Genomic DNA, 57671 nt, shown 5'->3' with positions numbered 1-57671 from the left:
TCTACTGGCAGATCGTTTTGGCCGGTGCGCGCGCCGCCGGCAAGGACCTGGGCGTCAACGTGCCGGAACTGGGCGCTCAGGCCGAGTCCGACATCAACGGCCAGATCAGCATTCTCGAGAATGCGGTGGCTGGCGCACCGGCTGCCGTCGTCATTTCGCCGACGGAGTTCAAGGCGCTTGGCAAGCCGATCGACGAGGCAGCCAAATCCGTTCCGATCATCGGCATTGATTCTGGCGCCGACTCGAAGGCCTTCTCCTCGTTCCTGACCACCGACAACGTCCAGGGCGGCCGTATTGCTGCCGATGGTCTTGCTGCGGCGGTAAAGGAAATGACCGGCAAGGAAGAGGGTGAGATCGCCATTATCACCAACCTTCCCGGTGTCGGTTCGCTCGATCAGCGCCGCGAAGGCTTCCTCGATCAGGTCAAGACCAAGTATCCGGGCTTCAAGGTGGTGGCCGACAAATATGCCGACGGCCAGGCGACCACGGGTCTCAACATGATGACGGACCTGATCACCGCAAACCCGAATCTCATTGGGGTCTTTGCCTCCAACCTGATCATGGCGCAGGGCGTTGGCCAGGCGATCGCCGAAAACAAGCTCGGTGACAAGATCAAGGTGATTGGCTTCGACAGCGACGACAAGACCGTCGGCTTCCTCAAGGAAGGCGTTCTGGCGGGTCTCGTCGTTCAGGATCCCTATCGCATGGGCTATGATGGCGTGAAGACGGCGCTGGCCGTCTCCAAGGGTGAGAAGGTCGAGGCGAATGTCGATACCGGTGCCAACCTGGTGACCAAGACCAATATGGCGGACCCGAAGATCGACGCTCTGCTGAACCCGAAGATCAAGTGATGATGGCTGGCGGCGGCGCATTTGTTCGCCGCCGCCTGTTTGCGACCGGAACGAGGACCGGTCGCAAGCAATCTCTGCGATGGGAGGAATGCGCAGATGACCGAGTTGCAAGAGGCACGCGATGTCAGGACCGAAGGGCTTACGGTGGCCACGCGCCATCCGGTTCCGAAGGGCGAGCCGATCCTGGAGCTGCGGGCCCTTCAGAAGAAATATGGCGCTGTGGAAGCGCTGAAGCCCGCTTCGCTGACGTTCCTTTCCGGTGAAATCCACGCGATCGTCGGTGAGAACGGTGCCGGCAAGTCGACGCTGATCAAGCTCTTGACCGGTGTCATCCGGCGCACGTCCGGCGAGATTTTTTGGTGTGGCAAGCCCGTCCAGCTCGGCACGCCGCATGAGGCGATCGAACGGGGCATCAACGCGGTGCACCAGGAGGTCGTGCTCTGTGCCCATCTGTCGGTGGCTGCCAACATGTTCCTTGGCGACGAAATCAATCGAAACGGCCTGATGCGCAAGCGCGCCATGACCGATGCGGCGCAGCGGGTGCTCGATGATCTCGGCTTCAACCTGCCGGCAGGGGCCGTGCTCGGTAGCCTCACCATCGGCCAGCAGCAACTGGTCGCAACGGCGCGCGCCGCCATGCGTGGTACGCAGTTTCTGATCTTCGACGAACCGACGGCCTATCTTACCCGACAGGAATCGGCCCAGCTCTTCCGCCTCATCCGCAGGCTGCAGGCGGAAGGCGTGACCATCGTCTACATCAGCCACCGCATGGAGGAGGTCTTCGAACTCGCCGACCGTGTCTCGGTGCTGCGCGACGGCACCCATGTCGGCACCCGCAAGATCGGCGAGACGAACGAGGCGGAGCTGATCGCGCTGATGATCAACCGCACGATCGAGCAGATCTACCACAAGGAGCATTTTCCAGCCGGCGACATCATCGTCGAAACGCGGAACTTGAGCGGCCCCGGCTTTCAGGATGTGTCGCTCACCGTCCGTGCCGGCGAGATCGTCGGGCTTTACGGGCTGATCGGGGCGGGACGCAGCGAATTCGCACTCGGTCTCTATGGACGCCATCGCCCGAGCGCCGGCGAGGTCTACTGGCAGGGGCGCAAGGTCGACATCGCCAGCGAACGCATGGCCATGGACCTCGGCATCGCACTCGCGCCGGAAAGTCGACGCGACCAGGGCCTATGCCTCAATCTGCCGATCGGCCTCAACATCAACCTGCCGGTGTTCAACCGGCTGACACGCGGGCTGACGATCAACGGCCAGCAGGAGCGCGAGAATGCCGACCGGCAGATTCGCGATCTGAAGATCAAGACGCCGTCGCGCCGGGTGCTCGTCTCCGCCATGTCGGGCGGCAACCAACAGAAGATCGTCATCGGCAAGTGGCTGAGCCACGGTGCCAAGCTCTTCATTTTCGACGAACCGACTGTCGGCGTCGATGTTGGCACGAAGGCGGAAATTTACCGCCTGTTCGCGCGGCTTCTGGAGAACGGGGCGGGCATCATCCTGATTTCGTCCTATCTGCCTGAAGTCTACGAGCTCGCGGACCGGCTGCATGTATTCCGAGGGGGACGGCTGGTCGCCAGCCATGACTATCGTGCCGCGAGCCACGAGGAAGTGCTGACGCAGGCGATCGGCGTTTGATTGCGCTGAGGGCGATTCCAGCAAGAGTGTGAAGCCGTTTGGCGTCCGGATTGCGTTAGAGCGAGTGAAATTCGAGGGATGCAGGGAGGAAGACAATGAGTGTGGAAACGGTGGAGAGCGGTGCGGGTGCGGCGCCACGGAAAGGCGTGAGCATCCTGTTTGGCCTCACTCTTCTGGGGCTGCTCCTGTTCCTCTGGCTGCTGTTGGGCTTTGCCACCAACAGCTTCTGGACGCCTAACAACATCAGCAACCTGCTGCGGCAGGGCGCGATGACGGCCATCCTTGCGGTCGGCCAGACTTTCGTCATCATCACCGCAGGCATCGATCTTTCGGTGGGCGCCGTGGTCGGCTTCACCAGCGTCATCGTCGCCTGGCTGCTTGCCGCCGGCGTGCCGCTCTGGGCCGCTATCATCCTCACGCTTGCCTTCGGGGTGGTGATCGGCGCTTTTCACGCCTTCGGTATTGTGCGCATGGGGCTGCCGCCCTTCATCATCACGCTTGCGACCCTCACCTCGCTGCGCGGCATCGGCCTGCTGATCACCAACGGCTCGACGATCTCGATCACCGATGAGGCCTTCACTAATTTCTCGCGTGCGGATTTCCTCGGCGTGCCCAGCCTGTTCTGGATGGTGATCGTTGTGGCGGTTCCGGCCTACATCTTCCTGCATCTGAGCCGCTTCGGTCGCTATCTCTTCGCCGTCGGCTCCAACAGCGAGGCGGCGCGCCTGTCGGGTGTCAACGTCCACCGCACCATCTATCTTGCCTACATCCTCTCCTCGACCTGCGCCGCTTTTGTCGGCCTGCTGCTTGCCTCGCGCATCGGCATCGGCAATGCCACCCAGGCCGAAGGTTGGGAACTGCAGGCGATCGCCTCCTCTGTCATTGGCGGCACCAGCCTTTTCGGTGCGGTCGGCTCGGTGCATGGCCCGCTGCTCGGTGCCTTCATCCTCGCGACGATCAACAACGGCGCCAATCTGCTCAACGTCAACTCGTTCTGGCAGCGCATCATCACCGGGGCGCTGATCATCGTCATCGTCTATTTCGACCAACTCCGGCGCCGCAGCGCCCGCTAGGCGCTGCCACCGTCATCCGAGAGAATTGCCATGAAAGCCGTGCTCTGCCTCGAACCCGGCCGCCTGGAGGTCGTTGACCGTCCGCCGGCCGAAAATGTGCCTGACGGTTGGGTGCGTCTCGCGGTCAGCCATGTCGGCATTTGCGGCACCGACTACCATATCTTCGCCGGCAAGCACCCGTTTCTGGAGTATCCCCGCGTCATGGGTCACGAGATCTCGGCAACGGTCGTCGCCGGCGGTCCTGGGACGGTGATCGCCCCGGGAACGCGGGTCGTCGTCAATCCCTATCTCGCCTGCGGCACTTGTGTTGCTTGCCGCCAGGGCAAGCCAAACTGCTGCACCTCGATCAAGGTTCTCGGCGTCCATACCGACGGCGCCTTCTGCGAGGAAATCGTCGTGCCGGAAGGAAATCTCTATCCGGCATACGACCTCTCGTCGGAGGCCGCGGCGACCGTTGAGTTCCTCGCCATCGGCGCCCATGCGGTGCGGCGCGCTTCGGTTGCTCCGGGGGCGCGCGCCCTGATCATCGGCGCCGGACCGATTGGCCTCGGCACGGCAATCTTCTCGCGCATCGCCGGCCACCGGGTGGTGCTCGCCGACACCAGCGCCGAGCGGCTGGCTTTTGCGGCGGAGAGGCTCGGTTTCAAACATGGCATCGTCGCGGACGCGGACGTTGCAGCACGCGTCGCCGAGGCGACGGATGGCGATGGCTTCGATGTCGTCTTCGATGCCACCGGACACGGCGGATCGATGCAGGCGGCCTTTGCCCATGTCGCCCATGGCGGCACGCTGGTGTTCGTCAGCGTGGTGAAGGACGAAATCCGCTTCTCAGATCCCGAGTTCCATAAGCGCGAGATGACGTTGATTGGCAGCCGCAATGCGACGCGCCAGGACTTCGATCACGTCGTCGCGTCGATTGGTTCCGGCCTTGTGCCGGTCGAGGCGCTGATCACCCACCGCACGACGCTGGATGGTGCGGTCGTCGATCTGCCGCGATGGGCAGAAGAAAAGTCGGGTCTCGTCAAGGCAATCCTCAAGGTGGCAGCAGCATGAGCGAGGGCGGCCTTGCTGCATCGCCGCAGAGGCCGCACCTGGCGTTCGCGCTTCGAAGTCGCCAGTTTTTCCGTGAAAATGCCTGGCATCGGTTCTCGACACACGAAAATAGCGGAAAACCGCCAGTTTCGGACAAGCTCGTTTGCAAATCGTCAGGAATCCAGATTCATTCTGGCCTAAGGCCTTGTATCGAGGTGAGACGGGTATATTTGTTGCGCTGCACAAAAAACATGGTAGTCTGGCAGCGATTGCGGACACCAAGACAAACAATCGCAAGCTTGCGTCCGACTGGGGGCGGCGTTGTCGTTGATTGAACCAAGGGGTACGCTTCCCATGTTCTACCAGCTCTACGAACTGAACCATGCAATGATGGCGCCGTGGCGCACGGCTGCCGATGCCATGCGGCTTGCCTTCAGCAACCCGATGAATCCCATCTCACATACCTATTTCGGCCGCGCCGCCGCGGCGGGGCTCGAGGTTTTCGAACGCTCCACCCGCCGCTATGGAAAGCCTGAATTCGGGCTTCCTGAAACGTTGATCGACGGGCTGCCCGTCGCCGTCCAGGAACGGATCGTCTGGCGTGCGCCGTTCTGCAACCTCATCCATTTCGAGCGCGATCTGCCCAAGGGCCGCGCTGCCGATCCGAAGGTTCTGGTCGTTGCGCCGATGTCCGGCCACTACGCGACGCTGCTGCGCGGCACCGTCGAGGCACTGCTGCCCCATTCCGATATCTACATCACCGACTGGATCGACGCCCGCATGGTGCCGCTCAGCGAAGGCACCTTCGACCTTGACGACTACATCGACTACGTCATCCAGATGCTGCATTTCCTCGGGCCCGATACCCATGTGATCGGCGTCTGTCAGCCGGCCGTGCCGGTGCTCGCCGCCGTTGCGCTGATGGAAGCGGCCGACGATCCGCTGTCGCCGGCGACGATGACGCTGATGGGCGGACCGATCGACACCCGCATCAACCCGACGGGCGTCAATCAGCTGGCTGAACAGCGGCCGATCGAGTGGTTCCGCGACAACGTCATCATGCCGGTGCCGTGGCCGCAGCCGGGCTTCATGCGCATGGTCTATCCGGGCTTCCTGCAGCTGTCCGGCTTCATGTCGATGAACCTTGACCGCCACCTGATCGCCCACAAGGAGTTCTTCGCCCATCTCGTGAAGAACGACGGCGACGCCGCCGAGAAGCACCGCGACTTCTACGACGAATATCTCGCTGTCATGGACCTGACGGCCGAATTCTACCTGCAAACGGTGCAGGTCGTCTTCATGCAGCATGCTTTGCCCAAGGGCGAGATGATGCATCGTGGCAAGCGCGTCGATACCACGGCGATCAGGAAGGTGGCGCTGCTGACGGTCGAAGGCGAGAACGACGACATCTCCGGTGTCGGCCAGACGAAGGCGGCGCAGACGATCTGCACCAATATCCCCGACCATATGCGCCTGCACTACATGCAGCCGGATGTCGGTCACTACGGTGTCTTCAACGGCTCGCGCTTCCGCCGCGAAATCGCCCCACGCATCGTCGCCTTCCAGCGCGAGCATTCGCGCCATGCCAAGCCGGTCAAGCAGCTGATCAAGGGCGGAAAATCGGCGTAAACCCGGCAAACCGGTCGTTTTGACCGCGTAGAGTCAAGGGTTTGTCTGATTCCGGGAAGGCGCGTCTTGCAGAGGCAGGAGCGCCTTCCCACATCGTTTTCATCGGGCCGCATGGGTGGCCCGGATGATTGCGAGGAATCCTGAAGATGAACCAATCTGCAATGATCCGTCCGGATTGGACGCCCGCGACCATCGCCCTGATGGTGCTTGGCTTCGTGGTCTTCTGGCCACTCGGCCTGGCCATGCTCGCCTATATCCTGTTCGGCGAAAAGCTGAAGACTTTCAAGAAGGACGCTAACGACACGGTGGATGGCATGTGCTCTGCTTTCAAGCGCAATGGACGCCGCTCCAACTGGACGCATCGCACCGGCAACGTCGCCTTTGACGACTGGCGCGAAGCCGAGCTGGCCCGCCTCGACGAGGAACGCCGCAAGCTCGACGAGATGCGCGAAGAGTTCGACACCTATGTGCGCGAGCTTCGCCGCGCCAAGGACCAGGAAGAGTTTGACCGCTTCATGCGTGACCGCAAGAACGGCGGCTCCGGTCCGGTGGTCGAAGCGCACTAATCCGCAGACAACGCTTCCGGCGTTTCACATGAAACGCCGGATTATCTATTGTGCGCCTTTCGACGCTGTAGGCGAAGCCCCAGCGAATCGGTTAGAAAGCCTGCATGTTCCCTTCTTTCAAGCGGCGCATTCAACCTGCTCCACCCGCCACGACGCGGCAGATCGAGGTCGCCGGCAAGTCCCTGCCGCTGACGATCAAGCAGAATGCGCGCGCGACCCGCATGACACTGCGTATCGAGCCGGGCGGCCGGGCGCTGAAGATGACGATCCCTCAAGGCTTGCCCGAGCGCGAGGTCAACGCCTTTCTGACACGCCATCAGGGCTGGCTGATGACGAAGCTTGCCCGCTTCTCCGGCGAAAGCCAGATCGAGGAGGGTGGCTCCATCCTGATCCGCGGCGTTTCCCATCGCATCGAGCGCACCGGCAAGATCCGCGGCCTGACGGAGGCGATGATGGTGGATGACGAGCCGGTGCTGCGGGTCAGCGGCGGCGAGGAGCATCTGAACCGCCGCATCGTCGATTTTCTCAAGAAGGAGGCGCGCCAGGATCTCGATCGGCTCGTGGCGATCTATACGGGGCGGATCGGGCGGCGCGCGAAGTCGGTGTCGCTGAAGGATACGCGCAGTCGCTGGGGATCCTGCTCGGCCGATGGTGCGCTGAGCTTCTGCTGGCGCATCGTCATGGCGCCGCCCAAGGTCATTGCTTATCTTGCGGCCCACGAGGTGGCCCATCTTAAGGAGATGAATCACGGACCGGACTTCTGGGCGCTGTGCGAAAGGCTGTGCCCGGACACGAACGATGCCAAACGCTGGCTGCGCCGCAACGGCACGATGCTGCACGCGATCGATTTCGATTGAACCAGAAGGTCGGCTGGCGACGGTGCTGCGGACCCGTTGCCGTTATGCGCGTTGGCGCGAAAGCGCGTCGCGGATCTTCTCATCGGTCTTGTATTGGCTGAGCGCATAGACCGACCAGATTGCCGCCGGAACCCAGCCGATCAGGGTGAGCTGCAGGATCAGGCAGACGAGGCCGGCCAAAGGGCGGCCGATGGTAAAAAACTGCAGCCAGGGCAGGATAAGCGCGAGCAACAGGCGCATCAGTCTCTCCATTGTGGTAAAATCCATATGGTGAAAACCAGTCGGCCGCGCAAGAGGCTGAACGCTTCTGAGGTTTGTTGGTCGGTGCCGTTGAAAGTGACGAGACGGCCGTCGATATGTCACTACGGACGAGGCTGCGCAGCGGCTTCAAGGCCGCTTGCCGGTGTGTTTTGCGTCGGTTTTTTGGCTCGACTCCCGTGACATTTCATGCAAGGTCGCTTCTCATGAAAACCGAAGTGAAGATATGCGGGCTGAAGACCGCGGAAGCGTTGGAGCGCGCTGTCGCGCTCGGCGCGTCGCATACCGGCTTCATCTTTTTCGCCAAGAGCCCCAGGAACATCGAACCCGACGACGCCGGTCGCCTGGCAGAGCGCATCCGCGGCCAGGCGAAGATCGTCGCGGTCACGGTCAACGCCGACAACGACGAACTTGATGAAATCGTCTCGGCGCTGAACCCGGATATCCTGCAATTGCACGGCGGCGAAAGCCCGGAACGCCTGCTGACGGTCAAGGCGATGTACGGCCTTCCCGTCATGAAGGTTTTTTCGGTCCGCGACGCTGCCGACCTCGAAAAGATCGACGCCTATATCGGCATCGCCGATCGCTTCCTCTTCGACGCCAAAGCCCCCGTGGGGTCGGATTTGCCCGGTGGCAACGGCGTTTCCTTTGACTGGAAGCTGCTCGACGCGCTTGACGGAAGCGTCGATTACATGCTTTCCGGAGGTCTCAATGCCGACAACATCGGCGAGGCCATGGCGCAGACCCGCGCCCGCGCCATCGATATCTCCTCCGGCGTCGAGAGCGCGCCGGGCGTCAAGGATCTGAAGCTCATGGAATCGTTTTTCAATGCCGTTCGCCAGGCGGAGGCGGGCATGCCACGGTCAGGGAGCAGGACGTGAACCAGGCGCCAAAGTTGAATTCCTTCCGGGGCGGCCCGGATGAAGACGGTCGTTTCGGCATTTTTGGCGGCCGTTTCGTGGCCGAGACCCTGATGCCGCTGATCCTCGACCTGCAGGACGAGTGGGACAAGGCGAAGAACGATCCGGCCTTCAAGGCGGAACTGGAGCATCTCGGTGCCCATTACATCGGCCGGCCGAGCCCGCTCTATTTTGCCGAACGACTGACCGCCGAGCTTGGCGGCGCCAAGATCTACTTCAAGCGCGAAGAGCTGAACCACACCGGCTCGCACAAGATCAACAATTGCATCGGCCAGATCCTGCTCGCCAAGCGCATGGGCAAGACCCGCATCATCGCCGAGACCGGTGCCGGCCAGCATGGTGTCGCTTCGGCGACAGTTGCTGCCCGCTTCGGCCTGCCCTGCGTCGTCTACATGGGCGCGACCGATGTCGAGCGCCAGGCGCCGAACGTCTTCCGCATGAAGCTGCTCGGTGCCGAGGTAAAGCCGGTGACCGCCGGCAGCGGCACGCTCAAGGACGCGATGAACGAGGCGCTGCGTGACTGGGTCACCAATGTCGAAGACACCTATTACCTGATCGGCACGGCCGCCGGCCCGCATCCGTATCCGGAGATGGTTCGCGACTTCCAGGCCGTCATCGGCCAGGAAGCCAAGGAACAGATGCTTGCCGCCGAGGGCCGGCTTCCCGATCTCGTCGTTGCCGCCGTCGGCGGTGGCTCCAACGCCATCGGCATCTTCCATCCGTTCCTCGATGATGACAGCGTCAAGATCGTCGGCGTCGAAGCCGGCGGCAAGGGCATCGAGGGCGACGAGCATTGCGCCTCGATCACGGCCGGTTCGCCCGGCGTGCTGCACGGCAACCGCACCTATCTGCTGCAGGACGGCGACGGCCAGATCAAGGAAGGTCATTCGATTTCGGCCGGCCTCGACTACCCCGGCATCGGCCCGGAGCATGCCTGGTTGAACGATGTCGGCCGCGTCGAATACGTGCCGATCATGGACCACGAGGCGCTCGAAGCCTTCCAGACGCTGACCCGTCTTGAAGGTATCATCCCGGCGCTCGAGCCGTCGCATGCGCTGGCCGAAGTCATCAAGCGCGCGCCGAAGATGGGCAAGGACGAGATCATCCTGATGAACCTCTCCGGCCGCGGCGACAAGGACATCTTCACCGTCGGCAAGATTTTGGGAATGGGGCTGTAAGATCATGACCGCACGCATGGACAAGAGATTTGCCGATGTGGCGGCCGAAGGGCGTCCGGTCCTCGTCACCTACTTCATGGCCGGCGATCCGGATTTCGAAACATCGCTTTCGATCATGAAGGCGCTGCCGAAGTCAGGTGCCGACGTCATCGAGCTCGGCATGCCCTTCTCGGACCCGATGGCCGATGGCCCGGCAATCCAGCTCGCCGGTCAGCGCTCGCTGAAGGGTGGCCAGACGCTTGCAAAGACGCTTGAGATCGCCCGCCGTTTCCGCGAGGACGACCAGCGCACGCCGATCGTGCTGATGGGATACTACAATCCGATCTATATCTACGGCGTCGACCGGTTCCTGACCGATGCGCTCGCGGCCGGCATTGATGGCCTGATCGTCGTCGATCTGCCGCCGGAAATGGACGATGAGCTCTGCATCCCGGCTCTTGAGAAGGGCATCAACTTCATTCGCCTTGCGACGCCGACCACGGACGATCGTCGTCTGCCGAAGGTGCTCGAAAATACCTCCGGCTTCGTCTATTACGTGTCGATGAACGGCATCACCGGCTCGGCGCTGCCCGATCCGTCTTTGATTGGCGGCGCCGTCGCGCGTATCAAGGCGCATACCAACCTGCCCGTCTGCGTCGGTTTCGGCGTCAAGACGGCGGACCATGCAAGGGCCATCGGTGCATCCGCCGATGGCGTGGTCGTCGGTACGGCGATCGTCAACCAGATCGCGTCGAGCCTGACCGAAGAGGGCAAGGCGACCGACGCGACGGTTCCGGGTGTCGAAGCGCTGGTCAGAGGGCTCTCGGCAGGCGTGCGGTCCGCACGGCTCGCAGCAGCCGAATAATTGCCTATATTAGCGCGCACAACCCGAAGGAAATCTTCAGGAGTTACTAAGTGAACTGGATCACAAATTACGTTCGGCCGAAGATCAACTCGATGCTGGGCCGCCGGGAAGTTCCGGAAAACCTCTGGATCAAGTGCCCGGAAACCGGCGAGATGGTGTTCCACCGCGATCTCGAAGAGAACAAGTGGGTCATTCCGCAGTCGGGCTTCCACATGAAGATGCCGGCCAAGGCCCGGCTGAAGGATCTGTTCGACGGCGGCATCTATGAGGCGCTGCCGCAGCCGAAGGTTGCCCAGGACCCGCTGAAGTTCCGCGATTCCAAGAAGTATTCGGATCGTCTGCGCGACAGCCGCGCCAAGACCGAGCTCGAAGACACGATCGTTGCCGGTCTCGGCCGCGTCCAGGGCGTCAAGCTCGTTGCCGTCGTTCACGAGTTCAACTTCATCGGCGGCTCGCTCGGCATGGCTGCCGGCGAAGCGATCATCAAGGCCTTCGAAAAGGCGATTGCAGAGAAATGCCCGCTGGTTATCTTCCCGGCTTCGGGTGGTGCCCGCATGCAGGAAGGCATCCTGTCGCTGATGCAGCTGCCGCGCACCACTGTTGCCGTCAATATGCTGAAAGAAGCGGGCCTTCCCTACATCGTCGTGCTCACCAACCCGACGACCGGCGGCGTCACCGCTTCCTATGCCATGCTCGGCGACGTCCACATGGCAGAACCGGGTGCTGAAATCGGCTTTGCCGGCAAGCGCGTGATCGAACAGACCCTGCGCGAGAAGCTGCCGGAAGGCTTCCAGACCTCCGAGTATCTTCTGGAGCACGGCATGGTCGACATGGTGGTCAAGCGCCATGATCTGCCGTCGACGCTCGCTCGGGTTCTAAAGATTCTGCTGAAGAAGCCGGCGGAAGCCTCTAAGCTCAACGGTGGAACGCAGCCGGCCGCCTTGCCGGTCGCGGCAAGCGCCTAATATCTGTTTGCGCAGCAGTTTCCGATAATTGCTGCGCAAGCAAAGCAGACAGGGCATTTCCGTGCTGCGAACAGACGGAGATGCCGCAGCATTCGATCGTGTCGGGGCGGGATGAGATGACAGCGGTGGAAGCCAGCGAAGCAGGCTACGAGATCGAAAAACTTCTCGCGCTGCACCCGAAAGGGTTCGACCTGTCACTGGACAGAATAACCCGGCTTCTCGCCGCGCTCGGCAACCCGCAGGATCGCCTGCCGCCGGTGATCCATGTTGCCGGCACCAACGGCAAGGGGTCGGCAACGGCGTTTTCGCGGGCAATCCTCGAAGCCGCAGGTCTGAGCGTGCACGTTCATACCTCGCCGCACCTCGTCAATTGGCACGAGCGTTATCGTCTTGGCGTCAAGGGCGGTAAGGGACGACTTGTCAGCGACCCGGTTCTTGCCGATGCGGTACGCCGTGTCGCCGAAGCCAATGGCGGCGAGAAGATCACTGTTTTCGAGATTCTGACGGCCGTTACCTTCCTGCTCTTTGCCGAGCATCCGGCGGATGTGGCGATCATCGAGGTGGGCCTTGGCGGCCGCTTCGACGCCACCAATGTGATTGCCCGCCCGGCGGTCTCCGTCATCATGCCGATCTCACTCGATCATCAGGCCTATCTCGGCGACCGGGTGGAACTGATCGCGGCGGAAAAGGCCGGCATCATGAAGCGCGGGTGCCCGGTGGTCATCGGCCAACAGGAAGAAGAGACGGCGCGCGACGTGCTGGTATCGACGGCAGAACGATTGGGCTGCCCGATGTTCGTCTATGGCCAGGACTTCATGGCCCATGAAGAATTCGGCCGTCTCGTCTACCAGGACGAAGGCGGTCTTGCCGATCTGCCGTTGCCGAAGCTGCCGGGGCGTCACCAGTATGCCAATGCTGCCGCTGCAATCCGCGCCGTTCGGGCCGCCGGTTTTGATATCTCTGAAGCGGCGATCGAGAAGGGGCTTGCCCGTGTCGAGTGGCCGGGGCGTCTGCAGCGGCTTACCAGCGGCAAGCTCACGCATTACGGCCCTTCCGACGCAGAAATCTGGGTCGATGGCGGCCACAATCCCGGCGCCGGCCAGGTGATCGCCGAAGCGATGGCGACCTTCGAAGAGCGCGAGTCGCGGCCTCTGTTTCTGATCATCGGCATGATCAACACCAAGGATCCGGTCGGCTATTTCCGCGCCTTCCACGATCTCGCTGAACAGGTCTTCACGGTGCCGATCCGGGGATCGGACGCCGGGCTCGATCCGGTAGCGCTCGCAACCGATGCGGCTGCCGTCGGCTTCGAAACCTCAGCCGTTTCTTCCGTAGCCGAAGCGCTGACCGTCATCGCCAATCTGGTCGACGACGATCCGGTGCCGCCGCGTATCCTGATCGGCGGTTCGCTCTATCTGGTGGGCGATGTACTCGCGGACAACGGCACGCCGCCGAAGTGATCGCGGGTTCGCTTTCGCCGCCCTGAATGACAGCAAGATGACATGAAAAAAGCCCGGCAATGCCGGGCTTTTAAGCATTTCAGCAGGAAGCCTCAGGCGACTGCAGTAGAGATCCACGACGAAAGCGCTGTCTTCGGTGCTGCGCCAACCTTGATATCGGCCACTTCGCCAGCCTTGAACATGGCGAGCGTCGGGATCGAACGTACGCCGTACTGGGCGGCCAGTTCCGGGTTCTCATCGATGTTGAGCTTCACAACCTTGACCTTGCCGGCGAGCTCGTTCGAGATTTCCTCGAGGCTCGGTGCGATCATTTTGCACGGGCCGCACCATTCAGCCCAGAAATCGACAACCACCGGCTCGGCGGAGTTCAGCACTTCCTGCTGAAAATTGGACGTATCGACTTTTACAGTAGCCATAGGCTGCTCCTTGCGTTCGGAATGGGAGTGTCCAGATGTTGTGTCTCATGTGAGAGGGACGCGCTGGATTTTCAATATCCGGTATCTCACTTTGTCGCGAGGTCTTCAAGGCTCCTGTCGAGCGCCTGATCCGTAACGACGTGGATTGCCGGCCCTTCGGTGAAGATCAGCACGCATCGGAACGCGTGTCCGGGATAGAGCGGCCGCAACAGCTCGCGGTAGATCGCCAGCTGCGCCCTATAGGCAAAGGGAACATCTTCCGGTGATGCCGGTACCTGCCTGTTCGTCTTGAAATCGGCAATCGTTACAATGCCAGCGCTGACCGCCAGGCGGTCGATGCGCCCGGAGACGGCGTGATCGCGCTTGCCGAGCGTGAGTGTGCCCATGACCGAGATCTCGGCCCGGCTGCTTTCGGAGAAAAGCGCGCCAAGATCGGGGTGGTCGAGCACGCTCTCGACGCCGGCAATCACCGCCGCGCGCTGTTCCGCCGACCAGCGCGGCACGGAGCGGGCAAGATAGCGTTCGGCCGCCGCACGACGATCATCACTGGCGAGGGACGGCAGCACCTGCAGCAGGCGGTGCAGGATGGCGCCACGCAGCATAGAAAGGTTGGCCGGGGCCTTTTCGGAAAAGAGAGCCGATCCGACCAGCGCCTCGCCATCGTCCTCATCGACGGCGATGCCGATGCCGGAGGGGCTCAGCGGCCGCGGCAAGCGTTTCTGTGGCGGCAGCGGCGTCGAAAGTGCTTTTGGCAATCCGGTTGCCGGGCGACCGTGCTCGACCGACGGTGCGTCGCTCAAGGGAATGTCACGATCAACCTGCGTCTCGCGCCAGGCATGGCCTGCCCATTCTTCATTGCCCGCGTGGAACGTGGTCGAGCGGCCTCGACCCTTTTCGTCCTGGGCAAGGCTCGCCTGAACCATGGCGTGCCACGTATCGGCGACGGCCCGTTGTCCGCGGTAGCCGCAGACGATCAGGCGGTCGGCGGCGCGCGTCATGCCGACATAGAGCAAGCGGCGATACTCTTCCTCGGCGAGCGTCTTCAACCGGTCGTTATCGGCCGCCACGAGCGAGTTCGATTCCGAGCCTGGTGCGCGCCACACCGGCAGCGAGAGGACGGTGCTGTCGCGCTGCGGCAGCTCCAGGAAGCGCAAAGAGGGGACATGCTGGTTGCTAAAGGGCGCGCCACCTCCGTCGACCAGGAAGACGACGGGCGCTTCGAGACCCTTGGCGGCGTGCACCGTCATGATCCGGACCTCGTCGCGTTCCTTGTCCTGCTCGCGCTTGACCGTCGGCGCTTCCATTTCCAGCGTCGAAACGAAGGCCTGCAGGCCAGGCAAACCGGTTCGTTCCTGGTCGAGAGCGAAGGTCAGGAACTCGTCGAGGATATCGCTCACTTCGCTGCCGAGGCGCGCGAGGAAGGCGGCCCTGCCGCCGTGGACGCCGAGGATGCGGGCATAGAAATCATGCGGCGCCAGCTGGCTTGCAAGCGTGATATGCGACGTCAGCGTTCTCGCCGTCGAATGAAACAGGATTTCGTCCGCCGCCTCGTTCTGCAATCGCTGCCAGAGGCTTTCGCCCTCGCGGCGTCGCGCCGCAAGTTCGAACAGCGCGTCCTCACCGATGTTGAACAGCGGGCTTTTCAGCAGCGCTGCAAGTGACAGATCGTCCTGCGGCAGAAGGACAAAACGTCCGAGTGCGAGCAGGTCCTGGACAGCAATGTGTCGCGTCAGTACCAGACGGTCTGCGCCCGCGACCGGAATATTGTTGCGACGCTTCAATGCCCTGGTCAGCGCATTGACGAAGGCGTCGCGCTTGCGAACGAGCACGATGACGTCGCCTGGACGCATCGGTCGGCGAACACCTTTTTCGACGATGGTCTCCTTGCCGATCCAATGCTCCAGCACCGCCGCCACCCGGCGGGCAAGGACGTTGACCGGTGCGCTCTCCGGTGTTGCGTCGAAGGCGGCCGTCCACTCCTCGTCCGCATCCGGGGGGAGCGAAGCGATCACGTCCCAGAGATCGACGGCACCCGGATGACCGATGCGATTGGAGGCATGAACCACCGGCTCGTTGCGGGCGCTCAAGCCTCGCGCATGCGCCGGATCGGCGAAGACCGCATCGACCGCCGAAAGCACGTCGACCGTCGAGCGGAAGGAGAGCTGCAAGCGGATCGGCTCAAACGCCTTGCCGCCATCGCGCACCCGCCGTTCGGTCTCGATGCTCTCGCGCGAAAACCGCTCCGGCCGCGCGCCCTGGAACGAGTAGATCGATTGCTTCTCGTCGCCGACGGCAAACATCGTTCGCTCTGTGCCGCGGGCGCTTTCGCCGGAAAAGAAGTCGGCAGCGAGTGCCTGAATAATTGTCCATTGTGCCGGGCTGGTATCCTGGGCTTCGTCGACGAGGATATGGTCGATGCCCTGGTCGAGCTTGTAGTGCACCCAGGCACTGACGTCGCCACGCGCAAAGAGCGCCGCCGTTCGGTTGATCAGATCCTCGAAATCGAGCTGGCTGCGCCTTCGTTTGAGCTCCTCGTAGTCGGCATTGAGCCTTTCTGCGAGGGTGAGCGCTGCAAGCGTTGCCTCAAACATTTTGAGGATGCTGACATGGTCGATGTAGGCGACGACATGGCGATAGGCCTCGTCGACCAGATCCGCCAGATCGGGAGCCGCCTGCTGCATCGCCTTGTTCAGGAAGGCAGACTGCGCGCGGGGCTTGCCGGTGCCGGTGAAGAACAGATGCCTCAGGCCGTCGTAGCGCGCTTTGAGATCCATCGGTTTGGAGACGGTCCTCAACCCCTCGGAAAACTCCAGAACCTTTGTTCCGCCGACGCTTGCGGCGAGCGAGAAGTAGCGTTCCAGCGCCGGACCGTTCAGCCCTGCCAGCGGCCAGATCCCGGCCATCGCGCTGTCGGCGCTTTCATCTGGCGCCAGCTTCAGGGCCCGACGCAACTCGGCCTCAGTGCCACCGAGCGCATCGGCTTGTTCGAGAAAGGCCTGGATCGAGGTCCGGTTCTGGACGATTGCCGCGAGCAGTTTTTCCAGGCCCGTGTCGTCGGCAAGGTCGAGGACCGTCGCGAAGGCCCGCGCCAGCTCGGGATCGTCCTTGGCCGCGGTTGCGGTCAACAGCATGCGGCGGGCATCGGCCAGAAGCACCGCGGCTGCGCGGTCGTCAAGAACCGAGAAATGCCCGGCGACATTGGCTTCCAGCGGAAACTGGTGCAGCAACGCCTCGCAGAAGGCGTGGATTGTCTGGATCTTCAGGCCGCCGGGCGTTTCCAGCGCGCGGGCAAACAGTCGACGTGCTTCCTGAAGCTTGAAGAGCGATGGCCGCTCGCCCTCGATCGCCTCGATCCGTTTTTCGAGCGTCGCGTCGTCGAGCGTTACCCATTCGGCGAGCCGCTCGAACACGCGGTTCGACATCTCGGAGGCTGCCGCTTTGGTATAGGTCAGGCAGAGAATGGCCGACGGCCGGCAGCCGGCAAGCAGCAGCCGGATCACCCGCTGGGTCAGCACATGGGTTTTGCCGGATCCGGCATTGGCGGATACCCAGGCGGAACGCTGAGGGTCGGAGGCAAGCGACTGCCGGCGCGAGGTCCAGTCGAGCCAGGCCTGCGGTGTCACCTGTTCGGGACCGAGGCTGTCATCCCTCATCGCCATCCTCCTCGTCGCTATCGGCTGTCGACCATTCGGCCACGCGTGCCAGGTGGTCGTACTCACCGCCATAGTCGCGCTCTTTCTGTACGATCAGGCGCGATGCAAAGCCGTGTTTGCCCGAAAGCAGGGCGCTGAGCAGTTTTCTGAGTTCGCTCAGCGATTCGTCGGCAAGCTGGTCCGCGGATTTGGTCTCCTTCGCCTTGCTGCCCTCGTTGTTGACAGCTTCAGATTTGAATCGCGCGCCGGGCTTGAGCCGGACATAAAGCAGCGATTGCGGGTGGCTCGGCGGCACATCCTTGAAGGCACCGGCCTTAAGTGCGGCTGCCTCGAGCGCAAGCTGCGGATCGAGCAGCACGCGGGCTTCCTTGATCGATGGGCTGGAGCCGGTCTTGTAGTCGATCAGCTCGACGCTGCCATCGTTCAGCACGTCGAGCCGGTCGGCTATGCCGGTCAATCGCATGTCGGCGACGCCGAGCTCCATCGAAGCCGGAACCTCGGTGCGCGATCGCCGTATCCAACGGGCGCGATCGCGCTCCCATTCAATGAAAGCCTTGCCAACCGCGGCGAAACGGGGTCGCCAGATCGTGTCGATATGGACAGGCAGGCGCGCCTCGTCAAAGGCCTCGTTCAAGAGCCGATGCATCGCCTCCTCGGCGGCAGGCGACATCAGGTCGAAACCGCCGCGGACGAAACGCTCGACAATCTGGTGATAGAGCGTGCCGCGCTCGGCCGGACCGGGATCGCTGTTGAACGGCAGCAGCGGATGCAGGCGAAGAATGCGCCGGGCGTAGATGGCGTAGGGGTCGCGCCTTAGCCGCGAGACCTCGCTGAAGGAATACTTGCGTGGCTGCAATTCCGTCGGCGGTTTGGGGGCAGGGCGTTCCGCGAGCGGTTGGCGCCCGCCGTCGTCGAGCATCCGGGCCCAGGCGAGATAATCAGCACCGTTGGCGCGCAAGGCTTCAGCCAATCGTTCGCCGCCGAGGGCAAGCAGGCGCTGCAGCCATCGCGACGCGACCGTGGGTGTTGCGCCCTGGCGCATCGAGCGGGTGAAGATCAGCCGCCGGGTGCCGCAGGCCATCTGGAAGTCATGCGCGAGCTGACCGATGCGCCGTTCGGGTGGTTCAAGGCCAATTCCCGTCTTCATGGTGCGCGACAAGAAGGGGTCGTTGGCGGTCTGACCAGGCCAATTGCCCTCGTTCATGCCGCCGAGCACCACCAGATCCATGCTCTGCAGGCGCGATTCCAGCGCGCCGAAGATGAAGACCCGCGGATGGCGCATCGAACGCGGCTTGACGGCCGCGCTCGCGGCAAGCGCCTCCATGACGTCGCACCATTGCGGACCGTCTGCCGTCATCTGGCCATCGGTCTCGATGATGCCGCGAAGGAGCGTCGCCAGCGTATCGGCTGCCTCGCCGGACCAGAGACCGCCGAGATCACCGCGTTCATCGATACAAGCCGCTTCCAGCGCTTGGCCGGTGCGCGTCGCCCAATCGGCGAAAGTGAATTCGTCCGAGAACACCCGGCTACCGTCTCTCTTCCGCGTGAGCGCCGAGGCCAGTGGCGCGACCGAGGATCCGATTTTCCGGGCCAGGTCGCGGGCCGCCTGAAGATCGTCGTCGCTGATTCCGGCGCGCCATTCCGGCGGGTGACGATCGGTCTTGTGTTGGAGAATAGCCGCGTCGAGCAACGGTTCGAGGGCGAGGATATCGACCGTTGCCGTGCTGCCGCGCAGCGCCATCCGCTCAAGCGTATCGGCGCCTTGGTGCATCATGTCGCGGCAAAGCCCGAAGCGCGCCAGTGGATGCTTGAGCAGGGCAGCGAAAGGCACGGGGTCGCCCGGGCGCAGGCTCGCCTCCAGAAGCAGGCGCATGAAGCTGCCCTGCGGTGTTGACGACAGGGGGGTACCGGCGGAATCGTCGGCCTCGATGCCGAAGCGCGCAAGCTCGCTGCCGACCCGTCGCGCGAGGTTTCGGTCCGGCGTGATCAGCGCCGCCTGGCTGTCTTCGCTGCCCTCCAGCGCCAGCCGCAGGGCAACGGCGATCGCCGCCGCCTCCTCGCGCTCATTGGCGGCTTGGATGAGGGCGGCATCCCCAAAGGCTGCCTGCAGCAGGTGAGAATCGAGCTCGTTGCGCGTTTCGGTCCAGGCATTGGTCGCCTTGGCCGGCAGAAGGGCGTGCGACAGGATTGCGGCGCGGAAGTCGAGGTCCGCATCGGCGCTGGCCAAGGCGGCCACGTCGGGCCGCAGAACGGCCATGCGCTTCAGCAGCCTGTAGAAACCGTATTGCGGGTGGCTGCGGCTTGCCGGGTCCGGCCTGCCGTCAAGGGCGGCATCGGCGACGATCATGTCCCACTCGGCATCGCTCATCGTCTGGTCGAGACCGGGAAGCACGATCGTGCCGTTGGGCAGCTTCTGCACGGCGGCGATCAGCGCCGCGGTTGCGGGAATGGAGCCGGTCGAACCGGCAATGACGATGGGCCCTTCGATCTTGCCGGCGGCGATCCGTTGCGTCTCTGCCTGAAGGATGGCGTTGCGATGGCGCGCGGGCGAGGATTGCTTGAGTTCCTCGAGCCGCTCCGGCCAGTAATGGCGGGCGATCTTCAGGAATTCGAGCGTCAGTTGCCACCAGAGCGCATGCTCGCCGGCATCGAGCCGGTCGAGCTCGTCCCAGTCCAGCTCTTCGGTCTCCATCGCATCGATGAGGTCGGCGAGATTGCGCGCGAGCCAGATCGCATCCGCGGGACTTGCCGGTGCAATCAGCGGGCTTTCCGCGTGGATATCGAGCACCACCTTCGGCAGGCGGTTGCGCCAGGCAAGGATCAGCCGGCCAAGTTCGATCAGCCGCGCCGTGCCGGGCAGCGGCGGGGCGAGATCGAGGATCGCCGGCACCTCGGCATCGAAGAAGCCGCTGTCGTCGTCGGTCTCGCCGAGTGCCTTGATCGTGGGCAGGATGGTGGAGCGGCCGCCGAGCAGATCGACGAACTCCGATCGAAGCACACGGGCCGAGCGGCGGGTCGGCACGAAAATCGTCACGCCTGCCAGCGGCAGCGGGTCGGCCGGATCGTAGCGGAAGTCCGGGGTCAGGCTTCCAGCGCAGAGCGTTTCGGCGAGCGTCTTCAGAAAGGGGAGGCCGGGCGGGATCGTGAAGACGTTGGACCGGCGGCCGCTCACGCTCATCCCTCCGGCTGATGGCGGCGGATCGCCGCCTCCGCTTCACCGATCGCTTCCGGGGTTCCGACCGTCACCCAATGGCCGTCGAGCAGAAGGCCATGGAGTCGGCCCTTCTCGGCGGCGCGATCGAAGTAGATATTGAGGTTGAAGGCATCGTCGGGCGCGTCGGCAAAGAGCCGGGAGTGAAGCGCGATCGCGCCGGCATAGACCACCGGGTTCGGCAGGCCCTCGGCGTAGCGCACGAGCTTGCCGTCGGTAGCAAGCGAAAAGTCCCTCTTGCCGTTGTGCCCCGTCGTATCCTCGTCGCGCACACAAAGCATCAGCATATCCATGCGCTCCGCATCGAAGGCTGCGGCCAGGCGCGTCAGATTGCTCGGCTCGCCCGCGGGCTCTGCAACCCAGAAGAGGTCGGCGTTCATCACGAGAATGGGACCTTCCGGCAGCAGTTTCAGCCCCTTGACCAGGCCGCCGCCGGAATTCATCAGCGCGCCGCGCTCGTCGGAAATCAGGATTTCAGGCGCGTTCCGCTGACCGAGATGCTCTTCCATCTGTTCGGCGAAATGGTGCACATTGACCGCGGCCCTGGTGACGCCGGCCTCTACCAGCAGATCCAGCACGTAGTCGATCATCGGCTTGCCCGCGATTTCTACGAGTGGCTTCGGCATGGTGTTGGTGATCGGACGGAGCCGGGTGCCGAGGCCCGCGGCGAGCACCATCGCATTGCTGATCGACATTGCTTCTCTGTCAGTTCGCTGATTCGGAATTAAGGATTCCGGTCTTCATACACCAGTCGTGCAAGGGTTTCAGCGATTCATGTGAAAGCGCGGCCTGAAGATAGGCGAAAGTGCGCGGCATGTGTTTCATGTAGCCAGGCTTGCCGTCGCGCTGCATCAGTCGCACCCAGATGCCGACAAGTTTGCAGTTGCGCTGCGCCGACATCAGGTGCCAGTCGCGTGAGAAAGTCGCCTCGTCGAAAATGCCGCTCGCGTGCCGCTCGGCGAGATAGGTCTGCATCATCCGGCTTGCGAGCGAAGACGATATGGTGACGCGGGCATCCTGAACGAGCGATGCCACGTCATAGGCGGTCGGACCAATCATCGCATCCTGGAAATCGATGAGGCCGATTCGGTCGAGACCCCGACGCTCTTCGCGCCAGATGATGTTGGGTGAATGGAAGTCGCGCAGCAGCAGGTTGGTCTCGGAGGTCTGCAGGAGGTCGATCAGGCCATCCCAGATCTCGCTATATTCGCGCTTCTCGTCATCACTTGCCGGCTCGCCACGTTTCCAGGGCAAGTACCAGTCGGTCAGAAGTCGCGTTTCGATCTTCATCGTCGTCCGGTCGAAATCCGGAACGCGGTGGACGACTGTGGCATCGACCCTGATTTCTCGTGGCGTCTGTTCGGAATGGAGACGCGCAAGCAACCGGGCGCTTTCGATATAGCGCGCGTCGATCGGTTGGCCGGCTTCATCGAGAACGCCCTCTGACCCGAGATCCTCGATCAAGAGGATGCCTTGGTCGAGATCGCGGGCGTGGATCGTCGGCGCCGCAAAGCCACGGGCAATCAGCAATTGATCGATGGCGACGAAGGGAACGACATCCTCGGCGATATGGGCGAGCTGCTGGTAATACTTGCCGTCCTGAAGGATCGGGCCGGGCTTGTGCCGCGGTGAGTCCATCAGAATCCGGCTAACGGAACCGTCCGCCGGATAGATCCTCTCATAGGCCCGGATCGAGGCGTCACCGCTCAGGTGCCGTCGACGTGCTTTGCAATGACCATGATTGTTGAGGAAGTCGCGGATCGCGAGCGAGCGGGAAATGCGCTGCAGCTGGTCCTCAGCACCGGAAATTTCAACGCGCCGCCCGTCATTCTCGTGCGCGAGGGTCAGCATGATGCGCTTGGCGGGGAGGGCGCCCTCAGCCCGCTCCGGCCATTCGACCAGGCAAATGCCTTGCGACAGCGCTTCGTCGAAACCAAGCTCGTCCAGTTCGCTGGAATCGGCAAGTCGATAAAGATCGAAATGCGCGACGGGAATGCGCAGTTCATAGGTCTGAACGAGCGTGAAAGTCGGGCTCGGCACTTCCAGGCCATCGTCATCGGCCAGCGCGCGCAGGAAGGCGCGTGCAAATGTCGACTTGCCAGCGCCGAGGTCTCCCGAAAGGGCCACGCAGTCGCCGGCCTTCAGGGCCAGCGCCAGGTCTTCGCCGAGCTCGATCGTTGCCGCCTCGTCCGAAAGCGTGCGCTCGATCGCCGGCATCACTCGGCCGCGATGATTTTCGGCGCTTCGGCCGAGGGGATGCGGCAGGTCACTTCCGTACCTTCGCCTTCCTTGCTGCGGATCGAGACCGTGCCCTCGTGCAGGCTCACGAAGCTCTCGACGATCGAGAGCCCGAGTCCCGCGCCGCCGCGCTGTCCGTGGCTTTCGAAGCGATTGAACACCGTGTCGAGAACGTCCTGTGGGATGCCGGGGCCGCTGTCCGAAACGGAAAATATGAAGTCGCCGCCTTCGCGGTGGCACTTCAGGTCGATGACGCTGCCATCGGGCGCGAAGTTCGCGGCATTGGTGAGCAGCTTGACGAAGATCTGCTTCAGCCTTTGCTGGTCAGCGACCATGCGGCCGAGATTATCGGGGGCGGCAATCCTGAGCGTCACACCGCTCTCGATCAGCCGGTCGGCCATCTGGTGAGCGATGTCATCGAGGAAATCCGTCAGACTGATGTCGGCGAGGTCGAGCTGGACGATGCCGGCATCGACGGTCGCAAGATCCAGGATGTCGTTGACGATCGTCAGCAGCAGCGACGAGGACGTGGCGATGTGGTCGACATATTCCGCCTGCCGTTCGTTGAGATCGCCAAAGGCGGGGGTCTTCAACAGGTCGGCGAAGCCGATGATGTTGGTGAGCGGCGAGCGCAGCTCATAGGAAACGTGGTGCACGAAGTCGTTCTTCAGCGCATCCGCCTTGCGCAACGCTTCGTTCTTTTCGGTCAGTGCCCGCTCGACCCTGACGCTGTCGGTAATGTTGACGAAGGTCAGCATTGTCTGTGCGTTCGGCAATGGGATGACGGCGTAGTCGAGGATCAGCCCGGTCCTGAGCTCAAGGATGCCGCGGCTCGATGGCCGCTCGTCGTCGAAGCTGGTTATGATGTGGGTGAACCGCTTCCACCCGTCCGCCTGGTCATAGGAGATGAGGCAGGCCTGCTCGATCGCCTTGATATGGGTGCCAGGCTTGGCCTCCGCCTCGTTGATGCCCCAGATCGCCCGGAATGCCGGGTTGGACAGACGAATGCGGCCGTCGGGCCCGAACACCGCGACACCTTCCGCCAGATGGTCGATGGTCTCGCCCTGGACCTGAACGAGCGTATTGTAGCGCGTTTCGAGATCGACCTTCTCGGTCAGGTTCTCGAATACCCAGGTGACGCCGCCCTGCGGGCGAGCGGTTGCAAAGACGCGCAGGGTTTGACCGTTTGGCAGGTGCCAGAGATCGCTCTGCGTATCGAGCGCCTGGTAGACGGAGAGCGCGTTCGCTTTCCATTGTTTCCAGTTGAGCTGTTCCGGCAGCTGGCCACCGGCACGCAGGCGGTCGAGGACCTCACCATTGTCGGGCTTGCGCTCGAGGAAGCCGATGTCGAGGCTCCAGAGACGCTGGAAGGCTTGGTTGTAAAACTGCAGGCGCTGATTGCCGTCGAAGATCGCGACCGGAGTCGCGAGATGGTCGAGCGTCTCGGCATGGCTCTTGAGCGTGCGGCTGAGTTCCTCGCGCACGGCTTCGATCCCGGATATGTCGACGGCGATGCCGGCCGTTCCGGCGCGGCTGCGAGCGTCGACGACGTCGAAGAAGGTGCGGTTGCCGCGCACGACCGTCGACACCTTATCGCGGAACGGCGTGTCGAACGTGGATACTGAGCGGATCTTTTCGCGCGCGACGGTCGCGAGCAACTCGCGGCCTTCGGTAACCGCGGTTGCGACATCGGGAGCTTCGACGGCGTCGGCATAGGCCTCGTTGACCCAGGTGAGCGCCCCGTCATTGCCGCGCTGCCAGACCGGAAGGTCGATCGCGTCGAGAAGCGTGCGGAAGGAGACGAGCGCACCATTGAGCCGGTCGTGCTCGAGCTTCAGTTCGGCGAGTTCCGCTCGCATGTTGTTGAGCGCGATGAAGCGCACGAAGGCGCGTCCGCCTGAAACGCGCCCTTGCGCTTCCAGAACCTCATTGCGCTGCGTTTCGAGCACCAGATCGAAACTGCGGGCCTGGGTGCGAAGTGCGTCAATCGCCTTTTCCAGGTCTCCTGCCGACTGGGCCTTGATCCAGCGGCCGAAGGCCAGGAAGTCGCGATCATCAGCCGGCGCACCGGTTTCGGCCGGCAGTTGCCCGAGAAGTTCGGCGCGTTCGGCCAGCCCGTCCCAGATGACGATCCGTCGGTTCTTGTCGGCGACCAGTGCCTGATAGCGTGAAAGGCGTTGGTTGGCGTCCGACAGGTCGGACCTGAGTTCGCGGTTTTCCGCTTCGATGTTGCCGCGCTGCCGGATCAGCCAGATCGCCGAGATCATGGCCGCGGAAATGACGCCGATCAGTACGGAGAAGGTGACGACTTCCGACGAGCCGAAAATGCCAGCCTTCTGCGGGGCGACCTGGGCAAGCGCATCCGTTGCAGCAAAGAGGGCGGTGCCGGCCAAAAGGTGGCGCAGGAACTTCGGGCCCTTGCGGCGGGTGCCCGGAAAAACTGTCTGATCTGTGTTCATGGCACTGCCATCCCCGTCTGTCCGAAGGGTGCTGCTGGCTGTTTCGCGCCTTGCACAGTCCCACCGAGGCCCTGTTTAAGGGCCCGCGTCAGTTCCGATTGCATCCCCGGTCTGTCTCCGTCTGTTTGCCGCCTATCGACAAGACATCCCATCCGCGATGCCCAAGGTCCGCACCGGCATCACGAATCAATGGGTTAGAGCATACTTCCTAGTCGAATCGTCGGGAAGGGAGAGGCCTAAAAAAGCGGCCGCGCTCTCTTGTCAAGAACGCGGCCACAAGATGTTGTGGATTGCCCGGGTAAGGATTAGTACCGGTAGTGCTCAGCCTTGAACGGGCCCTGCGGCTTCACGCCGATGTAGTCGGCCTGCTCTTCGGAAAGTTCGGAGAGCTTGGCGCCGAGCTTCTTCAGATGCAGGCGGGCGACCTTCTCGTCGAGCGCCTTCGGCAGGACGTAGACTTCGTTCTTGTACTTCTCACCCTTGGTGAAGAGCTCGATCTGCGCCAGCACCTGGTTGGAGAACGAAGCCGACATGACGAAGGATGGGTGGCCGGTGGCGTTGCCGAGATTGAGCAGGCGACCTTCCGACAGAAGGATCATGCGGTTGCCCTTCGGGAACTCGATCATGTCGACCTGTGGCTTGATGTTCGTCCACTTCAGGTTACGCAGTGCGGAAACCTGAATTTCGTTGTCGAAGTGGCCGATGTTGCCGACGATCGCCATATCCTTCATCTCGCGCATGTGGTCCATGCGGATGACGTCCTTGTTGCCGGTCGTCGTGATGAAGATGTCGGCCGACGAGACGACGTCCTCGAGCTGAACGACTTCGAAGCCGTCCATGGCAGCCTGCAACGCGCAGATCGGGTCGATTTCGGTGACCTTGACGCGAGCGCCGGCGCCCGAAAGCGATGCTGCCGAACCCTTGCCGACGTCGCCGTAGCCGCAGACGACGGCGACCTTGCCGGCCATCATCACGTCGGTGCCGCGGCGAATGCCGTCGACCAGCGATTCCTTGCAGCCATACTTGTTGTCGAACTTCGACTTGGTGACCGAATCGTTGACGTTGATCGCCGGGAAGGGCAGCAGGCCCTTGGCCTGGAGCTGATAGAGGCGGTTGACGCCGGTGGTCGTTTCTTCGGTCACGCCCTTGATGGCTTCGCGCTGCTTGGTGAACCAGCCCGGCGAAGCCTGGAGGCGCTTCTTGATCTGCGCGACGAGAATCTCTTCTTCCTCGGAGCCGGGGTTCGAGAGCACGTCTTCGCCGGCTTCAGCGCGGGCGCCGAGCAGGATGTACATGGTGGCGTCGCCGCCATCATCGAGGATCATGTTCGAAACGCCGCCATCGGCCCACTGGAAGATCTTGTCGGTGTAGGTCCAGTATTCTTCCAGCGTTTCACCCTTGACGGCGAAGACCGGTACGCCGCTTGCGGCGATTGCTGCTGCGGCGTGGTCCTGGGTCGAGAAGATGTTGCAGGATGCCCAGCGCACGTCGGCGCCAAGAGCGACCAGCGTCTCGATCAGGACGGCGGTCTGGATGGTCATGTGCAGCGAGCCGGTGACGCGTGCGCCCTTCAGCGGCTTGGAAGCGCCGAACTCTTCGCGGCAGGCCATCAGGCCCGGCATTTCCGTTTCGGCGATCGCAATTTCCTTGCGCCCGAAATCGGCGAGACCGATGTCGGCGACGATATAGTCCTGAGTGGTGGTCATGGAGTTCTCCGGGCTGATCTCTTCAAGCCGCGCGGCCCTTGGCCGTTTTGCGGCGCGATTATGCCTCCCACGCCTAGCGACGCGGTGAGAGTGCGACCGATCTATCAGGATTCAGGGTGGAGGGCAACCTCGATATAAAGAAGTCTTTATATCTTTATATTGCCCGTCAGATTTCCTCGCCAAACTTGTCGGCGACCAGCGCGTCGAGCGCGTTCAGCGCCTCCTCGGCCTGTATGCCGCTGGCGGTGACGCAGATGCTGCAGCCCGTGCTGGCGGCCAGCATCATCAGCCCCATGATCGAGGTCCCGCCGACAGTCATGCCGTCCTTCGAAACGGTGATCTCGGCGTCATAGACTTCGACCGTCTGCACGAACTTCGCCGACGCCCGCGCATGCAGGCCGCGCTTGTTGATGATCAGCAGTTCGCGCGTCAGCGACATGTCGGGGCGGTGATCCATTATTTTCCACTCAGGACGCGGCTGGCGACATTGATGTATTTCCGCCCGGCTTCCGATGCCTCGACCAGCGCCTTGTCCATGTCGCTCTCGCCGCGCACGCCGGCGAGCTTGATCAGCATCGGCAGATTGACGCCGGCAATCACTTCGACCGTGCCGCTGCGCATGACCGAGATGGCGAGATTGGAAGGCGTTCCGCCGAACATGTCGGTGAGGATGATGACGCCATTGCCCTCGTCGACATTGGTGACCGCGTCGAGGATATCCTGCCGACGTTGGTCCATGTCGTCCTCGGGGCCGATGCAGACGGTCTCTATAGCTTTTTGCGGACCGACGACATGCTCAAGCGCAAGTCGAAATTCCTCAGCCAGCTTGCCATGGGTGACAAGCACAAGTCCGATCATGGGTATCTTCGCTCCAACTGCACACGCAATTCACTGATGGTCAGATATCGCAATGCAGCAATTTCGTCCACCTGATGGGGCGGCCATCTTGGCAAGGAAAAGCCGAAGTGCAAGCCAAAAATGCCGAAAAACCAGCCCCGCTGCCGGTAAATAGAGCTAGAATCCTAATTTTTCGGCGAGCAGCACGCGCAAAATAGCAAGCGCGCTGGCCCCATCTTCAACGGGAACGCGAACAATCGGCAGTGCTCGCCCTAGTGGCAGCGGCAATGTCTCCCCGTCCGGCGGCAGACGCGGGTCAAAGGGGGCTCTGACGGGAAGGACTGCCCAGTCGATAACCGCGGCAGGCGCCGTTTCGATCTTGCCGATGCCGGCGCCCCGGATTTCGATCAGGCCTTGGATGGTCGCTGGGCAGCGCGCGACGATCCGGCCATGCTCGAGCAACAGGTCGACCCGATCGTCGGCGATCAGCGCCGCGAATTCTCCGGCTTGTCGTGCGGCCGCGATGCAGGCGAGTGCCAGCTTTGATTTGCCCACACCTGAAGGGCCAGTGATCAGGAAGCCGCGCGTCCCGAGCACGATGGCGGTGCCGTGGACATTGGCGCGGGTAGCCGTCACGCGTGTGGCTCGGCGGGCAGGGAGAGGATGAAGCGCGCACCGCTGATATGGCCGCCGGGCGCGGGGATATTTTCGGCCTTCAGCGTGCCGCCGTGCGCTTCGGCGATCTGCCGCGAAATCGACAGGCCGAGGCCGGAGTTCTGGCCGAAATCCTCGCCCTCGGGGCGGTCGGTGTAGAACCGCTCAAAGATGCGGTCGATGTCCTCCGCCTGAATGCCGGGACCGTTGTCCTCGACATAGACAAGGCAACGCGAGCGCGAACGCGTGAGGCGCACGACGATCCGGCCCCCGTCCTCAGGAACGAAGGAGCGGGCGTTCTCGATCAGGTTGGTGATGATCTGGCCGATGCGCAGTTCGTAACCGCTGACGGCGAAGCGCGCCTTCGGGCTGTCCTTGCGGTCGATGACGAAGTCGAGCAGCACCGCCTTCTTCTTGCTGCGGATCTGGCGCGAAATATCGACGAGATCACCCAGTAGTTTCTCCAGGTCGATCACCTTGGCATCGCTGCGGGCAAGTTCCGCATCGAGCCGCGAGGCGTCCGAGATATCGCTGATCAGGCGGTCGAGGCGACGCACGTCGTGCTGGATGACGTCCATCAGCCGCTTTTTCGATTCGTCCGTCCGCGCCAGCGGCAGGGTTTCGACGGCGCTGCGCAGCGAAGTGAGGGGGTTCTTCAGCTCGTGGCTGACGTCGGCGGCGAAATTCTCGATCGCCGCGATCCGGTCGTAGAGCGCGGTCGTCATTTCCCGCAGCGCGACCGACAGGTTGCCGATCTCGTCCTGACGAGAAGAGAAGTCGGGGATTTCTTCGCGTTCCTTGGCGCCGCCTCGACGCACGCGCACAGCCGCCGCCGCGAGCCGCCGCAGCGGATTGGCGATGGTCGAGGACAGAAGCAGTGACAGAATGATGTTGACCAGTGCGGCGACGCCGAAGACGCGGATGATGGCGAGGCGTTCCGCCTGGACGATCTTGTCGATGTCGCCGGCTTGCGTCGAAAGCAGGAGCACGCCGAGCACGGCGCGGAAGCGCTGGACGGGTACGGCCACCGAAACGATGAGCTCGCCCTTCTCGGTGACGCGCTCGACATAGCCGCGCACACCGGTCAGCGCATTGGTAACCTCAGGATAGATCGCGCCGTTGCCGCCAGGCGGTTCCTTGTAGAGCGGCAGATTGCCGGGCTGGAGCAACCGGTTCAGCCAGCTGTTGAGCTTTCCGCCGATGCCTGTCGATTCCGGCTCGATCGGCGGCAGGTCGAAGCGCAGCACCTGACCGCCGCTGTAAAGATGCCTGGAATCGAGCAGCAGGTCAGCGTCGGCGTCGAAGAGACGGGCGCGGGTGCGCGTCGGCGAGATCAGGCGCCTCAGAACCGGGGCAACGCGTTCCTGAATGATCGGGAAGTCGAGATCCTCGTCGCTCGGCAGCGGCGTAATGCTCTGGCCGGCCTGAAGCTCAAGGAGTTTCTCGGGATCGATGGTGATCGAGTTGGTGTCGACCGAGGCCGAGGCAGAGATTGCGCCGGCAATGATTTCGCCCTGCGTCAAAAGGCTTTCGACGCGTGCGTCGATCAATCCCTCGCGGAATTGATTGAGATACATGATGCCGCCAACGAGAACGACGAGCGCCACCAGGTTGAAGAAGACGATGCGGCGGGTGAGGCTCGAGAAGACGGCATTGCCGAACAGGCGGCGAATGAGCGTGAAGGGATGCGCCCAGCGGCGCTGGCCCTTCAGTGCCTGCGCACGTCCGTCAAGATCTTCGATATCGCCCTGCAAGACTTCTACCAAGTGTCCCGCTCCCGCGCGGACTTTCCTTCACGTTCTTTCGATCACGACGCCGCTCGGTTGCCCGATGGCGTCGTCGTCCATGATTCCGGTCCGAAGACTGCGGAGATCGCGTCGAGGCTCAAATGAGGCCATCGGCCATCGCGCGGCTTTGAATGCGCCACTATCGGCGCGATGGCAAGCCCCGCGGCTCAGGCAGTCTCCCGGAAACGATACCCGACACCGTAAAGCGTCTCGATCATATCGAAGTCGTTGTCGACCATCTTGAACTTCTTGCGCAGCCGCTTGATGTGGCTGTCGATGGTGCGGTCGTCGACATAGACCTGCTCGTCATAGGCGGCATCCATCAGCGCGTCACGGCTTTTCACCACGCCCGGGCGTTGGGCGAGCGAATGGAGGATGAGGAACTCGGTGACCGTCAGCGTCACGGCCTCGCTCTTCCAGGTGCAGGTGTGGCGCTCCTGGTCCATGACCAGCTGCCCGCGCTCCAGCGAACGCGACGGCGCGTCGGAGGCTTTGGCGGCGGTCGTCGGATTGGCGGCTGCTGCTTCGCGGTTTGCCGCGCGGCGCAGGATCGCCTTGACGCGTTCGACCAGCAGGCGTTGCGAGAAGGGCTTTGTGATGAAGTCGTCCGCGCCCATCTTCAGGCCGAACAGTTCGTCGATTTCTTCATCCTTGGACGTCAGGAAGATGACCGGCAGGTCGGACTTCTGACGCAGGCGGCGCAACAGTTCCATGCCGTCCATGCGCGGCATCTTGATGTCGAAGATCGCCAGCTGCGGCGGCCGGGCAAGCAGGCCCTCGAGCGCGGAAGCGCCATCGGTGTAGGTCTCGACCTTGTAGCCCTCTGCCTCCAGGGCGATGGATACGGACGTGAGGATATTCCGGTCATCATCGACAAGCGCGATGGTCTGCATCGTGTTCAACTCCGTCTTTTGAGGTGCCGGCTCCGTCCCCGAAACTCCGGCATTCGCGAGTCACGGGTGCGTTAGTGAGTATAAAGGTGGAACAAATTGTGGCGAAGCGCAAAAAGCACCAGTCCTATCGGTAGGATAGGCGTTCTCAGATGGGGGAGCGCGGGACCCATTTCAACCGATTAAAAAAACTATAATTTTCTTTAAATCGATTAATATACTGAAATCATTATTCTTTTTTTGACGTCGCCTTGTTTTTGAGCGAGCATGCAAGTAAGGTCCGGCGAAATTCAACGCCAATGGCCAAACACGAAGGAAGCTTGACCATGGAGCAACTCGGCACTCGCAATCTCGCGAACGGCTTGGAAAAACTCGGCTTTACCGACCTGGAAACGGTCCGGTTCAACCTCGAAGCCGCAGAGCTTTACGAAGAAGCCCTTCGCCGCGGCGAGGCTCAGCTCACGGCGCACGGCGCGCTCGTCGCACGCACCGGCCAGCACACCGGCCGCTCGCCGAAGGACAAGTTTGTCGTTCGTGACGCAAACACCGACGGCCAGATCTGGTGGGACAACAACAAGCCGCTGTCGCCGGAGCATTTCGCCGTGCTGCGCCAGGACATGCTCGACCATGCCAAGGGCATGTCGCTCTACGTCCAGGACCTCGTCGGCGGTGCCGATGCCGACAATTGCCTGCCGACCCGTGTCGTCACCGAATATGCCTGGCATTCGCTGTTCATTCGCAATCTCTTAATCCGTCCGGCGCGCGAAGCGCTCGGCTCGTTCCTGCCGAAGCTGACGATCATCGACCTGCCGAGCTTCAAGGCTGATCCTGATCGCCATGGTTGCCGCACCGAAACGGTCATTGCGTGCGACTTCACCAACGGCCTGATCCTCATCGGTGGCACGTCCTATGCCGGCGAGATGAAGAAGTCCGTCTTCACCGTTCTCAATTACCTGCTGCCCAAGAAGGGCGTCATGCCGATGCACTGCTCGGCCAATGTCGGCCCCGAAGGCGACACGGCGATCTTCTTCGGCCTGTCGGGCACCGGCAAGACGACGCTTTCTGCCGATCCGACCCGCACTTTGATCGGCGACGACGAACACGGCTGGGGCGAAGATGGCGTCTTCAACTTCGAGGGCGGCTGCTACGCCAAGGCGATTCGCCTGTCGGAAACCGCCGAGCCGGAAATCTACGCGACGACCCGACGCTTCGGCACGGTCATGGAAAACGTCGTGCTCGATACGCGCCGCGTTCCGGATTTCGACGATGGTTCGCTGACGGAAAACACCCGCTGCGCCTATCCGCTCGACTTCATCCCGAACGCCAGCGCCACCGGCACAGCACCGCAGCCGCGCACCATCATCATGCTGACGGCCGATGCCTTCGGCGTGATGCCGCCGATTGCAAAGCTGACGCCGGAACAGGCGATGTACCACTTCCTCTCCGGCTACACCGCCAAGGTCGCCGGTACGGAAAAGGGCGTCACCGAGCCGGAAGCCACCTTCTCGACCTGCTTCGGCGCACCGTTCATGCCGCGCCATCCGTCTGAATACGGCAACCTGCTCAAGGACCTGATCGCCAAGAACGGCGTTACCTGCTGGCTGGTCAACACCGGCTGGACCGGCGGCGCATACGGCACCGGCAGCCGCATGCCGATCAAGGTGACGCGCGCTCTGCTCGCTGCTGCCCTGGACGGTTCGCTCAATGCGAGCGAACTGCGCACCGACGCCAACTTCGGCTTCGCCGTGCCGGTCTCGGTCCCGGGTGTCGACGACGGCATCCTCGATCCGCGCTCGACCTGGGCCGATGGTGCCGCCTATGACGCGCAGGCACGCCGTCTCGTCGACATGTTCATCACCAACTTCGCCAAGTTCGAAGAGCATGTGGACGGCAGCGTCCGCAATGCGGCTCCCGGAACGAAGCTCGCCGCCGAATAAACATCGCCGGCTATGATTCACGTGAAACCCGGTCCTCGCGGCCGGGTTTCGTCGTTTTTGTACTGAATGTTTTCAAGAGGTTCGCGCTGTGCCATAGATCGGGACGAGGTGAATCATGGCTAGCGACCCGCTTTACATCAACGACAGCATCGTGATTGCCGGCTGGGAACTGACGGAGCAATTCGTGCTGGCCGGCGGGCCGGGCGGGCAGAACGTCAACAAGGTGTCGACGGCTGTTCAATTGTTCTTCAACGTGCTGGCCTCGCCGGCGCTTTCCGATCGCATCAAGGCCAATACGCTGAAGATTGCCGGCCGCCGCGCCTCGAAGGAGGGCGTGCTGATGATCGAGGCGAGCCGCTTTCGCAGCCAGGAGCGCAACCGCGAGGATGCCCGTGAGCGGCTGAAGGAATTGATTCTCAAGGCCGCCGAGCCGCCGCCGCCGCCGCGCAAGAAAACGAAACCAACCCGCGGTTCCGTTGAGCGCCGGCTCAAGGAGAAGTCCGGGCGCGGCGAAATCAAGAAGCTCAGGGGGCGGCCGGCAGGCGATTGATTCTTTTTTGCCGATCCCTTGCCTTTGCCGGGCGGCGCCCTCTCTTATCGAGCAGTGTTTTCGCAAAAGGAGATATTCATGGGTCTTTTCAGCTTTATCAAGAACGCCGGCAAGAAGCTTGGCATCGGTGGCGACGATGACGCTCCGGATGCCGAAAGCGTTCAGAAGGAGCTTGCATCCCACGATCTCGGCACCAAGGACGTGCAGGTCGAAGTGGCCGGTGACAAGGTCGTGCTGAAGGGTGTCGTGAAGGACCAGAGCGCCTTCGAAAAAGCCGTGGTCGCCGTCGGCAACACGCTCGGCGTTTCGGCCGTCGAAGCCTCCGAGCTCAAGGTCGCCGATGCGGGTGCTGCACCCGCACCCGCCAAGGCGCCGGTCTTCTATACGGTCAAGAAGGGCGACAACCTCTGGAAGATCGCCGAGGCGCAATACGGCAAGGGTAAGGGCGCCAAGAACACCCTGATCTTCGAAGCCAACAAGCCGATGCTGACCCATCCGGACAAGATCTATCCCGGTCAGGTTCTGCGCATTCCGGATCTGGACGCGGCCTGAGCGTGTCAGCCAAGCGTTCTCTTGTCATCGCGGCGCTGGTGGGGCTTTGCCTTGCCGGCGCTACTTTCGCGCAGCCGTTCCGTGAGCCCGCCAAGGGCAGCGCCGAGCGTGCCGCGATCCTCGACGCGATCCGTCCGGCAGTCGAGGCAGAGATGCGTGGCCCGGTCGAATTCGTCGTGACGACGATGCGGGCCTCCCCCAATTGGGTCTTCATGCAGGTCGAGCCGCAGCGCCCAGGTGGGGGAACAATCGATCTCACGCAAACCGGGTTGCGTGACGGGGCCGACATGATGGATGGTTCAACGGTGTTCGCACTTGTCAGCTTTCAGAACGGCCGCTGGAACCTGGTCGATCATGTCGTCGGGCCGACGGATGTCGCCTATGCCGGCTGGCCGCTTCGGTACGGCGTGCCGGCAGCACTTCTCGGCCTGGAGCAATAGGGGCTTTCAATGCAGGTGCTCCCGAAAGGGATCAGACATATTCCGGGCTTTCTTGATCGCGCCCGGCAGGAACAACTCGTCGAGGCCATCCGCCTCGTCGTCGCCGAAGCGCCGCTCTTCGTTCCGGAGATGCCGAAAACAGGCAAACCCATGTCGGTGCGCATGACCAATTGCGGCTCGCTCGGCTGGGTCACCGACCGCGATCGCGGCTATCGTTACCAGGCTCAGCATCCGATGACCGGTCGCCCCTGGCCGCCGATGCCGGACATACTGCTCGAGATATGGAACGCAGTTTCTGCCAGTCAAAAGGCGCCGGAAGCCTGTCTTGTGAATTTCTATTCCGAGGAGGCCCGCATGGGTCTGCATCAGGACCGCGACGAGCGCGATCTGGAAACGGCCGTCGTGTCGATCTCGCTCGGCGATAGCTGCCTGTTTCGCGTCGGCGGCAACACGCGTGGGGGCCAGACCATGTCCTTCCGGCTTGAAAGCGGCGATGTCGTCGTGCTCGGCGGGGAAGGGCGGCTTGCCTTCCATGGCGTCGACCGGATCTATCCGAACACCTCGACGCTGCTGAAGAACGGTGGTCGGGTCAATCTGACGCTCCGTCGCGTCAATCCGTGATTCAACGACTTGAATGGCGCAATTCCGGACGGAAAACCGTTCTACACTTTTCCTGAAATTGCGCGCGGCCGCTCAGAGCTTTCTGAGCGCTACTTTCTCCGTCAGGTGGTTCGGGCCTTTCTGCAGGATAAGGTCGGCGCGCGGACGCGTCGGCAGGATGTTCTGGTGCAGGTTCTTCAGGTTGATGTTGTGCCACAGGCCCTCGGCAATGGCGCGGGCCGCATCCTCGCTGATGGTTGCGTAGCGATGGAAGTAGGATTCCGGATTCTTGAAGGCGGTTTCGCGCAGCCGCATGAAGCGGTTCACGTACCAGCTATGGATCAGGCTTTCCTCGGCATCGATGTAGATCGAGAAGTCGAAGAAATCCGAGACCATCGGCACGATCTTGCCGTCGGCCGGCAGGTTGCGCGACTGAAGCACGTTGATGCCTTCGAAGATCAGGATATCCGGGCGATCGATAACGGTGAACTGGTCGGGCAGCACGTCATAGGTCAGGTGCGAATAGCTGGGCGCCTTGACGTTCGGCTGGCCGGCCTTGATCGCCGAGAGGAAGCGCAACAGCGCGCCCACGTCGTAGCTCTCCGGAAAGCCCTTGCGGTCCATCATGTTTTCGCGCTGGAGCACGGCGTTCGGATAAAGGAAGCCGTCTGTTGTCACCAAGTCGACCTTCGGGCTCGACGGCCAGCGCGAGAGCAACTGCGCGAGGATGCGCGCCGTCGTCGACTTGCCGACGGCGACCGATCCGGCAATGCCGATGACGAAGGGGGTTTTCGTCTCGGACATGCTGAGGAAACGTTTGCGCTGCTCGAAGAGCATCTGCGACGATTCCACATGGGTTGAGAGCAGGCGCGACAGCGACAGATAGATCTGCCGGACTTCGCGGAGATCGACGGGGTCGTTCAGCGAGCGCAGACGCTGCACTTCGTCGGCCGTCAGCGTCAGCGGCGTGTCAGCGCGAAAGCGTGACCATTCCTCGGCGGTGAAGAAATGATAGGGCGAGTAGTCCCGCTTCTGTGGGTCGTCGGGCAGGTCGGCCGCTTCGATGTCTTTCGCCGCTATCGTCATTATGGGGTCTGCCGATTTGCCTTTTCCTGCAGGCCGGATTGGTTGGTCCGCCGTGCCAGTTCGTTGAGCACATCCTGCAACGGAATGTCGGCGATCTTCAATACGACCATCAGATGATAGATGAGATCGGCGCTCTCGGCGACGAGATTCGCGCGGTCGTTGCTGACCGCTGCGATCACCGTCTCCACCGCTTCTTCACCGAGTTTCTTGGCGGCCTTCGGCTGGCCGCCTGCCACCAGTTTAGCCGTCCAGGATTCGTCCGGCGATGCCTTCGCCCGTGCGGCGACCGTTGCTTCGAGGTCGGAGAGTGTGAAGTCAGCCATGAGAGATCCTGAAGCTCAGTCGAGGCGCATGGCGATGCCATGCTCGGCCATATAGCGCTTGGTTTCGCCAATGCTATAGGTGCCGAAATGGAAGATGGAGGCGGCGAGCACGGCGGTCGCGTGGCCGTCGCGAATGCCCGCAACCATGTGGTCGAGCGTGCCGACGCCACCGGAGGCGATGACCGGAGCGCGAACCGCGTCTGCCACGGCACGCGTGAGCGCGATGTCGTAGCCACTCTTCGTGCCGTCGCGATCCATCGAAGTCAGAAGGATCTCGCCGGCGCCAAGGTCAACGACGCGACGGGCAAACTCGATCGCGTCGATGCCGGTCGGCTGGCGTCCGCCATGGGTGAAGATCTCCCAGCGGTCCGCTTCGCCGTCCTTCGACACCTTCTTGGCGTCGATCGCGACGACGATGCACTGGTTGCCGAACTTGTCGGCGGCTTCTGCGACGAACTCCGGGTTTTTGACTGCGGCGGTGTTGATCGACACCTTGTCGGCGCCGGCAAGCAGCAGCTTGCGGATGTCGGAGACCTGGCGCACGCCACCACCGACCGTCAGCGGCATGAAGCACTGTTCGGCGGTGCGGGCGATGACGTCGAAGATCGTCTCGCGATTGTCGGAGGAGGCGGTGATGTCGAGGAAGCAGAGCTCGTCGGCACCGGCGGCATCATAGGCCCGGGCCGCCTCCACCGGATCGCCGGCGTCGATCAGGTCGACGAAGTTCACACCCTTGACCACACGACCGTCCTTGACGTCGAGGCAGGGAATAACGCGGGCTTTGAGCGTCATGGTTTCAGGCCTTTCTCGCGGCGCGGATCAAGTCCAGCGCTTCCTGCGGGTCGATCCGGCCATCATAGAGCGCGCGGCCGGAGATAGCGCCTTCGAGTTTGCGGGCGTCCGGCGCGACCATGCGGCGGATATCGTCCATCGAGGCGAGACCGCCCGAAGCGATGACCGGAATGGAAACCGCGTCCGCAAGCTCCAGCGTCGAGGCCCAGTTGATGCCGGTCAGGATGCCGTCGCGGTCGATGTCGGTATAGATGATCGCCGAAACGCCGGCGCCCTCGAACTTCTTGGCAAGCTCGATCACGCCGAGCTCGGAGGCCTCGGCCCAGCCTTCGACCGCGACCTTGCCGCCCTTGGCGTCAATGCCGACGGCAACCTTGCCCGGGAATTTGCGGCAGGCTTCGATCACCAATGCCGGATCGCGCACGGCGACCGTTCCCAGAATGACGCGGGCAAGACCGCGTGACAGCCAGTTCTCGATATGCTCCAGCGTGCGGATGCCGCCGCCGAGCTGTACTGGGTTGCGGGTCGCCTTGAGGATCGCGTCAACGGCTGCGCCGTTGACTGTCTCACCGGCAAAGGCGCCGTTGAGGTCGACCACGTGCAGCCACTCGAAACCCTGCTCTTCAAAGGCACGGGCCTGGGCCGCCGGGTCGGGGTTGTAAACCGTCGCCTGGTCCATGTCGCCGAGCTTCAGGCGCACACATTGCCCGTCCTTCAGGTCGATTGCGGGAAAAAGGATCATGGGTCTGTCCAATCGAGAGGGCGAAAGCTCAGGGCTTCCAGCGCAGGAAATTCGAGATGAGGGCGAGGCCGAGCGCCTGGCTCTTTTCCGGGTGGAACTGCGAGCCGGCCTTGTTGCCATTGGCGACGAAGGCGGTGACGGGACCGCCGTAATCCGCCTCGGCAACCACGTCGCCGGCGTTCTCGGCCGCCAGATGGTACGAATGCACAAAATAGGCGTGCAGGCCGTCTTCGCCAACGCGGATGCCGTCAAGCAGCGGATGGGCGCGCTTGAGCGTCAGCGTGTTCCAGCCGATCTGCGGGATCTTCAGCGCGGTATCAGTGGGCGTCATCTCGACGACATCGCCCGGGATCCAGCCGAAACCATGCGTGATGGTCTTTTCGAGCCCGCGCGACGACATAAGCTGCATGCCGACGCAGATGCCGAGGAACGGCCGGCCGGCTTGCTCGACCGCTTCGGTCAGTGCCTGCTCCATGCCATCGACCGCGGCAAGGCCGCGGCGACAATCGGCATAGGCGCCGACGCCCGGCAGCACGACGCGGTCGGCGCTCGCGACGCGCTCCGGCCTGTCGGTAAGGTCGATCTCGGCTGCAATGCCGGCCTCACGGGCGGCCCGTTCGAAGGCCTTGGTGGCCGAGCGCAGGTTGCCCGAGCCGTAATCGATGATGGCGACGCGCATCAGCGTTCTCCGTAGGAATCAAAAAGGCCGAGACCGGGTCCGCCGCTTGAAGGCTTGCGTACGGTCCAATCGGCCGGGGAGGGCGGGGCAGGCCTTGTCTCGCCGGAGGCCACGCTCGTGAAATAGATCTCTTCGGCGGCTTCGAGACTGGGTGCCGCCACGATGGAGCGCAGCGTCCAGTCGCGGGCCGCCAGGCTGCGCGCCACCAGAACCGGTCCTTCAAGCGCCACCACGAGCCGAAGCGCGAGCTGCGCCAAGAGAGATGGCAGGAAGCCGCTCTCCTGGTTTGACAGAAAGATTAACGAGATCTGCAGAACAGCAACTGCGATTCCGATTGTCCATTGGCGCTTGGCAAGAAGCCAAAGCGCCGGGAAAAGGAAGGCCCACCAGGAAAAGCCGTCGGCGACGAAGCGCGCGCGCTCGTCATCGGCGCGTGCACCCGGCGGAGTCAGGATCAGGTAAGAAGCCATGGGTTCAGCCAGTGACTAGATCACGAAACGTGATCGATTCTAACAGGATAGAGCGGGATGCGGGCGGAAAACCGCACGCACTTTTCCTCATCCCGCTCTAGCCGCTCTAGGCGAGGGTCCCCTTGGTCGAGGGAACGCGGCCGGCCTGGCGCGGGTCGATTTCGGTTGCCGTGCGGAGCACGCGGGCGACGGACTTGAAGCAGGTCTCGGCGATGTGATGGTTGTTGGCGCCGTAGATGTTCTGGATATGCAGCGTGATCCCGGCATGCTGGGCGAGCGCCTGGAAGAATTCGCGCACGAGTTCCGTGTCGAAAGTGCCGATCTTCGGTGCGCTGAAAATGACGTTCCAGACGAGGAACGGCCGGCCGGAAACGTCGACCGCCGCACGCGTCATCGTCTCGTCCATCGCCAGGTCGAGCGAAGCGTAGCGGGTGATGCCGCGCCGGTCGCTGAGGGCCTTGGCAAGCGCCTGGCCAATGGCGATGCCGGTGTCCTCGACCGTATGGTGGTCGTCGACGTGCAGGTCGCCGTCGGTCTTGATCTCCATGTCGATCAGCGAATGGCGGGCGAGCTGGTCCAGCATATGGTCGAAGAAGCCGACGCCGGTCGAAATCTTCGAAACGCCGGTGCCGTCGATGTTGACCGATACGGACACCGCGGTTTCGTTGGTCTTTCGCGAAACCTCTGCAGTGCGGCTGGACGTGGCTTCTGCCATCGGGCTCTCCTGTATACGCTGACGCGGCTCCTTATCAGGCAAACGCTGAAATATCCAGAACTTGAGCGTCGATTCGAATCAACCGACATCAGGCCGCGAATGAAGATTGCGCCTCCTGCCGGTTGCCATTTGCAAATGTGTCTGCCGTACTTACATAGGCCCCAAGCAACCAGGCTCGTTCGGAGCCGCAACGCCCCCAAGTAAACGCCCCCAAGTATCAGGGGCCGACAGGTACCTTCATGAGCGAACACAATCCCTACGGAACGATGCATGCGACGACCATCATCACGGTACGCAAGGATGGCAAGGTGGTGATGGCCGGCGACGGCCAGGTGAGCCTCGGCCAGACCGTGATGAAGAGCAACGCCCGCAAGGTGCGGCGGCTTGCCAAGGGCGACGTGATCGCCGGTTTTGCCGGCGCCACCGCCGATGCATTTACGCTTCTGGAACGGCTCGAGGCCAAGCTTGAGCAATATCCCGACCAGCTGATGCGCGCCGCAGTCGAGCTCGCCAAGGACTGGCGCACCAACAAGTATCTGCGCAACCTCGAAGCGATGATGCTGGTCGCCGACAAGTCGATCACGCTGGCGATCACCGGCAATGGCGATGTTCTGGAGCCTGAGCATGGCACGATTGCGATCGGTTCGGGTGGCAACTACGCCTTTGCCGCGGCCCGCGCCTTGATGGATAGCGACAAGTCGGCCGAGGATATCGCCCGGCGGGCGCTGCAGATCGCCGGTGACATCTGCGTCTACACCAACCACAACATCGTCGTGGAGACGCTGGATGCCCAATGATCCGGTGCATGTCAGCTTCGTGCCAGTGGTCGATGACCATCTGCCGCTGCTGCATGCCTGGCTGAGCGAGCCGCATGTTCGGCAATGGTGGGGCGACCCGGACAAGGAAGTGGCGATGATCCGCGAGGGCTGCGCGTCAGGAGAAGTGGAAGGGTTCATCTTCCACGTGGCGGGCGAGCCGGCCGGCTATATCCAGTCCTGGCTGCCGTTCCAGTATCCGGACGAGGAGCCCTGGGCGAAGGATCTGCCGGCTGACGTGCCCGGTATCGACATCTTCGTCGGCCCGGCGGAACTGACGGGCAGGGGCGTCGCCGCGCTGGCGCTTAAGGCCTTCGCCGAAAGGCTCTTTGCCGCCGGCGCGCCCCGCATCGTGATCGACCCCGATGCGGGCAACCGCCGGGCTGTCAGCGCCTACACCAAGGCCGGCTTTGTGCCCTACGCAGAATGGATAGATGTATCCGGCCGCACGCTCCTGATGGAGCTGACGCGGACCGAGTTTGAGAGGACTACATGAGTACGTTTTCACCCAGAGAAATCGTGTCGGAACTCGACCGTTTCATCATCGGCCAGAATGACGCCAAGCGCGCCGTGGCCATCGCGCTGCGCAACCGCTGGCGCCGCCAGCAGCTCGGCGACGAGTTGCGCGACGAGGTCATGCCGAAGAACATCCTGATGATCGGCCCGACCGGTGTCGGCAAGACCGAGATATCGCGACGCCTCGCCAAGCTCGCCGGTGCGCCCTTCGTCAAGGTCGAGGCGACCAAGTTCACCGAGGTCGGCTATGTCGGCCGCGATGTCGAGCAGATCATTCGTGACCTCGTCGAGGTCGGGATTGGCCTCGTGCGTGAAAAACGCCGGACCGAAGTCAAGGCAAAGGCGCACCAGAATGCCGAGGAGCGCGTGCTCGATGCGCTGGTCGGCGCCACCGCGTCGCCGGCGACGCGCGATTCGTTCCGCAAGAAGCTGCGCGCCAACGAACTCGACGACAAGGAGATCGAGATCGACATTGCCGAAACCGGCGCGCCGGGCGGCTTTGAAATTCCGGGCATGCCCGGCGCCAATATCGGCGTTTTGAACCTCTCCGAAATGTTTGGCAAGGCGCTCGGCGGCCGCACGAAAAAGGTCAAGACCACGGTCAAGGCCTCCTACGGCATGCTGATCGACGACGAGTCCGACAAGCTGCTCGACAACGAGCAGATCCAGCGCGAAGCGATGAAGGCGGTTGAAGACGACGGCATCGTCTTTCTCGACGAGATCGACAAGATCGCATCGCGCGAAGGCGGCATGGGTGCCGGCGTATCGCGTGAAGGCGTGCAGCGGGACCTGTTACCGCTGGTCGAAGGCACGACCGTTGCGACGAAGTACGGGCCGGTCAAGACCGACCATATCCTCTTCATCGCTTCGGGTGCTTTCCATGTGTCGAAGCCCTCGGACCTGCTGCCGGAATTGCAGGGTCGTCTGCCGATCCGCGTCGAGCTCCGCGCGCTGACCAAGGAAGATTTCCGTCGCATCCTGACGGAAACTGAGGCGAGCCTGATCCGCCAGTACAAGGCGCTCTTGGAAACGGAAGAGGTCAAGCTCGACTTTACCGACGATGCGATCGATGCGCTCGCCGATGTCGCGGTGCAGCTGAACGCCAGCGTCGAGAACATCGGCGCCCGCCGGCTGCAGACGGTGATGGAGCGCGTGCTGGACGAAATCTCGTTCAATGCGCCTGACCGTGGCGGACAGGCCGTCACGATCGATGCCGAATATGTGCGCAAGCATGTCGGCGATCTCGCCGCCAACACCGACCTGTCGCGCTACATCCTGTGACATTTCGGTCGACGCGGGTGTGCAAACGCCCACAACCCTGAATACGCCGGGCGCCTGTCTCTCGACAGGCGCCCGCATTTTTTCTAACACGGACGCGGAAATGGATCGTGGTCCGGGCATCTTTCCGACATGATCTTGGCGTAGGAGCCGCCCGCCGACAGAGGCAGCCTCCACCAGTCACAGGAAGAAGAGATCGTGCGTTTCACCGCCTGCATGCTCGCTATCGCCACGTTTTGCCTGACCGCAAGCCAGTCAATCGCAGCGACTGCTGTTCCGCCGGGCAACCGCAGCGTCGAGCAGCCGGGCATCCCCGGTGCTTCCGTGCGCCGCACCAAGGCGGGCCGGACCTCCTTCGATGCCAAGTTCGAGAAAGTCCGCGATCTCCTGGCAACGGACAAACAACTCATCAGCAAGATCAAGTCCGTGTCGCGCGCCTATGGCATCGCCCCGATCCACATGGTCGGCGCGATTGTCGGCGAGCACACCTATAATGTCGACGCCTACGACCGGCTGCAGTCCTACTACGTCAAGGCGGCCGCTTACGCCGGCAACAGCTTCCAGTTCGGCTATGAAGGCGAGACGGTCGCCGAATTCGTTGCCCGGCCGCAGTTTTCCGAATGCGGTGCGAAAAAGGGCGCCTATGCGCTGTGGAGTTGCCGCGAGCGCGTCTGGGACAATGACTTCCGCGGCAAGTCGGTGGGCGGCAAGTCCTTCCCGAACAACCGCTTTAGCGCCGTCTTCTTCCAGCCGTTTTTCGCCGGCCAGACCTTCGGCCTCGGCCAGATCAATCCGCTGACGGCGCTGATGCTGACCGACATTGTCGCAAAGACGTCGGGCTATGATCGCCTCGACGAGAACAACGCCGCTGGCGTCTATGAAGCGATCATGGATCCGGACGTCTCGCTCGCCTACATGGCGGCCTCGATTCGCCATTCGATCGACGCCTATAAGTCCATCGCCGGCGTCGACATATCCACCAATCCCGGCGTTACCGCGACGCTCTACAATGTCGGCAACCCGGACGGCCGCGCCGCTGCCCTTGCCGCCAAGATCCAGAGCGGACAGGCCCATTGGCCGGAGGAAAATTATTACGGCTGGCTCGTCAACGACAAGCTGTCGGAACTCGAAAGCCTCTTGTGATTCACGTGAAGCACTTTCCTTGATTGCGCCGTAAAAACCTGAAATCTTGGCGCAATCGAGAAAAGGCAATCACCATGGACACGCGTCCGGAGCCCTTCGAACCGCCGGCTCCCGTTCCGCGAGTGGGCATCCCTTCCTACCTGAAGATCATCAGGACGGTCTTGCGCAATCCGCTCGAACTTTGGGGCGAACCGTCCTATACGCTGCCCTGGATCGAGACGAAGTTCGCCACCCAGCGCACACTGATCGTCAACGATCCCGGCCTCATCCGCCACATCCTGGTCGACAATGTCGGAAACTACGAGATGTCGAAGGTGCGGCGGCTGATCCTCAGGCCGATCCTGCGCGACGGCCTGCTGACGGCGGAAGGCGAGGTCTGGAAGCGCTCGCGGAAAGCCATGGCGCCGGTGTTCACGCCGCGCCATGCCAGGGGCTTTGCCGGCCAGATGTTGAAGAGCTCGCAGTTGTTCGTCGAGCGCTATGCAGGCGCGGAAAAGGCGCCATTCACCACCAACATCGCCAACGACATGACCGAGCTCACCTTCGACATTCTCGCCGAAACGCTGTTTTCCGGCGAAGTCGCCGTCGAGAAAGACGGCTTCGTCCAGAGCGTGGAGGAGCTTCTGCACCGCATGGGGCGGGTAGACCCGATGGATATCCTGCTCGCGCCCGAGTGGATACCGCGCCTGACCCGAATCGGCGGCAAGAAAGTCATGAACCGCTTCCGGTCGATCGTGTCGGAGACGATGGCGCTTCGGCGCCGCAAGATGGCGGAGGATCCGGAGGGTACGCCGAAGGATTTTCTGACGCTGCTTCTGGAGATCGAGGGTAGTCAGGGTCTGTCGACGGCTGAGATTGAGGACAATATCCTGACCTTCATCGGCGCCGGGCACGAGACCACCGCCCGGGCGCTTGCCTGGACGCTCTATTGCATCGCCAATACGCCGGCCTATCGCGAGACGATGGAGGCCGAGATCGATACTGCGATTGCAAGCGGTGCCGAGCCGGTCGAATGGCTCGGCCTGATGCCGCATGTGCTTGCGGCCTTCGAGGAGGCGATGCGGCTCTATCCGCCGGCGCCGTCGATCAACCGCGCGGCGATCGAGGACGACGAGTGGACTTCGCCATCCGGCAAGCGGGTGCGTATTCCCAGGGGCATCGCGGTGCTGATCATGCCCTGGACGCTGCATCGCCATGTGCTCTACTGGGACCGGCCGCGGGCCTTCATGCCCGAGCGTTTCCTGCCGGAAAACCGCGAGAAGCTGCATCGTTACCAGTATCTGCCCTTCGGCGCCGGCCCGCGGGTTTGCATCGGCGCCACTTTCGCCCTGCAGGAGGCGGTGATCGCGCTTGCCGTGCTAATGCATCGTTATCGCTTTGATCTGACCGAGGAGACGCATCCCTGGCCGGTGCAGCGGCTCACTACTCAACCGCGGGGCGGCTTGCCGATGAAGGTGTCGGTTCGCTGAAGGTCTTGCCGGGGATCGGCGACTGCACCGATCGAACCGGCGAATCGGCCGGCTTCGGCTGCTGCAGCAGTTTCGACGGCTTCTTGATCGTCTTGATCTGGGCGCAGGTTGCGTCGCCGACGCCGTCGCAGGGCTTGTAGACGACGATCTCGCTGCCTGCACCATCATCCCAGACCGCCTGGATCGTCAGCGTCTGCGCCGTCTTGGCCGGCAGCGAGATATAGACATACTCGGCCGTCTCGTCGCCCGGCAGGTTGAACGGCAGCTGCGGATTGCACTTAGCCAGCGGGAAGCGCTTATCGAGCGCGTCCGAATTGATCGAGTAGCGGATCTCCGATAGCCGGCAATGCATCGTCTGCAACGCGGTGAAATAGATCAGTTGTCGGTCGTCATAGTCCCGAAACTGTATCCAGCCGGTCTGCTTGTTGGCATCGAGCATCGCCTTGTAGATCGCGACTTCGGGCAGTTGCGGCTTGTATTCCTCTTCTTCGGAGTCCTGAGCTTGGGACGCACGCGCCTGAAGACAAAGGAAACCCGCCGACAGCAGCGCGGCGACAATCAACGGACGGCGGCTTTCGAGCATGCGGAAGAACTCCTGCCATTTCCACCGGTGTCGCTGTACTCATCGTCGATGTCTGCGCCACGATGGTTTTCTCCTGAAATATGTCATATCACCGCATCGATCCCCATTGAACCCGGGGCGTTACGCCCCGCGCGAATTCCGGACTGCGCGAATTGAGCTCTCATTTTCTTCTCGGCATCGATACCGGCGGCACCTACACCGACGCCGTCCTCTTCTCGGAAACGCAAGGCGTCGTCGCCAAGGCCAAGGCGCTGACGACCCGCCACGACCTGGCTGTTGGCATTTCCGGTGCGGTCGAAGCCGTGCTCGACCAGGCGAAGCTGCCGGTAGCGGCGATCAGCATGGTGTCGCTGTCGACGACGCTTGCCACCAACGCCCTTGTCGAGGGCCAAGGGGGACGTGCCGGCCTCGTCATGATCGGCTTCGGGCCGGATGACCTGAAGCGCGACGGGCTGCTCGAGGCGCTTGGCTCCGATCCGGTGATCTTCCTGCCGGGTGGTCACAATGTGCATGGCGGCGAAACGCCGCTCGACATGAGCGAACTCGACGCTGCTTTGCCGGTGCTTGCCGGCCAGGTCTCCTCCTTTGCGATTGCCGGCTATTTCGCCGTCCGCAATCCGGATCATGAAAAGCGGGTGCGCGACCGTATTCGCGAGGTGTCGCATCTGCCGGTCACCTGCAGCCACGAGCTTTCTTCCAAGCTCGGCGGACCGCGCCGTGCATTGACGACGCTGCTCAACGCCCGTCTCGTCTCGATGATCGACCGGCTGATCGGCTCTTGCGAGGGCTTCCTCAAGGCGCGCGGCATCGACGTTCCGATGATGGTCGTGCGCGGCGACGGTGCCTTGATCTCGGCCGAGGAGGCGCGGCTGCGCCCGATCGAAACGATCCTCTCGGGTCCGGCGGCGAGCCTCGTCGGCGCAAGGCATCTGACTGGTCTCGACAATGCCGTGGTCTCCGACATTGGCGGCACGACCACCGACGTGGCGGTCCTTGACGGCGGCCGCCCGCGGCTCGACGCTGAAGGGGCCGTCGTCGGCGGCTTCCGCACCATGGTCGAAGCGGTGGCGATGCGGACCTATGGCCTCGGCGGTGATTCGGAAGTGCGGATCAACGACCGCGGCCTCAAGGCCAAGCTCGATCTTGGCCCTCGCCGGCTGATGCCCTTGAGCCTTGCCGCCGCACTGCACCGCGATGCCGTCATCTCGGTGCTGGAAAAGCAGATGCGCGCGCAGCACCGCGGGCGCCACGACGGACGGCTGGCGGTGCGCACCGGCCTGCCGGACCATCTGGCAAGCGGTCTGCAGCCGCAGGAGCAGGCGCTTTACGAGCGAATCGGCACGGTGCCCATTGCTCTGGAAACGCTGCTGGTCTCGACGCCGCAGAAAGCGACGCTCGACCGACTGGTCGCGCGCGGTCTCGTGCATATCTGCGGATTGACGCCTTCGGATGCGATGCACGTGCTTGGGCGGCAGTCCCAATGGAATCTCGACGCGGCACGCCTCGGCATCGAGCTTGCAGCACGCATGCGCGATGGCTCGGGCCAGCCGATCGCCGCCTCTCCGGAAACAATGGCGCAGATGGTCGTCGACCGACTGACCAGGCAATCGTGCGAAGTCATCCTGCAGGCCTGTCTGGGTGAAGACGGGGCGACGATCGATCCGGCAGCCTCACAGGCCGTCGACCGGGCGCTCAACCGGGTGCCCGGCATTGTCCGCTTCTCGCTCGCCCTTGATCGGCCGCTCGTCGGCCTCGGCGCTTCGGCGCCGGTTTATTATCCGGCGATCGCCGACATGCTCGGAACCGAAGCGGCCATTCCTGCCGAGGCCGGCGTCGCCAATGCCGTCGGCGCCGTCGTCGGTCAGGTCCGAGCAACAGTCACCGTTTTCGTGACGATGCCGGAGGAGGGTATCTATGTCGTGAACGGTGCCGGGGTCAGCGAACGCTTCCTTGATCAGGAAAAGGCTTTCGGTGCGGCCCGTGGGCGGGCCGAGGCCCTGGCGCTCGAGGCGGCGCGCACCAACGGCGCCGAGGATCCCGCCTCGATGCTGCGAGAGGAAATCGATGCGCCGGAAGTGGAAGGCAGCCGCAAGCTGATCGAAGCCCGGTTCATTGCCTCGGCCAGTGGCCGGCCACGCATCGTCCACGATTGATCTTTTCCATTTCGGAAACAATTCTTCGCATCCTTGCAGAATTGACAGGGAATGAATTGGTGAGAAACTGCGGCCGTTTCACGCGCGCATTTCGCATCGGGTCGTTTTCGGAAGATTGCCGCGAACCTCCGGGCGCAGGATCAAAATGTTGGGGCGTTTTCATCGCATCCGGACGGATCGGTGGCGCTCCTTACGTCTATTTCAAGGAGTTGGCAGATGGACCGCATTGAGAAGTTTGGTTTGAGGATTGATGCGGGTCTCCATCAGTTTCTGGTGGAAGAGGCGATGCCGGGCACCGGCGTCGATGCGGAACACTTCTTCGAGCAGCTATCCGAGCTCGTGCATGCGCTCGCGCCGAAGAACCGGGCTCTGCTCGCAAAGCGCGACGACCTCCAGGCCAAGCTCGACGCCTGGTACAAGCAGAACGGCGCGCCCGTTGACATCGAGACCTATCAGGCATTCCTTCGTGATATCGGCTACCTGTTGCCCGAGGGTGGCGAGTTCAGCGTTTCGACCGCCCATGTCGATCCGGAGATCGCGACAATCGCCGGCCCTCAGCTCGTCGTTCCCGTCATGAACGCACGTTATGCCTTGAACGCCGCCAATGCGCGCTGGGGTTCGCTTTACGATGCGCTCTACGGCACGGACGCGATCTCCGACGCGGACGGTGCCGAGAAGGGCCGCGGCTACAACCCGAAGCGTGGCGCCAGGGTCATCGCCTGGGCGCGCGACTTCCTCGATGCCAGCGCACCGCTGGCGAAGGGGAACTGGGCCGACGTCGCGTCGCTCAAGATTGCCGGTGGCGCGCTGACAATCGGGCTGAAGGACGGCTCGAACACGACGTTGCGCAATGCGGCCCAGTTCGTGGGTCATTCCGGTCAGGAAGGCGCGCGGTCGGAGATCGTTCTCCGGCACAACAATCTGCATGCAATCGTCGTTCTCGACGGCTCGACGCCGATCGGCAAGGAAGATCCGGCCGGCATCTCCGACGTCATTCTCGAATCGGCAATCACCACGATCATGGACTGCGAGGATTCGGTCGCGGCCGTCGATGCCGAGGACAAGGTCGTCGTCTATCGCAACTGGCTCGGCCTGATGAAGGGCGACCTCGAGGAAGAAGTCGCCAAGGGTGGAAAGACTTTCACCCGTCGCCTCAATGCCGACCGCATCTACACGGCTGCTGCCGGCGGCACGCTGTCCCTCCCCGGCCGCTCGCTGATGCTGGTGCGCAATGTCGGCCACCTCATGACGAATCCGGCTATCCTTGACCGCGATGGCAAGGAAGTGCCCGAAGGCATCATGGACGCCATGGTGACCGCACTGATCGCCCTGCACGACATCGGCGAGGGCGGCCGGCGCATGAATTCCCGTGAAGGTTCCATGTACGTCGTCAAGCCGAAGATGCATGGGCCTGAGGAAGTCGCCTTCGCCTGCGAGATCTTTGCGCGCGTCGAAAAGGCGCTCGGCATGGCGGCCAACACCATGAAGATGGGCATCATGGACGAGGAACGCCGCACCACCGTCAACCTCAAGGAATGCATCCGCGCCGCCCGCGAGCGCGTCGTCTTCATCAACACCGGCTTCCTCGACCGCACCGGCGACGAGATGCACACCTCCATGGAAGCCGGCCCGATGATCCGCAAGGGCGATATGAAGCAGGCCGCCTGGATCGGCGCCTACGAGAACTGGAACGTCGACGTCGGCCTTGAATGCGGCCTCTCCGGCCACGCCCAGATCGGTAAGGGCATGTGGGCGATGCCCGACCTGATGGCGGCAATGCTGGAACAGAAGATTGCTCACCCGAAGGCCGGCGCCAACACCGCCTGGGTCCCGTCGCCGACGGCCGCGACGCTGCACGCGACCCACTACCATCGCGTCAATGTCGCCGAGGTCCAGGCAACCCTGAAGAGCCGCACCCGCGCCAAGCTTTCCGACATCCTGTCGGTGCCGGTCGCGGTTCGCCCGAACTGGACGCCGGAGGAAATCCAGCGCGAACTCGACAACAACGCTCAAGGCATCCTCGGCTACGTCGTGCGCTGGGTCGATCAGGGCGTCGGCTGCTCGAAGGTGCCTGACATCAACAATGTCGGCCTGATGGAAGACCGCGCGACGCTGCGCATTTCGGCCCAGCACATGGCCAACTGGCTGCACCACGGCGTCGTCACCGAGGCTCAGGTCATTGAAACCATGAAGCGCATGGCCGCCGTCGTCGACGGCCAGAACGCCGACGATCCGCTCTATGTCGCTATGGCCGGTAATTTCGATGGCTCGATCGCCTTCCAGGCGGCCATCGAGCTCGTTCTCAAGGGCCGTGAACAGCCGAACGGCTACACCGAACCGGTCCTCCATCGCCGCCGGCTGGAGCTGAAGGCATGCAACGCGGCCTGATTCGGCGCCGACGTGTGAATGTTGATCCAGAGCCGTGCCCGTTCGCTTGAACGCACGGCTCTGTCTTTTTGCTTGTATTCCTGGTTCCCCTGCGTCGACTTGGCCGCAGCCTCCACTGGGACGTGGTCTAAAACTCGGCCCAGCCGTCGGTTGCGAGGGCGGCATTGCCCTGTGTCGCGTAGGTGGCTGAGCGCCGGGCTGCCTGGGCGGCCGGCCGGTCCTGATCGCGGATTGCGGTTGCAGCCGGGGCAGGGGCTCTCGATCCGCCCATTGCCTGCGTCTCACCGGCAAGGGTGAAGCGCCCGATCAGGTTGCGCAAGTTCATGCCTTCCTGCGCCAGCGTGGCGGAGGCGGCATTGGCTTCCTCGACCATGGCCGCGTTCCTCTGCGTCACCTGGTCCATCTGGTTGACGGCGGTGTTGACTTCGCTGAGGCCCACGGACTGTTCGCGGGCGGAGGTGGCGATCGCAGCCATATGGTCGTTGATGGTGATCACATGCGCCTCGATCGTCTGCAGCGCCTCGCCGGTGTCGCGCACCAGGCGCACGCCGCTTTCGACCTCCTGGCTCGATGTACGGATGAGATCCTTGATTTCCTTCGCGGCCTTGGCCGAGCGCTGGGCAAGTTCGCGCACCTCCTGGGCGACGACGGCAAAGCCCTTGCCCGCTTCGCCGGCGCGCGCCGCCTCGACGCCGGCGTTCAGCGCCAAAAGGTTCGTCTGGAAGGCGATCTCGTCGATGACGCCGATAATGCTGGAAATCTGGCTCGAGGATTCCTCGATCCGGCGCATCGCCTCGACGGCATTGGCGACGACGACGGCGGACTGGGCGGCACTGGTTTTCGCCGCGCCTGCGACATCGCGCGCCTCCTCCGTCCGTCTCGATGAATTGCTAACATTGGCGGTGATCTCGTCGAGCGCGGCCGCCGTTTCCTCGAGCGAAGCGGCCTGCTGTTCGGTGCGCTTCGACAGGTCGTCGGCGCTTTGGCTGATCTCACGCGTGCCCATGCCGATGTTGCCGGCACTGTCGGCGACGGCGAGCAACGCATCGTTGAGCTGCCCTGCCGCCTTGTTGAGGTCGTGTCGCAACTGTTCGAACTCCGCGGCGAAAGGCGCGTCCAGTCGAACGGCGAGATCGCCATTGGCAAGCCGTTGCAGCCCGCTGGCAAGACCTGCCGTCGCCTGCGTCAGCCGCTCCTGAGCGTCCTGTTCCGCCTGTTTCTGCACGCGAATGCGCTCGGCCTCGCTGCTGCGGCGATTCTCTTCCGCTTCCGCCTGCAGCCTGAGGTTCGATCGCGCCGCCTCGCGGAAGGATTGGATGGCCCGCGCCATCTCGGCGATCTCGTCCTTGCCGTTCACCGGTCCGTCGCTGTCTTCGACGTGGCCGTCGATCAGCCGGCGCATGGCGGCGATCTGCCGGCCGAGCGGTCCGACGACGCCGCGTAGAACGACGAAAAAGGTGCCGGCGGCAAGCGCCATGACGAGACCGATGATGGCGATGTTGAGCTTCTGCACCGTTTCGAACTCGCGATGCTTGGCTTCAAAGGTCGATCCGGAAAGCTCGACCTGCAGATCCGAGATCTCGGAGATCGTTGCCGTCAGTGGGTCGATGGTCGCATAGAGTTTGTCACGCACGAAAGCATCGAGCGCGTTCTGGTCCTTGCTCAAGAGGATTTGTCTCAGCGCCGCGATCGAGTCCATCGCAACGATCATCTGGCTTTGTGCATTCTCGACCAGCCGCCGTTCTTCGTCGGTCATCGAGGTTGCCGCATAGGCGTCCCAGTTGGTCTTGATCGCCGCCCGGGCCGCATCGACGGAGGCAAGGCCACTCTCCATCGATTCGTTGCCGTTGCGCACCTTGTGGGCGGCGTCGACGATCGAGACCGCAAAAGCGTCCGACGTCGCCTTGAGGTTCTTCAACGGCACGATGCGATCGGCGTAGACCGCGTCCATCGTTTCGCTGGTTTCCGACAGCTTGGACTGGCTGTGGATTGCGATGCCGATGGCGATCGTTGATAGCAGCGCAATCGCGCCGATGAGCTTGGTCTTGATCAGCATGCCAGTCCCTCCCAACGGAATTTCTTGGGCACACTGTTTCTTTTATTTAGATAACGCTTACTTAATAAGCGCTTGGATTTAAGTCGAAATTGAAGTTTTCGAGCCCGCGCGGACCAGTGTTCGCGACCCTGGTTTGAGCGCATTTCGCCACGGCAACTTTGCGTCGCTGAGGTGCGGTGTTGCGGCTGCGCGCAAAAGCAAGTGACGGTTGAGCGCGAAACGAAAAAAAGCCGCCGAACGGGTCGGCGGCTTGAACGGTGTCGAAGTGATTCGATTACTGCTGAACGACCACGCGAGCGCTCTTGCCGGGGCGGACACGCGAGTAGAGGTCGATGATGTCCTGGTTGATCAGGCGGATGCAGCCCGACGAAGCGGCAGTGCCGATCGACGACCATTCCGGCGTGCCGTGCAGGCGGAACAGCGTATCCTTGCCTGCGTCGTTGAAGAGATAGAGCGCGCGGGCGCCGAGCGGGTTCTTGAGGCCGGGGCCCATGCCTTCCTCGACATACTTGGCCACTTCCGGCTTGCGCTCGGCCATTTCCTTCGGCGGATGCCACATCGGCCATTCCTGCTTCCAGGCGATATAGGCCTCGCCTTCCCATGCAAAGCCGGCCTTGCCGACGCCGATGCCGTAGCGCACGGCCTTGCCGCCCGGCAGCACATAATAGAGGAAGCGGTTCGGCGTGTTGACGACGATCGTTCCCGGGCGTTCCTTGGTGGCGTAGTCGACGATCTGGCGATGGTAGCGGCTGTCGACCTTGTTGATCGGGATCGCCGGCAGTGCGTAGCCGTGATCCTCAACTGCGCCATAATCGCCCGTGAAGATCTGGTTGGTCGCGACCTGTACGGTCGCGGGAGCGGGTTCGTTGGCAGCGGTCTCGGATTTGGACGATGTTGTCGAGCAGCCGGCAACAGCGAGTGTCGCCGCGAGGCTGCACAAGAGGAAGGCATTGCGGAAGCGCATGGGTGTCTCTTAAAAAGAAGCAAAGAAAAACTGGGTCGCCGCGACCAACAGTGACTACGGTTATTTTCGATTAGTTTGTGCTATGCAAGAGATTGCGCGGCCACAATTTGGCTGAAAAGTGCAAATTCCATGACCCTTGTTTTTTTGCAACAAAATGACCGGCCCAAAGGGGGCCCGGACGCATGACGATCCTCTCCATCCATGGCGATAACCCGCTGATCGACGGCCGCCAGTCGAATCGTGCGATGATGGTGCGCCGCGGCGTGCAACGGCTCTTCGCTGAACTGGGTCACGCGGTCTTGCCGGAATTGACGCTTTCAAGCGGAAGGCGCGCCGATCTCATTTCGCTGTCGGCCAAGGGCGAGATCTGGATCGTCGAAATCAAGACCTCGATCGAGGACTTCCGGGTCGACCGCAAATGGCCCGACTACCGGCAGCATTGCGACCGGCTGTTCTTTGCTACCCATGCCGGCGTGCCGCTCGAAATTTTCCCTGAGGAGTGCGGCCTGTTGCTGTCCGACGGCTATGACGGGCACATCGCTCGCGAAGCGCCGGAGCACAAGCTCGCGGCGGCAACGCGCAAATCCGTGCTGCAGCTTTTTGCCCGCACGGCCGCCCAGCGGCTGATGCTCGCTGAGTGGGCGGCCGAGCGCAACACCGAACTCGGCGGCTCGATCGGCGATATCCTCTCGGGCAACCGCGACAGCGGCGGCTGACGCGGTTATCTGCCCCGTTACTTGGGCGCGCGCTTGGCGAGGATGCGCTGCAGGGTGCGGCGATGCATGTTGAGCCGGCGTGCCGTTTCCGAGACATTGCGCTCGCACATCTCATAGACGCGCTGAATGTGCTCCCAGCGAACGCGATCGGCCGACATCGGGTTTTCCGGTGGCTCGACCCGTTCGCCCTGGCGCTGAACGAGGGCCGCGAAGATCTCGTCGGCATCGGCGGGCTTGGCGAGATAGTCGACGGCGCCGAGCTTCACCGCGTTGACGGCCGTTGCGATGTTGCCGTAGCCCGTCAGCATGATCATGCGTGTGTCGTCGCGCCGTCCGCGGATCGCCTCGATCACGTCGAGACCGCTGCCATCACCGAGTCTGAGGTCGATGACGGCATATTTCGGCGGGTTGCCCTTGGCCTTGGCGATGCCTTCCGCGACCGATTCGGCGATGTCGACCGAAAAGCCGCGGGCTTCCATGGCGCGGGCAAGGCGCCTGAGGAAGGGTGCGTCGTCGTCGACGAGCAACAGGGTGCGGTCCGGTCCGATCAGTTCGGCGTCCTGTGCCGGCGTGCTGGGCGAAGCTGTCGATTTGTCGGTCATTCTCGCAATCCTTGGGCGAAAACAGTGCGCTTTCGTTGAGATTATAGGTTTCTTCCGGTCTCGTTCAATAAACTGCGAAATGTCATTTCGCCAGTTTCGTATCCATCAGGGCGCGCGGCCATTCGACGCTGACCCGGGCGCCAGGTCTGTCCGGTCCGCCGTTTTCAAAGCGCAGGCGTGCGCCGGAGCGTTCGAGCAGCGTCTTGGCAATGAAGAGACCGAGCCCGAGGCCGCCGGCACTGTCGTCCTTCTGTCGCCGGGTCACATAGGGTTCGCCGATGCGCTGCAGGATATCCGGCGCAAAACCGTCGCCATCGTCCTCGATCGTCACGCGGACGCGGTCGCTGCTGTGCTCGACCGTCACGGTCACCTGCTTCTTGGCATAGTCGACGGCGTTTTCGAGCAGGTTGCCGAGCCCGTAGAGGATGCCGGCATTGCGATTGCCGACCGGCTCGGAGCTGCGGTCGCCCTTGTCGACGAGGTTGATGTGGATGCCGAACTCGCGGTGCGGCGCCATCACCTCCTCGATCAGCGACGACAGCGGCAAGAGGCGCATGTGCTCCTCGCTTTCGGACGACAGCGTCGTCAGCCGCTTCAGGATATCGCGGCAACGTTCGCTCTGGCTGCGCAGCAGATGCACGTCCTCGCCGAAGCGCGGATCGTTGCCAAGCTCACGCTCCATCTCTTTGGCGACGACGCTGATCGTCGCCAGCGGCGTGCCAAGTTCGTGCGCGGCGGCGGCCGCAAGGCCATCGAGCTGCGACAGGTGCTTTTCCCGCTGCAGCACGAGCTCGGTCGCCGTCAGCGCTTCCGACAGTTCGCTCGCTTCCAGCGAGACGCGATACGTATAGAAGGCGGCAAAGGCGGTCATGGACACGATCGCAAACCAGATGCCGGCGGTCAGGACCCGCGGCATCAACAGAACCGTGCCCGGATACCAGGGCAGCGGAAAGGGCGAGAAAGCGAGTGCTGTGATCGCGATCACCGCGAGGCCGGCAAGGATGATGCTGTGCGATTTCGGCTGCGACGCCGAGGAGATGATGACCGGGACGCAGAGCAGCGGGGCAAAGGGATTGGTGAGCCCGCCGGTGATGAACAGCAGCCCGGTGATCTGCGCGAGATCGAGGCCCAAGAGTGCGAAGGCGGCCGGCGGCTGCAGCCGGTGCGTCGGCGGATAGCGCAGCGTTACATAGGCGTTGACCAACGCGAGGCTGGCGATCAGCACCAGGCAGGAAATCAGCGGCAGCGGAAATTGTAGCCAGAAGGCGGTGATGAGCACGGCGATCGACTGGCCGCCGACGGCAAGCCAGCGTAGCCGCACGAGCGTCTGCAGGCGCAGGCTGCGGTTGCTGGTCTGGTCGTTGGTGTGTTCGAGTGCAACTGTGGTCATTCGTGCCTACATTCCAGTCATCGGAGGTTTCGTCTCATGTACCACGGGGCTTCGCCCGTGTCGTCGGCGCCGCATTGGCCGGATCCTCGGGCCAGGGGTGTTTCGGGTAGCGCCCGCGCATGTCGGCGCGCACGTCCCGCCAGGAACCCGCCCAGAAGCCGGGCAGATCGCGCGTCGTCTGGATCGGCCGATGGCCGGGCGAGATCAGTTCGAGCAGCAACGGCAGCCGTCCGTCACCGATCGCTGGGTGGGTCTTGAGGCCGAACAGCTCCTGCACGCGGATCGACAACAGCGGCTCGTCACCGTCGTAGTGGATCGGATGTCTTTGCCCGGTCGGCGCCTCGAAATGCGTCGGCGCAAGTCTGGCGAGTTCCCGCTGCCGCTCGTGCGGAATGAGGGACAAAAGCCCGTCCGAAAGGTTGGATGCCTTGATGTCGGCGACGGCAGTGACGCCGTGCTGGAAGGGCACGAACCAGTCGTCGAGACGGTCGAGCAATGCATCGTCCGAAACATCCGGCCAGGGCTCTCCGATCGAGCGGTTGAGGAAACCGATGCGGTCTCGCATCTGCATTGCTTCCTTGGAGAACGGCAGCGCGGCAAGACCGAGTTGGCGCACGCCGTCGGCGAGTGCCTTGGCGGCAGCCTCGCCGGTCGGGCGGGCAAGTGGTGTCTCCTCAAAGACGATCGCGCCAAGCCGCGTCACGCGGCGCGCCCGCACTTGGCGGCTTGCCCTGTCGAAGAAGCTTTGGTCTTCGCGGGTAATCGCCTCGGGCATATGCGCTTCGACCTCGGCGCGCGTCAGCTCGGCTGCCGCCAGCACCCGTTGCCCGCCGGCGCGGCCGGTCAAGTCGGCGATGACGAGCATCGAGGCGGCGGCAAGCCGTTCGGTCTCCGGGATCTCCGCGCCCCTGCCATTCGCCATGACGAACCGTCCGCGGCCGCCGCGCTGAAGCGCGATGCGATCGGGAAAGGCTTGCATCAAAAGCGCACCGGGCTGGATCGGCTCGTTCGACTTCGGCGCGCCCTTCAGCTCCGCCGCCATGCGGCGCGCGAGGTTACGCGAGGCCTCGGCCCGATCGCCGCGCTCCTGCCGGAAGCGGCGCAGGCGATCCTCGAGATCGATGCTGTTACCGCCGATCCCCTGCTCGGTGAGCATGACCGCGAGCAGGCAGGCCGCTTCCGCCTGACCCTCTTCGGCCGCGGCAACCGCCATTGCCGCAAGGCGCGGCGGCAGGGCCAGATCGCGGATCTTCCGACCCTTTGGCGTCAGTGAACCGATGTCGTCGAGCGCGCCAAGTGTGGCCAACAGCTTTCGCGCCTCGGCAAGCGTGGTTTCCGGCGGCAGGTCGATAAAGGCAAGGGTGGTGGGATCGCTGACCCCCCAATGGGCGCAGTCGAGCAGCAGGCCGGAGAGGTCGCTGGCCAGAATCTGCGGCGGTGTGAAGGCGGCAAGGGCCGCGGTCTGTCCGCTGTGCCAGAGGCGAATGGCGATGCCGGGCTCGGTTCGTCCGGCACGGCCGGCGCGCTGGTCGGCAGACGCGCGCGAGACCCGCACGGTCTCCAGCCGGGTGATGCCGG

At 63.0% G+C, this 57671-nt stretch carries 51 protein-coding genes (2 of these 51 only partly in view); 25 read left to right on the top strand and 26 right to left on the bottom strand.

Annotation, left to right across the window (positions count from 1 at the left end; genetic code table 11):
• The 7 genes from BBX50_RS05550 to BBX50_RS05520 all read left to right on the top strand — a co-directional run.
• A protein-coding gene (locus BBX50_RS05550; protein ID WP_065774322.1) for an ABC transporter substrate-binding protein crosses the window boundary here: on the top strand, positions 1-851 show its 3' portion. The gene continues 139 nt to the left of window position 1, outside the view; the window shows 851 of its 990 coding nt (coding positions 140-990); its start codon lies beyond the left edge, outside the window; the stop codon is at positions 849-851.
• Between the two features lie 96 nt (positions 852-947).
• Entirely contained in the window at positions 948-2501 is a 1554-nt protein-coding gene (locus BBX50_RS05545) for a sugar ABC transporter ATP-binding protein (protein WP_065774321.1), read from the top strand.
• 95 nt (positions 2502-2596) lie between these two features.
• Positions 2597-3574 (top strand): ABC transporter permease, encoded by a 978-nt coding sequence (locus BBX50_RS05540; protein WP_065774320.1) that lies wholly within the window; start codon positions 2597-2599, stop codon positions 3572-3574.
• Positions 3575-3604: 30 nt separating this feature from the next.
• On the top strand, positions 3605-4627 hold the full coding sequence (locus BBX50_RS05535; protein WP_065774319.1) for a zinc-binding alcohol dehydrogenase family protein: 1023 nt from the start codon (positions 3605-3607) through the stop codon (positions 4625-4627).
• 333 nt (positions 4628-4960) lie between these two features.
• Entirely contained in the window at positions 4961-6235 is a 1275-nt protein-coding gene (gene phaZ / locus BBX50_RS05530; RefSeq protein ID WP_065774318.1) for a polyhydroxyalkanoate depolymerase, read from the top strand.
• Between the two features lie 146 nt (positions 6236-6381).
• Complete coding sequence (locus BBX50_RS05525; protein WP_065774317.1) at positions 6382-6801, top strand: DUF2852 domain-containing protein; 420 nt, start codon at positions 6382-6384, stop codon at positions 6799-6801.
• Between the two features lie 104 nt (positions 6802-6905).
• Positions 6906-7658, top strand: a complete 753-nt coding sequence (locus BBX50_RS05520) for a M48 family metallopeptidase (RefSeq protein WP_065774316.1) — start codon at positions 6906-6908, stop codon at positions 7656-7658.
• Positions 7659-7700: 42 nt separating this feature from the next.
• Here the strand turns inward: BBX50_RS05520 and BBX50_RS05515 are convergent, their stop codons facing one another.
• The gene (locus BBX50_RS05515) at positions 7701-7898 is read right to left on the bottom strand and encodes a YqaE/Pmp3 family membrane protein (RefSeq protein WP_065774315.1); all 198 of its coding nucleotides are present in this window, start codon (positions 7896-7898) and stop codon (positions 7701-7703) included.
• Between the two features lie 224 nt (positions 7899-8122).
• Between BBX50_RS05515 and BBX50_RS05510 the strand changes: the two genes are divergently transcribed.
• From BBX50_RS05510 to BBX50_RS05490, 5 genes are all read left to right on the top strand, one after another.
• Positions 8123-8797 (top strand): phosphoribosylanthranilate isomerase, encoded by a 675-nt coding sequence (locus BBX50_RS05510; protein ID WP_065774314.1) that lies wholly within the window; start codon positions 8123-8125, stop codon positions 8795-8797.
• Positions 8794-10014: a tryptophan synthase subunit beta gene (trpB, locus tag BBX50_RS05505; RefSeq protein WP_065774313.1), complete on the top strand. Its 1221-nt coding sequence runs from the start codon at positions 8794-8796 to the stop codon at positions 10012-10014. Before BBX50_RS05510 ends, trpB begins: the two co-directional genes overlap by 4 nt.
• A 4-nt stretch (positions 10015-10018) precedes the next feature.
• Positions 10019-10858, top strand: a complete 840-nt coding sequence (gene trpA, locus BBX50_RS05500; RefSeq protein ID WP_065774312.1) for a tryptophan synthase subunit alpha — start codon at positions 10019-10021, stop codon at positions 10856-10858.
• A gap of 50 nt (positions 10859-10908) precedes the next feature.
• Positions 10909-11823: an acetyl-CoA carboxylase, carboxyltransferase subunit beta gene (gene accD, locus BBX50_RS05495; protein ID WP_065774311.1), complete on the top strand. Its 915-nt coding sequence runs from the start codon at positions 10909-10911 to the stop codon at positions 11821-11823.
• Positions 11824-11939: 116 nt separating this feature from the next.
• Positions 11940-13283 carry a folylpolyglutamate synthase/dihydrofolate synthase family protein gene (locus BBX50_RS05490; protein ID WP_065774346.1) on the top strand — a complete coding sequence of 448 codons (1344 nt, stop codon included), beginning with the start codon at positions 11940-11942 and terminating at the stop codon, positions 13281-13283.
• Positions 13284-13375: 92 nt separating this feature from the next.
• On the opposite strand, the gene trxA is transcribed toward BBX50_RS05490, so the two are convergent.
• From trxA to chvI, 12 genes are all read right to left on the bottom strand, one after another.
• Entirely contained in the window at positions 13376-13699 is a 324-nt protein-coding gene (gene trxA, locus BBX50_RS05485; protein WP_057252049.1) for a thioredoxin, read from the bottom strand.
• 86 nt (positions 13700-13785) lie between these two features.
• Positions 13786-17352, bottom strand: a complete 3567-nt coding sequence (gene addA, locus BBX50_RS05480) for a double-strand break repair helicase AddA (RefSeq protein WP_065774310.1) — start codon at positions 17350-17352, stop codon at positions 13786-13788.
• A complete protein-coding gene (addB, locus tag BBX50_RS05475; RefSeq protein ID WP_244513162.1) occupies positions 17342-20524 on the bottom strand; it encodes a double-strand break repair protein AddB in 3183 nt (1060 codons plus the stop codon). The genes addA and addB overlap by 11 nt, the downstream gene beginning before the upstream one ends.
• 2 nt (positions 20525-20526) lie before the next feature.
• The gene (locus tag BBX50_RS05470; protein ID WP_065774308.1) at positions 20527-21258 is read right to left on the bottom strand and encodes a nucleotidyltransferase family protein; all 732 of its coding nucleotides are present in this window, start codon (positions 21256-21258) and stop codon (positions 20527-20529) included.
• A 10-nt stretch (positions 21259-21268) separates the two neighbouring features.
• Positions 21269-22780, bottom strand: coding sequence for a tRNA (adenosine(37)-N6)-threonylcarbamoyltransferase complex ATPase subunit type 1 TsaE (gene tsaE, locus BBX50_RS05465; RefSeq protein ID WP_065774307.1), 1512 nt, complete (start codon positions 22778-22780; stop codon positions 21269-21271).
• Complete coding sequence (locus tag BBX50_RS05460) at positions 22780-25260, bottom strand: PAS domain-containing sensor histidine kinase (RefSeq protein WP_065774306.1); 2481 nt, start codon at positions 25258-25260, stop codon at positions 22780-22782. The genes tsaE and BBX50_RS05460 overlap by 1 nt, the downstream gene beginning before the upstream one ends.
• A 305-nt stretch (positions 25261-25565) precedes the next feature.
• On the bottom strand, positions 25566-26966 hold the full coding sequence (gene ahcY / locus BBX50_RS05455) for an adenosylhomocysteinase (RefSeq protein WP_065774305.1): 1401 nt from the start codon (positions 26964-26966) through the stop codon (positions 25566-25568).
• A gap of 166 nt (positions 26967-27132) precedes the next feature.
• Positions 27133-27423 (bottom strand): HPr family phosphocarrier protein, encoded by a 291-nt coding sequence (locus BBX50_RS05450; RefSeq protein WP_065774304.1) that lies wholly within the window; start codon positions 27421-27423, stop codon positions 27133-27135.
• Positions 27423-27824 carry a PTS sugar transporter subunit IIA gene (locus BBX50_RS05445; RefSeq protein WP_065774303.1) on the bottom strand — a complete coding sequence of 134 codons (402 nt, stop codon included), beginning with the start codon at positions 27822-27824 and terminating at the stop codon, positions 27423-27425. Before BBX50_RS05445 ends, BBX50_RS05450 begins: the two co-directional genes overlap by 1 nt.
• A 156-nt stretch (positions 27825-27980) precedes the next feature.
• Positions 27981-28439, bottom strand: a complete 459-nt coding sequence (locus BBX50_RS05440; RefSeq protein WP_065774302.1) for a serine kinase — start codon at positions 28437-28439, stop codon at positions 27981-27983.
• On the bottom strand, positions 28436-30169 hold the full coding sequence (locus BBX50_RS05435) for a sensor histidine kinase (RefSeq protein WP_244513163.1): 1734 nt from the start codon (positions 30167-30169) through the stop codon (positions 28436-28438). The genes BBX50_RS05440 and BBX50_RS05435 overlap by 4 nt, the downstream gene beginning before the upstream one ends.
• 242 nt (positions 30170-30411) lie before the next feature.
• On the bottom strand, positions 30412-31137 hold the full coding sequence (gene chvI / locus BBX50_RS05430; protein ID WP_065774300.1) for a two-component system response regulator ChvI: 726 nt from the start codon (positions 31135-31137) through the stop codon (positions 30412-30414).
• A gap of 323 nt (positions 31138-31460) precedes the next feature.
• Between chvI and BBX50_RS05425 the strand changes: the two genes are divergently transcribed.
• From BBX50_RS05425 to BBX50_RS05405, 5 genes are all read left to right on the top strand, one after another.
• Positions 31461-33071: a phosphoenolpyruvate carboxykinase gene (locus BBX50_RS05425; RefSeq protein ID WP_065774299.1), complete on the top strand. Its 1611-nt coding sequence runs from the start codon at positions 31461-31463 to the stop codon at positions 33069-33071.
• A gap of 115 nt (positions 33072-33186) precedes the next feature.
• Positions 33187-33621, top strand: coding sequence for an alternative ribosome rescue aminoacyl-tRNA hydrolase ArfB (gene arfB, locus BBX50_RS05420; protein ID WP_065774298.1), 435 nt, complete (start codon positions 33187-33189; stop codon positions 33619-33621).
• A gap of 78 nt (positions 33622-33699) precedes the next feature.
• On the top strand, positions 33700-34173 hold the full coding sequence (lysM, locus tag BBX50_RS05415) for a peptidoglycan-binding protein LysM (protein WP_065774297.1): 474 nt from the start codon (positions 33700-33702) through the stop codon (positions 34171-34173).
• A gap of 2 nt (positions 34174-34175) precedes the next feature.
• Positions 34176-34613 (top strand): hypothetical protein, encoded by a 438-nt coding sequence (locus BBX50_RS05410; protein WP_083213698.1) that lies wholly within the window; start codon positions 34176-34178, stop codon positions 34611-34613.
• Between the two features lie 9 nt (positions 34614-34622).
• A complete protein-coding gene (locus tag BBX50_RS05405; protein WP_065774296.1) occupies positions 34623-35234 on the top strand; it encodes an alpha-ketoglutarate-dependent dioxygenase AlkB in 612 nt (203 codons plus the stop codon).
• A 72-nt stretch (positions 35235-35306) separates the two neighbouring features.
• On the opposite strand, the gene coaA is transcribed toward BBX50_RS05405, so the two are convergent.
• From coaA to hisB, 7 genes are all read right to left on the bottom strand, one after another.
• Complete coding sequence (coaA, locus tag BBX50_RS05400; protein WP_065774295.1) at positions 35307-36299, bottom strand: type I pantothenate kinase; 993 nt, start codon at positions 36297-36299, stop codon at positions 35307-35309.
• Complete coding sequence (locus BBX50_RS05395) at positions 36299-36622, bottom strand: phosphoribosyl-ATP diphosphatase (RefSeq protein WP_065774294.1); 324 nt, start codon at positions 36620-36622, stop codon at positions 36299-36301. Before BBX50_RS05395 ends, coaA begins: the two co-directional genes overlap by 1 nt.
• 15 nt (positions 36623-36637) lie before the next feature.
• Positions 36638-37414, bottom strand: coding sequence for an imidazole glycerol phosphate synthase subunit HisF (gene hisF / locus BBX50_RS05390; RefSeq protein ID WP_065774293.1), 777 nt, complete (start codon positions 37412-37414; stop codon positions 36638-36640).
• A gap of 4 nt (positions 37415-37418) precedes the next feature.
• Entirely contained in the window at positions 37419-38156 is a 738-nt protein-coding gene (hisA, locus tag BBX50_RS05385) for a 1-(5-phosphoribosyl)-5-[(5-phosphoribosylamino)methylideneamino]imidazole-4-carboxamide isomerase (RefSeq protein ID WP_065774292.1), read from the bottom strand.
• A gap of 28 nt (positions 38157-38184) precedes the next feature.
• Positions 38185-38835, bottom strand: coding sequence for an imidazole glycerol phosphate synthase subunit HisH (gene hisH, locus BBX50_RS05380; RefSeq protein WP_065774291.1), 651 nt, complete (start codon positions 38833-38835; stop codon positions 38185-38187).
• Positions 38835-39305, bottom strand: coding sequence for a DUF2628 domain-containing protein (locus BBX50_RS05375; protein ID WP_065774290.1), 471 nt, complete (start codon positions 39303-39305; stop codon positions 38835-38837). Before BBX50_RS05375 ends, hisH begins: the two co-directional genes overlap by 1 nt.
• Positions 39306-39411: 106 nt before the next feature.
• Positions 39412-40020: an imidazoleglycerol-phosphate dehydratase HisB gene (gene hisB, locus BBX50_RS05370; RefSeq protein WP_065774289.1), complete on the bottom strand. Its 609-nt coding sequence runs from the start codon at positions 40018-40020 to the stop codon at positions 39412-39414.
• Between the two features lie 239 nt (positions 40021-40259).
• Between hisB and hslV the strand changes: the two genes are divergently transcribed.
• The 5 genes from hslV to BBX50_RS05345 all read left to right on the top strand — a co-directional run bounded on the left by hslV (position 40260) and on the right by BBX50_RS05345 (position 45241).
• Positions 40260-40817, top strand: coding sequence for an ATP-dependent protease subunit HslV (hslV, locus tag BBX50_RS05365; protein ID WP_051659613.1), 558 nt, complete (start codon positions 40260-40262; stop codon positions 40815-40817).
• Positions 40807-41331, top strand: coding sequence for a GNAT family N-acetyltransferase (locus BBX50_RS05360; RefSeq protein WP_065774288.1), 525 nt, complete (start codon positions 40807-40809; stop codon positions 41329-41331). Before hslV ends, BBX50_RS05360 begins: the two co-directional genes overlap by 11 nt.
• Positions 41328-42632: an ATP-dependent protease ATPase subunit HslU gene (gene hslU, locus BBX50_RS05355; protein ID WP_065774287.1), complete on the top strand. Its 1305-nt coding sequence runs from the start codon at positions 41328-41330 to the stop codon at positions 42630-42632. The genes BBX50_RS05360 and hslU overlap by 4 nt, the downstream gene beginning before the upstream one ends.
• A 195-nt stretch (positions 42633-42827) precedes the next feature.
• The gene (locus BBX50_RS05350; protein ID WP_139108523.1) at positions 42828-43772 is read left to right on the top strand and encodes a DUF1402 family protein; all 945 of its coding nucleotides are present in this window, start codon (positions 42828-42830) and stop codon (positions 43770-43772) included.
• Between the two features lie 74 nt (positions 43773-43846).
• The gene (locus tag BBX50_RS05345) at positions 43847-45241 is read left to right on the top strand and encodes a cytochrome P450 (protein ID WP_065774286.1); all 1395 of its coding nucleotides are present in this window, start codon (positions 43847-43849) and stop codon (positions 45239-45241) included.
• On the opposite strand, the gene BBX50_RS05340 is transcribed toward BBX50_RS05345, so the two are convergent.
• A complete protein-coding gene (locus BBX50_RS05340) occupies positions 45195-45824 on the bottom strand; it encodes a hypothetical protein (protein WP_065774285.1) in 630 nt (209 codons plus the stop codon). The genes BBX50_RS05345 and BBX50_RS05340 overlap by 47 nt on opposite strands.
• Positions 45825-45976: 152 nt before the next feature.
• Between BBX50_RS05340 and BBX50_RS05335 the strand changes: the two genes are divergently transcribed.
• Both BBX50_RS05335 and BBX50_RS05330 read left to right on the top strand, forming a co-directional pair.
• The gene (locus BBX50_RS05335; protein WP_065774284.1) at positions 45977-47977 is read left to right on the top strand and encodes a hydantoinase/oxoprolinase family protein; all 2001 of its coding nucleotides are present in this window, start codon (positions 45977-45979) and stop codon (positions 47975-47977) included.
• Positions 47978-48193: 216 nt separating this feature from the next.
• Positions 48194-50365, top strand: coding sequence for a malate synthase G (locus BBX50_RS05330; RefSeq protein WP_065774283.1), 2172 nt, complete (start codon positions 48194-48196; stop codon positions 50363-50365).
• Between the two features lie 127 nt (positions 50366-50492).
• Here BBX50_RS05330 and BBX50_RS05325 read toward each other — a convergent pair whose 3' ends face one another.
• Both BBX50_RS05325 and BBX50_RS05320 read right to left on the bottom strand, forming a co-directional pair.
• Positions 50493-52421: a HAMP domain-containing methyl-accepting chemotaxis protein gene (locus tag BBX50_RS05325; RefSeq protein ID WP_065774282.1), complete on the bottom strand. Its 1929-nt coding sequence runs from the start codon at positions 52419-52421 to the stop codon at positions 50493-50495.
• 274 nt (positions 52422-52695) lie between these two features.
• Positions 52696-53385, bottom strand: coding sequence for a L,D-transpeptidase (locus BBX50_RS05320; protein ID WP_065774281.1), 690 nt, complete (start codon positions 53383-53385; stop codon positions 52696-52698).
• Positions 53386-53567: 182 nt separating this feature from the next.
• Between BBX50_RS05320 and BBX50_RS05315 the strand changes: the two genes are divergently transcribed.
• Positions 53568-54101, top strand: coding sequence for an MmcB family DNA repair protein (locus BBX50_RS05315; protein ID WP_065774280.1), 534 nt, complete (start codon positions 53568-53570; stop codon positions 54099-54101).
• 17 nt (positions 54102-54118) lie between these two features.
• Here the strand turns inward: BBX50_RS05315 and BBX50_RS05310 are convergent, their stop codons facing one another.
• The 3 genes from BBX50_RS05310 to hrpB all read right to left on the bottom strand — a co-directional run.
• Positions 54119-54703 (bottom strand): ActR/PrrA/RegA family redox response regulator transcription factor, encoded by a 585-nt coding sequence (locus BBX50_RS05310; RefSeq protein WP_065774279.1) that lies wholly within the window; start codon positions 54701-54703, stop codon positions 54119-54121.
• An 82-nt stretch (positions 54704-54785) separates the two neighbouring features.
• Positions 54786-56093 carry an ActS/PrrB/RegB family redox-sensitive histidine kinase gene (locus tag BBX50_RS05305; RefSeq protein WP_065774278.1) on the bottom strand — a complete coding sequence of 436 codons (1308 nt, stop codon included), beginning with the start codon at positions 56091-56093 and terminating at the stop codon, positions 54786-54788.
• A 34-nt stretch (positions 56094-56127) separates the two neighbouring features.
• Positions 56128-57671, bottom strand: partial view of an ATP-dependent helicase HrpB gene (gene hrpB / locus BBX50_RS05300; RefSeq protein WP_065774277.1) — the 3' portion only. Its footprint extends 925 nt past the window's final position; 1544 of the gene's 2469 nt are visible here — the last part of the coding sequence; its start codon lies off the right edge, out of view — the gene reads right to left on this strand; its stop codon occupies positions 56128-56130.

It is taken from the genome of Ensifer sp. LC11 (assembly GCF_001695835.1).
GTDB lineage: Bacteria > Pseudomonadota > Alphaproteobacteria > Rhizobiales > Rhizobiaceae > Ensifer.
Note: the sequence above shows the minus strand (reverse complement) of the source record. Positions and strands in the feature narration are given on the sequence as shown.

What these genes read in the sequence shown, in the direction of transcription:
- hslU (WP_065774287.1), top strand. Translation starts at nt 41,328, where the DNA reads ATGAGTACGTTTTCACCCAGAGAAATCGTGTCGGAACTCGACCGTTTC.
- chvI (WP_065774300.1), bottom strand. Translation starts at nt 31,137, where the DNA reads ATGCAGACCATCGCGCTTGTCGATGATGACCGGAATATCCTCACGTCC.
- BBX50_RS05450 (WP_065774304.1), bottom strand. Translation starts at nt 27,423, where the DNA reads ATGGATCACCGCCCCGACATGTCGCTGACGCGCGAACTGCTGATCATC.
- trpA (WP_065774312.1), top strand. Translation starts at nt 10,019, where the DNA reads ATGACCGCACGCATGGACAAGAGATTTGCCGATGTGGCGGCCGAAGGG.
- BBX50_RS05470 (WP_065774308.1), bottom strand. Translation starts at nt 21,258, where the DNA reads ATGTCGATCAGCAATGCGATGGTGCTCGCCGCGGGCCTCGGCACCCGG.
- hisB (WP_065774289.1), bottom strand. Translation starts at nt 40,020, where the DNA reads ATGGCAGAAGCCACGTCCAGCCGCACTGCAGAGGTTTCGCGAAAGACC.
- BBX50_RS05375 (WP_065774290.1), bottom strand. Translation starts at nt 39,305, where the DNA reads ATGGCTTCTTACCTGATCCTGACTCCGCCGGGTGCACGCGCCGATGAC.
- BBX50_RS05395 (WP_065774294.1), bottom strand. Translation starts at nt 36,622, where the DNA reads ATGGCTGACTTCACACTCTCCGACCTCGAAGCAACGGTCGCCGCACGG.
- arfB (WP_065774298.1), top strand. Translation starts at nt 33,187, where the DNA reads ATGGCTAGCGACCCGCTTTACATCAACGACAGCATCGTGATTGCCGGC.
- hisF (WP_065774293.1), bottom strand. Translation starts at nt 37,414, where the DNA reads ATGACGCTCAAAGCCCGCGTTATTCCCTGCCTCGACGTCAAGGACGGT.
- trxA (WP_057252049.1), bottom strand. Translation starts at nt 13,699, where the DNA reads ATGGCTACTGTAAAAGTCGATACGTCCAATTTTCAGCAGGAAGTGCTG.
- BBX50_RS05340 (WP_065774285.1), bottom strand. Translation starts at nt 45,824, where the DNA reads ATGCTCGAAAGCCGCCGTCCGTTGATTGTCGCCGCGCTGCTGTCGGCG.
- tsaE (WP_065774307.1), bottom strand. Translation starts at nt 22,780, where the DNA reads ATGCCGGCGATCGAGCGCACGCTTTCGGACGAGGCGGCAACGATCGAG.
- BBX50_RS05520 (WP_065774316.1), top strand. Translation starts at nt 6,906, where the DNA reads ATGTTCCCTTCTTTCAAGCGGCGCATTCAACCTGCTCCACCCGCCACG.
- BBX50_RS05310 (WP_065774279.1), bottom strand. Translation starts at nt 54,703, where the DNA reads ATGACCGACAAATCGACAGCTTCGCCCAGCACGCCGGCACAGGACGCC.
- ahcY (WP_065774305.1), bottom strand. Translation starts at nt 26,966, where the DNA reads ATGACCACCACTCAGGACTATATCGTCGCCGACATCGGTCTCGCCGAT.
- BBX50_RS05345 (WP_065774286.1), top strand. Translation starts at nt 43,847, where the DNA reads ATGGACACGCGTCCGGAGCCCTTCGAACCGCCGGCTCCCGTTCCGCGA.
- BBX50_RS05315 (WP_065774280.1), top strand. Translation starts at nt 53,568, where the DNA reads ATGACGATCCTCTCCATCCATGGCGATAACCCGCTGATCGACGGCCGC.
- BBX50_RS05320 (WP_065774281.1), bottom strand. Translation starts at nt 53,385, where the DNA reads ATGCGCTTCCGCAATGCCTTCCTCTTGTGCAGCCTCGCGGCGACACTC.
- BBX50_RS05405 (WP_065774296.1), top strand. Translation starts at nt 34,623, where the DNA reads ATGCAGGTGCTCCCGAAAGGGATCAGACATATTCCGGGCTTTCTTGAT.
- coaA (WP_065774295.1), bottom strand. Translation starts at nt 36,299, where the DNA reads ATGACGATAGCGGCGAAAGACATCGAAGCGGCCGACCTGCCCGACGAC.
- BBX50_RS05525 (WP_065774317.1), top strand. Translation starts at nt 6,382, where the DNA reads ATGAACCAATCTGCAATGATCCGTCCGGATTGGACGCCCGCGACCATC.
- hisH (WP_065774291.1), bottom strand. Translation starts at nt 38,835, where the DNA reads ATGCGCGTCGCCATCATCGATTACGGCTCGGGCAACCTGCGCTCGGCC.
- BBX50_RS05535 (WP_065774319.1), top strand. Translation starts at nt 3,605, where the DNA reads ATGAAAGCCGTGCTCTGCCTCGAACCCGGCCGCCTGGAGGTCGTTGAC.
- hslV (WP_051659613.1), top strand. Translation starts at nt 40,260, where the DNA reads ATGAGCGAACACAATCCCTACGGAACGATGCATGCGACGACCATCATC.
- BBX50_RS05445 (WP_065774303.1), bottom strand. Translation starts at nt 27,824, where the DNA reads ATGATCGGACTTGTGCTTGTCACCCATGGCAAGCTGGCTGAGGAATTT.
- BBX50_RS05545 (WP_065774321.1), top strand. Translation starts at nt 948, where the DNA reads ATGACCGAGTTGCAAGAGGCACGCGATGTCAGGACCGAAGGGCTTACG.
- hisA (WP_065774292.1), bottom strand. Translation starts at nt 38,156, where the DNA reads ATGATCCTTTTTCCCGCAATCGACCTGAAGGACGGGCAATGTGTGCGC.
- addA (WP_065774310.1), bottom strand. Translation starts at nt 17,352, where the DNA reads ATGAGGGATGACAGCCTCGGTCCCGAACAGGTGACACCGCAGGCCTGG.
- BBX50_RS05330 (WP_065774283.1), top strand. Translation starts at nt 48,194, where the DNA reads ATGGACCGCATTGAGAAGTTTGGTTTGAGGATTGATGCGGGTCTCCAT.
- lysM (WP_065774297.1), top strand. Translation starts at nt 33,700, where the DNA reads ATGGGTCTTTTCAGCTTTATCAAGAACGCCGGCAAGAAGCTTGGCATC.
- BBX50_RS05360 (WP_065774288.1), top strand. Translation starts at nt 40,807, where the DNA reads ATGCCCAATGATCCGGTGCATGTCAGCTTCGTGCCAGTGGTCGATGAC.
- BBX50_RS05510 (WP_065774314.1), top strand. Translation starts at nt 8,123, where the DNA reads ATGAAAACCGAAGTGAAGATATGCGGGCTGAAGACCGCGGAAGCGTTG.
- BBX50_RS05490 (WP_065774346.1), top strand. Translation starts at nt 11,940, where the DNA reads ATGACAGCGGTGGAAGCCAGCGAAGCAGGCTACGAGATCGAAAAACTT.
- BBX50_RS05540 (WP_065774320.1), top strand. Translation starts at nt 2,597, where the DNA reads ATGAGTGTGGAAACGGTGGAGAGCGGTGCGGGTGCGGCGCCACGGAAA.
- BBX50_RS05325 (WP_065774282.1), bottom strand. Translation starts at nt 52,421, where the DNA reads ATGCTGATCAAGACCAAGCTCATCGGCGCGATTGCGCTGCTATCAACG.
- BBX50_RS05425 (WP_065774299.1), top strand. Translation starts at nt 31,461, where the DNA reads ATGGAGCAACTCGGCACTCGCAATCTCGCGAACGGCTTGGAAAAACTC.
- phaZ (WP_065774318.1), top strand. Translation starts at nt 4,961, where the DNA reads ATGTTCTACCAGCTCTACGAACTGAACCATGCAATGATGGCGCCGTGG.
- BBX50_RS05460 (WP_065774306.1), bottom strand. Translation starts at nt 25,260, where the DNA reads ATGAACACAGATCAGACAGTTTTTCCGGGCACCCGCCGCAAGGGCCCG.
- BBX50_RS05305 (WP_065774278.1), bottom strand. Translation starts at nt 56,093, where the DNA reads ATGACCACAGTTGCACTCGAACACACCAACGACCAGACCAGCAACCGC.
- BBX50_RS05515 (WP_065774315.1), bottom strand. Translation starts at nt 7,898, where the DNA reads ATGCGCCTGTTGCTCGCGCTTATCCTGCCCTGGCTGCAGTTTTTTACC.